Consider the following 56,280-nt stretch of genomic DNA (forward strand, 5'->3'; position numbering starts at 1 on the left):
CCTGACCTGAGCGACGCCGAGGTTCTCGTCCGCCGCATTGATGAGCACCATCGGAACTTTGCGTTCCCGCAGCACACGGCCGTGTTCCGGGCCCGCGTCGGCGTAACTGGCGCCGATGAACACGATGCCGCCGATGTTCTGCTGGAGCAGCATCTCGATGTAGTGGGCCTCGGAGACGCCGTCGGCGGTCCGGGTGCAGAGCACGGGTATGAGCCCGCGCTTGTTCAGGAGCCCGCACAGGGCCTCGGCGAACGCGGAGAAGATCGGATTCTGCAGATCCGGTACGACCAGGCCGATCAGCGCGGCCCGTTCGGCGCGGTAGCGGAGCGGGCGCTCGATGCCGCACACGTCCAGCGCGCTCAGCACCGCCTCGCGGGTCGTGCTCGCCACATCGGGGCTGCCGTTGAGGACACGGCTGACCGTCGCCTCGCTGACACCTGCGTACTCGGCCACCTGAGAGAGTCGTCGTTTCGTCACGGGACTCACCCTACAAAGAGCTACGCAAAAATGAAGATCACTTACGAAAGAAACTGACTCCCTCTGCGGGAAGGGTGTCGGCCCATGGGAGACGGGGCCACCGGGGGTGACGCGGGCACGTGTCACCAGCACCCCTGAGGACCAGGTATTATTTTCGAGTCACCAGGCGCCGTTAGCTCAGTTGGTTAGAGCAGCTGACTCTTAATCAGCGGGTCCGGGGTTCGAGTCCCTGACGGCGCACAGACAACGCAGTGGGCGGTTTCCGTAAACGGAGACCGCCCACTGCGCTTTGTGCTGCCGGTTACCCGGCTACGCCTCAGAACTGGACATCGGAGCAGGCGTAGAACGCGTTGCTGGTGTCCGCGATGGTCCAGACGGCCAGGATGATGTGCTTGCCGGTCTTCTGGGTGGGGATGGTGCCCTGGTGGGTCAGCGTGGCCGGGGGCTGCTGGTTCCCGTACGGCACCGTCATGAAGGGCTGCGACTCCAGCGCGGCCCTGGTGAGCGGCTGGCTGGAGTTCCAGCCGTTCTTGGTGATGTAGTACCGGAAGTCGGTCGTGGAGTGACGTGCGGTGAACTGCCAGCGGAAGCTGTAGCCCTGCCCGCCGGTGACGTTGGTGGCCGGCCAGCTGCCGCCACGGGGGTCGTCGAGCTGGGCGAACTGACTGTTCCCGCCGGAACAGATCTTGCCGTCCGCAGGTCCTGCCGCCGGGAAGCCCTTGGGCCCCTCGACGCTCTGCGGCTCCCACTGGATGTTTCCGCAGTTGGTGACGGTGCCGTTGGCACAGAGCTTCTGCCGGCTGATGGGGGAATCCGTGTAGCCGTGGCTACTGGCACTGCCGGTCGCGAACATGGAGACGCCCGCTATCGCAAGGCCGATGACGGCCGCGCTTGCCCTTTTCCGCATGCTGTGTCGCTCCTAGAGAACGTGGGGGATGTTCCGGGGGCTCTTACTGCGCGCAAGTTGTGCGGTCTAGACCAAGTCCCAGATTATTGACGCGGCATGAACATGTCCAGACCAATGTGGGAACGGTTTCGGCCACCACCGCAGGGCCCCCGGAGCCCGTCAGGCCCCTTCTCCTCCGCTGCGACCGGTGTAGAAGGCCACCGTCAGATCCCTGACCAGGGCCTTGTGTTCGTAGGCGTCGAGCTCGACGATGCCGCGCGAGGTCAGCCTGCGGACGGTGTCGTCCACCGCGTCCACCACGGAGGTCAGCACGCCGTCCCGGTGCTTGGCGTCGATGGCCGCCACCCGGCACCGCTGCATCGCCGCCGCGACCTCCGGGGCGTACTCGATCCCGGTCGGCTGCGCGGAGTACACCTCGATGCCCACCGGCACGCAGTCCGCCTTCAGCATCCGGGTCAACGCGTCGCCGACGGTCTCGGCGTCGCGCAGGGTGCGGGTCTCCTCGTGGAAGGCGTCGGCGGGCAGCTGCGAGAGCACCCGCGCGAGCGCCGCCTCCACCTGGTCCCGCAGGTACTGCTCGTGGTCCGCGACACCGAGCGTGGCCCGCACGGTGTCCTTGATCCGCCAGACGACGAGGACGACGACGCGCAGAGAGGTCCCGCTCGCGTCCACGGCGGGCAGCGGCTCACTGCGCCAGTGCCGCAGCCGTACGTCGACGCGGCGGCGCAGCAGGAGCGGGGAGACCCAGATCAGGCCGGTGCGCCGGGCAGTTCCCCGGTACTCGCCGAACAGGGTGAGCACCGAGGCGTACCCGACCCGGCCGCGTCCCAGGCCGCAGAGCGCGAAGAGCACCACGGTCGCGAGCAGCGCGAGCAGCGCCCAGGTCCCGGTACCGATGCCGTCGTACGGGCGGGCGCCGATCCCGAGGCGGTCGGCCACCTCGGCGGGCAGGGCGCCGGTCCACCAGAGCAGGGCGAGTCCGGCGCCGGTTCCGGCCGCGGCGGTGAGCAGCGCGGTCCACCCGGGGAGCACGGGCCCGGGCCGCTCGGCGAGCCTGGGATCGGCGAGGGGTGAGGGCCGGGTCGGCGCCTGTTCCTGGGGCGAACGCGGCACGGGCGGCCGCCGGACACCGGGGCGCCGCACCGCGACACCGACGCCCGCGCCGACTCCGAGGCCGGCTCCGAGGCCGGTTCCGGTTCCGGTGCCGGCCTCGGTGGGCTTGCTGTCGTGGCTGTCCTCGTCACGGAAGAGCAGGTGTACGGGAATGGGCGCCGTCGTCTCGTTGGCGATGACGGAGTGCCGCCGCCCGGCCCCCCACCACGCGCCGGGGTCCCCGCCGCCCGCGGCTCCTTCCGGCGGGGCCGAGTCCCACCACCCGGGCCTGGGGCCGCCGTCGCCCATCCGGTCCCACTCCCCCGGCGCACCGGCGGCGAGGACCGCCCCGTTCAGCCCGGTACTCCGGCTCAGCGGGGCGGACACCCCGAACACCGCATCCGGAACCGCCTCGGGCCGGAGATCCGGCCGGAGCTCGGACTGGGTCCCGGACAGGAGCTGTGTCCCTGGCTCGGGATCGAGGCCGAGATCCGGGTCGTGGTCCGCCGGGCCGCCCTCAACGGGGCTCGCCACGACAGTCGCCGCTCCCGGATCCGACGGCACCACGGCCCCCGAGTCCTCCACGACAAGCACCGGAGCAAGATCCGGAGCCTGACCGGGCTCCACGGCAGGCACCGGATCGGTCAGGGGTACGAGGGCAGGCCCGGCCCCCCACGCCTCGCCCTCCCCCGCATCCGGTCCGGGCACCACACGCACATGCACACCCATCGGCACCGGCGACGCAGCCACCGCGCCCCACCCGTCCGCGTCCCCCGCCCGGTCCCCCGGCACATCCCGCGCACCGTTCGCGGACAGCTCGGCCCGCGCCGAGTTCCCGGTCCCCGTCGGCGGATCGTCCGGCCCGGGGGCACGCACCGTCTCCGGTACGGCAGCACCCGGCGCCACCCCCGCTGCACCACCCGGCACCGGTGCCGCGCCCGGCTCGTCGTACCCGGCCGCCACCGGCTCCCCGGCCCACTCGTTCTCCGTGGATCGCATTCCAGCCTCCGTCATGTCCGTTCCGTTCCCACACCGCCGCTACCGTGTCGCCGCCGTCACGCGAAGAGCCGCCGCCAGGTCTCCGGCCCCGGATACCCGTCGGCCGCGCCCCCGCGCCAGCCCTGGGCCTTCTGGAAGGCCTCGACGTTGCGGCGGTCCGCCTCCGTCCACTTCCGTCCGGGGCCCGTCACGTACTGCGCGCCGTATCCCTTCGCCACCAACCGGGTGCCGAGCCTGAGGACATGGCTGTTGGACTGCCCCGGCCTGAATACGCCGCGCCCGGGGTACGCCGGGGCGGCGCTCGGGCTGCCGCCCGACCCGGCGGCGGGAATCCTCCGCCCGTTGCCCTTGACCAGCAGCTTCCAGGTGTCCGGGCCGGGGATGCCGTCCGCTTCCTTGCCCTTCCATCCCTGCGCCTTCTGGAACGCCTGGGTGGCCCGCTTGTCCGCGTCGCTCCAGCGCGGCCCGGCGCCCTGCTTGTAGAAGCGCTTGCCGCCCTGGGCGATGAGCATCTTCCCGAGCTGGGTCACGTACGCGTTGTCGGCCCCGGCGCCGAACTTCTTCACCCCGGGGAACGCGGTGCCCGACCCGCTGCCGCTCGTTCCGCTCGTGAGGCCCTTGTAGCGGTACGCCACGTACTTGGAGGAGTTGCTCCAGTACGCCATGGGCGTCGTCGCCTTGCGGGTGTGCGGCCGGGTCTGCTCGTAGGCGAGGTAGTGCTTGTGCGCGCTGTCGGCCCAGCCGCCGAAGATCGTGACGTGCGAGCCCACCGCGGGGTCGGCCAGGTTGTGGAAGAGCAGCATGTCGCCGGGCTGCAGATCGGCCCGGGCGATCTTCGTCCCGAACGTGGCGAGGCTGCCGGTCCACTCGTTGCTGCCGAGGTTCCAGGCCATCGACACATAGCCGGAGCAGTCCTGGCGGTACCCGTCGGACCAGTACTTCGCCATGTCGTAGGGGACCTGTGAGGACACCCACTTCTTGGCGCGGTCGATGATGGCGGTCCGGGTCGTCGCGCGTGGCACGGAGTCCGGTCCGGACGGCGGCCCGGAGGCTCCGGTGCCGTTCAGGGGCCCGACCGAGCCCTGCGGGGTGACGGGCTGGGGGTCCGCGGCCCCGGCGGCCCCCGCACTCCGGTGGGCCAGGGACGCCGCCTCGGCCGCCCCGCAGGACAGGACCATTCCCGCCGCGGTGACCAGCACCAGCGCGCGCCGCGCACCGTGGGCGGCCGGGTGGCCGCCGTACCTCACCGGCAGCGCCGCGGCGGCGCGCCGCTGCTGGGCGCACCCGGCGCAGCCGCAGTCGATGGCGGGTTCGTACTCCTCGAAGACCGGCACAGTCATGCCACTCCCTCTTCCCCTCCGCAACCGTCGGATCTTCCGTATCTCAACTTCACGACAGACATTTCTCATGTTGACGGACCAAAGGGAAAAAACGACCATCCGACAGGCCGGAGCGGCCGGGAATCGGTCAGGAGCACTCCGGCGGATCGGGTAGAGTTCTCCAGGTCAGCAGGCGCCGTTAGCTCAGTTGGTTAGAGCAGCTGACTCTTAATCAGCGGGTCCGGGGTTCGAGTCCCTGACGGCGCACGCAACAGCAAGACCCCCTCACCGAGCGTGAGGGGGTCTTGTTCGTATGCCTGGGGGCAGGGCGGTTCCGTGGCGCCGACGGCCACCTCCGCACGCCCCTTCACACACGTCACCCAAATCGTGCGTATGCCCGGTAAACAGCCTGTTTCACCCTTGCGATCACGCCACAGGTCGGACAACCTGTCCTGGTGCCGTCGACTCCAAGGAGGCTTCGGACTCATGCAGTTGAGACGACGGAAGCAAGCATTCCGGTTGCTTTCCCCGCGGGGTGGGGGTCCCGCTCGGGCGCTGATGCCGAGGGGGCATCATGCAACCGGAAGGGTTCCATTCCATGTCTCTGTGGACGGTGGCCCTTCACAGAGTGCGGACGTGGTGAACGAGGGGACCCGGCCGCGCGGACGAAATGACCGAACAACCACGCAGACAGCTTGCGTGCGGGGGGATGACCATGACGTCGACGCCGCCAGGCGACCGGCACGACCACGACCCTTCCCGGACGACACAGCTGCGGATACCCCCGCAGCTGCGCACCGGGGGATCACGGCGGCGTACGAAGAAGGCGCTGCCGCGCTACGACTACGAGCACTACAGCCGGCTCGCCGGGCCTCTGACCCAGCCCGACCCGACCCGGCCCTACACGGTCCAGTTCCGCTCGCTCCTCTCGCAGGAGCCGCACCGGATCCGCGCGGCCCTGCTGCTCGGCGCGGCACCGCTCCTTTCGCTCGGCCTGTTCGCCTGGCTGATGCAGCCCGAGCACTGGACGGAGCGCGACCCGAACCTCAAGAACGACACGCTGCTCATCCTCGACATCGTCATGCTCGTCTCGATCGGCCTGATCGAGCTCTTCCGCACGATGAACGTCCTGTCGAACGCACACGCGACGCTGGTGGCCCGTGACCCGGTCCCCGTCGTCCCGGAGACCGGCACCCGGGTCGCCTTCCTCACCTCCTTCGTCCCGGGCAAGGAGCCCCTGGAGATGGTGACGAAGACGCTCGAGGCGGCGGTGAGGATCAGGCACCGCGGGCTCATGCACGTCTGGCTGCTGGACGAGGGCGACGACCCCGCGGTGAAGGAGGTCTGCGCCCGGCTCGGGGTGCACCACTTCTCCCGCAAGGGCGTCGCGCACTGGAACCAGGCCAAGGGCCCGCACCGCGCCAAGACCAAGCACGGCAACTACAACGCCTGGCTCGACGCGCACGGCGACGCCTACGACTTCTTCGCGTCCGTGGACACCGACCACGTCCCGCTGCCCAACTACCTGGAGCGGATGCTCGGCTACTTCCGCGACCCGGACATCGGCTTCGTCATCGGCCCGCAGGTCTACGGCAACTACGACACGTTCGTCACCAAGGCCGCGGAGTCCCAGCAGTTCCTCTTCCACGCGCTGATCCAGCGCGCCGGCAACCGCTACGGCTCTCCCATGTTCGTCGGCACGAGCAACGCCGTACGGATCTCGGCCCTCAAGCAGATCGGCGGTCTGTACGACTCGATCACCGAGGACATGGCCACCGGCTTCGAGATCCACCGCCACCGCAACCCGCTCACCGGCAAGAAGTGGCGCTCCGTCTACACCCCGGACGTCCTGGCCGTCGGCGAGGGCCCGACCGCGTGGACGGACTTCTTCACCCAGCAGCTGCGCTGGTCCCGGGGTACGTACGAGACGATCCTCAAGCAGTACTGGAAGGGCTGGGGCTCCCTCCCCGCGGGCAAGCTCTTCAACTACACGATGATGATCATCTTCTATCCGATGTCCGCGATGAACTGGATCCTCGCGGCACTGAGCTGTGCCCTGTTCCTGGGCATGGGCGCCTCCGGTGTGCAGATCGACCCGGTGATCTGGATGATGCTGTACGGCAACGCCTCGGCGCTCCAGATCGGCCTCTACATCTGGAACCGCCGCCACAACGTCTCGCCGCACGAGCCCGAGGGCTCCGGCGGCCTCGCCGGCATGGTGATGTCCGCACTCTCCGCGCCGATCTACGCACGCTCGCTGATGGACGCCGTGCTGCGCCGCAAGAGCTCGTTCGTGGTGACGCCCAAGGGCGATTCGTCCAGCCCGGACACCCTCTTCGGCACCTTCCGCATCCACCTGTTCTTCATCCTGGTCTTCGGCGGGTCGATCGCCGCGTCCTTCTTCAACGGGCACAACCACCCGGCCATGCTGACCTGGGCCTGCCTGGCGCTGCTGATCACCGCGGCACCGATCTTCGGCTGGCGGCACACCGTCCGTGCCGAAAAGAAGAAGAAGCGCCGGGGCGGCCCCGACACCCCCCGGCCCGAGCACGCTCCGCAGGAGCAGCCCACCTGGGCGGGGAACGACCAGACCATGCAGATCGCCCTTGGGGGACGTAAGACATGAAGTACCGTCCGAGCCGCCGTACCCGCCGTCTGGCGATCAGTACGGCGGTGGTTCTGGCGCTCGCGGGTGCGAACGGTCCGTGGCTGTACCGCGTCGGCACCGAGCGCTACCACGAGTACACGATCAACAAGCCGGAGTACAAGGCCGAGAACGGCCACTGGGACTTCCTGGACATACCCTCCGAGTTCCGGATCAACACGATCCACGCGGCGCTGCTGCACACCGGCAAGGTGCTGCTCGTCGCGGGCTCGGGGAACAACCAGAAGAACTTCGACGCCAAGAGCTTCCGCTCCGTGCTGTGGGACCCGAAGGCGAACACGTACAAGAACATCCCGACACCCAAGGACATGTTCTGCGCGGGCCACACGCAACTGCCCGACGGCAAGCTCCTCATAGCCGGCGGAACGAAGCAGTACGAGAAGCTCGAGGGTGACGTCACCAAGGCCGGCGGCCTGATGATCGTCCACAACGAGGACCCCGACAAGCCGATCACGCTGCCCGCGGGCACCCGCTTCACGGGCAAGGAGAACGGCAGGACGTTCGTCACCAAGGACCCGGTGCTCGTGGAGAAGGCCACCAAGGTCTTCGACAAGCAGACCGGGGCCTTCCTGCGCAACGACCCGGGGCTGGGCCGGATCTACGTCGAGGCGCAGAAGTCCGGTGCGAAGTACGAGACGGGCACCGAGGACAACTACCGGATCGCGGGCCTGTCGGGCTCCGACACCCGGAACGTATACGGAATCGCGCAGAAGCTGGCCCTCGACAAGAAGGACTTCCAGGGCATCAAGGAGGCCTACGAGTTCGATCCGGTGGCGGAGAAGTACATCACCGTCGACCCGATGAACGAGGCCCGCTGGTACCCCACGCTGACCACGCTCAAGGACGGCAAGGTCCTCGCGCTCTCCGGCCTGGACGAGATCGGGCAGATAGTCCCCGGCAAGGACGAGGTCTACGACCCGAAGACCAAGGAGTGGGAGTACACCGGCATCGTCCGGAAGTTCCCCACCTACCCGGCGGTCTTCCTGCTGAACAGCGGCAAGCTCTTCTACTCCGGTTCCAACGCCGGCTACGGACCGGCGAACGTCGGCCGCGCCCCCGGCATCTGGGATCTGGAGTCCAACAAGTTCGAGAAGATCCCCGGGCTCAGCGACCCGGACAAGATGGAGACGTCGGCGACCGTACGGCTCCCTCCCGCCCAGGACGAGAAGTTCATGGTGATCGGCGGTGGCGGCGTCGGCGAGTCCGAGAAGTCCAGCGAGAAGTCGCGGCTGGTCGACCTCCGGGAGGACGACCCCAGGTTCAAGGACGGCGCGTCGCTGTCCGAGGGCACCCGCTACCCGAGCGCCTCCCTCCTCCCCGACGACTCCCTGCTGGTCACGGGCGGCTCCAACGACTACCGCGGGCGCGGCGGTTCGGACAGCCTGCAGGCCCGGCTGTACGACGCGAAGACGGACACGTACAAGCGGGTCGCGGACCCGGCGGTGGGCCGCAACTACCACTCCGGCTCGGTCCTGCTGCCCGACGGACGGGTGATGATCTTCGGTTCGGACTCGCTCTACTCGGACGCGGCGAACACGCGGCCCGGCACGTTCGAGCAGCGCATCGAGATCTACACGCCGCCGTACCTGTACCGCGATGCCCGCCCGGAGCTGACGGCGGGCCCGAAGCGGATCAAGCGGGGCGGCACGGGGCTGTTCACCACGCAGCACGCGTCCTCCATCGCCTCGGCGAAGCTGATGCGGCCCAGTGCGGTCACCCATGTCACGGACACGGACCAGCGGTCGATCGCACTGGACCTGGAGAAGTCCGCGGACAGCGTCACGGTGACGGTCCCGAAGAACCGGGCACTGGTCCCGTCGGGCTGGTACATGCTCTTCGTCACGGACGACCAGGGCACGCCGTCCGAGGGCACCTGGGTCGAGGTCCCCTAGGTCTGTCGCCCGAAGGCCGAAGGCTCCCCGTGCGGCCGCTCAGGCCGCACGGGGCCCTCGGCTACTTCGTGTTGCGGGCCAGACCGAGCGCGTACTCCGCCCACCAGTCGCCCGCCTTGGGTCCGCCCTTGCAGTCGCCGTCCGACTCGCCCGGCCGCTTGACCCACAGGTACGCGTCGACCAGTTCGTCGCCCGTCTCGGTCGTCGGGGGCTCGCCCAGCGCCCGTCCCGGCGGATTGCACCAGTTCTCCGCGGGGTCGCCGCCGTCGTACGGGCCGTTGCCGTTGCGGCTCGTGTCGATCACGAAGGGCTTGCCGCCCACCTTCGCGGACAGCTGCTTGCCGAACTCCGTACTGGCCGCCGTCGTCTGGAAGTTGGACACGTTGACGGCGAATCCGTCGGCTTCCGCGACGCCCGCCCGCTGCAGGGGCTGGAACAGCGCGTCGGGCGTCTGCCACCCCGCGTTGCCCGCGTCCACGTAGACCGTGGTGCCCGGCTGCTTCTTCAGCCGCACGACCGCGCCCTTCAGCAGGTCGTACCGCTCCTCGTGGAACTCCTGCGGGGTGCATCCGTCGACCAGGTGCAGTACGGCGTCCGGTTCCAGGACGACCGTCGCCCGGCGGTCCCCGATGCCCCGGGCGACGCTCTCCACCCAGGCCCGGTACGTATCGCCGTCCGCCGCCCCGCCCTTCGAGAACTGTCCGCAGTCCCGGTGCGGGATGTTGTAGAGGACCAGCAGGGCGTCCCGGTCGGCCTTCTCGGCCGCCTCGGTGAAGCCCTTCGCCGCCTCCTGCGGATTCTCCGGACCGATCCACTCGCCCACCGGCTGTTCGGCGATCTTCCGGATCAGGTCGGCGTTCTTCCTGTCGCCGTCCTCCACGTAGGAGGCCACCTGCTTCGCCGCGTTCCCGTCGGGGTTGACCCAGTACGGGTCGCTCCCCTTGGGCTGCTGGTCGACGGCGGTGGGCGCGCCCTTGTCCCCGTCACCGGACGAGGAACACCCGGCGAGCAGCAGGACCGCCCCGATCGCGGCTGCCGTACCGGTCCTCAGCCCGGTCGTCCTCGCGCGCGTGCGCACGTCGGACCGGCCGGTGTAACTGCCGTACATCCATTCCCCCTCGCAGCGATGTACTACCGGTCGGATCCATCCTGGCACAGCGGTCCGGGCGGCGGACGCCTCCTCCGGACCCGGACATCCTGTCAAAAACCCACTGGGCCGCACCGGTCCCCCGCCCTACAGTGTCCTGCAGTGCGGACCACCGACCTCCCGTGCTGTGCCGGGCTTCTCCCGCAGTCCGGGCACCGCGGTCGAGGACCGGCCCGGCCGGCGACTCCGAGGGGGAGCGGGCCGCCGGCCGGGCCCGTGTACGGTCCGCCTCAGACGCGGCTCCTGCCCGTGCCCTGCTTCTCGCCCGTCAGATACGCCGAGACGACCACATTGGCCGTGTAGGCGTGGGACTTGCGGTCGTACGTACCGCCGCAGGTGATCAGCCGGAGCTCCGCCCGCCCGTCCTCGCGGGGACCGTAGGCCTTCTTGGCGTCGAAGCGTTCCCGGGTGACGACCTGGACGTCGTCGATGGTGAACTCGGCGACCGTCCCGTCGGACCGGCTCACCCGGATCTTCTCGCCGGGCCGGGCCGCGCTGAGCCCGTAGAAGACGGCCGGCTTGGTCTCGGTGTCGACGTGGCCGACGAAGAGCGCGGCGCCCTCGGTGCCGGGCTCGGTGCCGCTGTCGTACCAGCCGACGGTCTGCGGCATCTCGAACGGGGGCGGGTCGATGGCCCCCGAGGTGTCGAGGCCGCGTCCGACGACGGGTGCCTCGATCCCTATCGAGGGGATCTCGACCCGCTGCGGTGTGGCCCCGTCGAGGGGGTCGTGCGCCGGGGGCAGCGGTACGCCCAGGGGGCGCCCCACCGCGGCGACATCGCCGGTCGTCGGCGCGGAGCTGCCGTCGGTGGCCTCACGGCCCCACAGCCACAGTCCCAGCAGGAGGACGGCCCACGCGACACCGGTCAGCAACCGCCCGGAGCCTGCGGGGCGGTCGGAGGCAGGCATGTCAGTCCAGCGCCGAACGGCGGCGGCGCGCACTGCGGAACGCGACGGCTACGGCCGCTACGGCGCCGAGGGCGAGTCCGATCACCGCGTGCCGGGTCCCGGGACCGCTCTGCTCGCCGGCCTGTTCGGCGAGGGCCGCGGTGCCTCCGCCGCCGGCCCGGACGGGGGCGACGGGCGAGGGGCGGCTGTGGTGGACGACGGTGAACGTGCCGGTGGCCTTGCCGTGGCCGTCCTTGCAGGTCACCCAGACCTCGTAGTCGTCGGGTGCGGCGTCGGAGCGGATCCGGGCCTCGGCGAAGAGGCCTTTGCCGTCGGCCGGTGCGAAGCGCGCTTCGGAGACGAAGGCTTCGGAGTTCCCCGTGGCCGACCTGCTCTTGCCGCAGGCGTCGACCCAGAGTTCGACCTCCCCGCCGGGGGAGACGGTGGACGGGGTGACCGAGACCGAACCCTTGTGGTCCTTGTCGGATTCGGCCAGTGCGGTGGACGCGGGCAGGGCTATGGTTGCGGCCGCCAATGTGGCACAGAACGTGATGGGCAGTGAACGCATCGTAAACCTCCTGATGGCAGATTCACCTGCGTCACTGCTCCCCGCATCCCCTGTGGGCCGGTCGGGTGACCTCCGGCCCCGGGCGGTTACTCCACGGGCAGGTCGACGAGGTCGACCAGGTCCGCGATCGAGTCGACGACCGTGGACGGCCGGAACGGGTAGCGGTCCATGTCGGCGTGCGTGGTGAGCCCGGTGAGCACCAGGAACGTCTGCATCCCGGCCTCGAGACCGGCGAGCACGTCGGTGTCCATCCGGTCGCCGATCATGGCGGAGGTCTCGGAGTGGGCGCCGATCGCGTTGAGCCCGGTCCGCATCATGAGCGGGTTGGGCTTGCCCGCGAAGTACGGGGCCTTGCCGGTGGCCTTGGTGATCAGCGCGGCGACGGAGCCGGTGGCGGGCAGCGGGCCCTCGGCGGACGGGCCGGTCTCGTCCGGGTTGGTGCAGATGAAGCGGGCCCCGCCGTTGATCAGCCGGATCGCCTTGGTGAGCGCCTCGAAGCTGTACGTACGCGTCTCGCCGAGCACCACGTAGTCGGGCTCGTGGTCGGTGAGGACGTAGCCGATGTCGTGCAGCGCGGTGGTGAGTCCGGCCTCGCCGATGACGTACGCCGTGCCCTGCGGCCGCTGGTCGTCCAGGAACTGGGCGGTCGCGAGAGCGGAGGTCCAGATGTTCGCCACCGGCACGTCCAGGCCCATGCGCTTGAGGCGGGCGTGCAGGTCTCGGGCCGTGTAGATGGAGTTGTTGGTCAGGACCAGGAACGGCAGTCCGGACTCCCGCAGCCGCTTGATGAAGGCGTCGGCCCCGGGGATCGGCGTGCCTTCGTGGATCAGGACCCCGTCCATGTCGGTCAGCCAGGATTCGATCGGCTTGCGCTCTGCCATGGGACGGGCTCCTGCCGTACGCACTGTGCACTGGGTGCCGGACGCCGGCGGCACCGCGCTGTGCAGCGCCGACGTCCTTGATTTTAGGCTGCCGGTCCGACCGGGCGGAACTCTCGGGTCAGGAGGAACTGATCTTGACCCCGTCGACGACCCAGTACCAGTTGTTGCCCGCCGTGTAGCGGAACCGGACCTTGACCTCCGTGGCGCCGGACGGGACCTGGAGGGTGATCGTCTCGTCCTTGGCGACGGCGTCGGCGGTGTACGTCTTCACGCAGACGGGTGCGCCTCCGTTGTACGAGACGAGGACCTCGCCCTTCTGCGGGGCCTCCTGGCGGTAGTGCGTGGTGTAGCGCAGGACCGCCGTGGAACCGCCGGTGACCGGCCAGGCGGGGCTGACCAGGGTGGAGTCGAAGGTGCCGGTGTAGCTCCTGTCGACCCATTCGTCGCCGTCCGCGACGGCGAAGACGTTGCGGGCGCGGACGTTGGACTCGCGCCACTGGTCGCGTTCGGCAGCGGTCCAGAACTCGTCGGTGGTGAAGGTCCAGCCGCGCCATTCGGTCATGCCGCCGGTGCCCATCGCCCCGTTCTCGATGGTCCAGCCGGCGGGCGGGGTGTGGGTGAAGCCGAGGACTCCGGCCCCGATGCCCGTCTCGTCGACGCGGGTCGTCAGCTGCGGCCGGAGCGCGTCGAAGGCGTCCGGGGCGGGCTGCTGGAGAGGACGGCCGTCCAGGTTCCAGGACGGGGATATCGCGATGCCGAGGTGCGCGAGGGCGGAGGCGGCGAGGTCGGGCATCTTGATGTCGTGGCGGACGGAGCCCGCGGAGATGCCGCCGCCGCTCGCGATGAGGAAGGTCTGCCGTTCACCGGCGCTGGAGCCGCCGTGGCCGCCCGCGTCGGTGTGCCCGTGGTCGGCGGTGACCATGATGAGCCAGTCCTCGGAGGCGTACGAGGCCCGCGAGGTGACGGCGGCGACGAGCCGGCCGATCTGGGCGTCCGCGGTGCGGACGGCGTCGAGGTACTGCTGGCTCGCGGCGCCGTGACTGTGGCCCGCGTGGTCGATGTTGTCGAGATGGACGAAGACCGCGTCCCGGTTGCCGTTCCTCAGTTCGGCGACGGCACGGCTGGTGGTTCCCGTGTCGTACTCGGCGGCCGGGGTGGAGACACGGGTGTCGACCTTCGAGGAGAAGATCGTGTCGGTGACGGGGCTCCAGGAGGCGACCGCGTACGTCGACAGAGCGGGCTTCGCGGTCTCGATCCGGGTGAGGAAGTCGGGGTACTGGGAGAACTTGCTCCCGGTGAAGCTGTTGTCCTTCACACCGTGCTTGTCGGGCCAGACACCGGTGATGACGGTGGACCAGCCGGGGCCGGACACGGTGGGCGCCAGCGGGTTGGCGTAGATCGCGCTGCCCGAGGTGAGCCCGGACGCCATGAGCGCGTCGAGGTTCGGTGCGGTGGCGTCCTTGATCCGTCCGAGCATGGCGCCGTCCAGGCCGATGGCCAGGACCTTGGGGGTGCGGGCCGCCGCGCGCGCGGCGGTTGCGGAGAGCGGCCCGGCGGCGGTGGCGAGGGCAGCGGCGCCCATGAGGAGCGTACGGCGGGACAGTCCTGCGGACACAGGGTCCTCCGAGGGAAGGGAGACGATTGGTGGTGCTCAACTCCCCGTCATGAACGGTGAGTTGAGCATGGGTACAGACCCGTTATGATTTCGTTGCGCTTCACCGGCGTTCCACACCTGTGCGGTGAATGCTGCGGCAACGGTCAGCTACCCGTCGCCGACTTCCAGGCATCGACGTAGCTGTCCAGGTTGGTGCCGATATCGGACCAGTCGGGCTCGAAGATCTCCACGCCTTCGATCAGCCTGCCGAGCTCGGTCGCGTTCGAGTCGGTGGCCTTGATGTCCTTGCGGGCGGAGAAGCCGCCGCCGACCGCGCTGACGTCCTTCTGGGCCTGCTCGGAGAGCATGAAGTCGAGCAGCTTCCTGGCGTTCTCGCTGTGCGGGGCCTTGTCGACCAGACCGGCCGCGTACGGCAGGGCGAAGGTGGTGGGCCTGCCGCTGCCCTTCGCGGGGAACCAGATGCCGAGGTTCGGCATGTCCTTGGACTGCGCGAAGTTCATCTGGACATCACCGTTGGCCGCGTGCAGCTCGCCCTTGTCCACCTTGGGTGCGAGCTTGCCGGTGGAGGCGGACGGGCCGACGTTGTTGGTCTGGAGCTTCTTCAGGTACTCCATCGCCGGCGCCTTGCCGCCGAAGTCGTGCATGGCCTTGATGAGGACGGCCGTGCCGTCGCCCGCGACACCCGGGGTGGAGTACTGGACCTTCTCCTTGAACTTCCCGTCCAGGAGCTCCTCCCAGCTCTTGGGCGGGGTCGTCAGCTCCTTCTTGTTGTAGATGAAGCCGAAGTAGTTGTTGACGACCGAGGTCCACTTGCCGTCGGCGGCCTTGTCCGCGCCGTCGACCTGCTCGGAGCCCGCCGGTTCGTACGCCTTCAGCAGCCCCTTGGAGTCGGCCTGCTGGATGAAGGGCGGCAGGGTGACGAGCACATCGGCCTGGGTGTTGGACTTCTCGCGGACGGCGCGCTGCACCATCTCGCCGGAGCCGCCCTCGACGTACTCGACCTTGATGCCGGTCTTCTTCTCGAAGTCCTTGAAGACCTTGTCGTACCAGCCGTCGCCGTTCTCGCCCTTGAGGCCGTCGGCGCTGTAGACGGTGACGACCTTCTCGTCGGAGGCGGCCGAGGAGCCGCCGCAGGCGGTCAGGGTGGCGGCGAGTGCGAGGCTGCCGGTGACGGCGGCCACCGGGGTGAGGAGGTTCTTGCGCATGGGTGTCGTATCTCCTGGAAGTGAGCGGGATTGTCAGCGGTACGAGGCTCTGGTCCGGATGCGGGAGACGCCGAGCAGGACGAGCAGCGTCGCGCCCATCAGGACCACGGCCACCGCGGCTCCGGTGAAGAGCGAGCCACGGTCGGTGGCCGCGAAGATCTGCACCGGCAGCGGTGTCCAGTCCGGCGGGTAGAGCATCATCGTGGCGCTCAACTCGCCCATGGACAGGGCGAAGCACAGCCCGGCGGCCGCGGTGAGCGACGGCAGCAGGAGCGGCAGCTTGATCCGCCACAGGACGTACGAGGGGCGCGCGCCGAGGCCGGCGGCCGCCTGCTCGTACATGGGGTCGAGACGTACGATCGCGGCCGAAACCGACTGGTAGGCAAACGCGGTGACAAGAACGGTGTGCGCGAGGATCACGATCCAGCGCGTTCCGTTGAGGAGCACCGGAGGCCGGCTGAACGCCACGAGCACCGCGAGGCCGACGACGACGGAGGGCACGGCCACCGGCAGCATGAACAGCGCGTCGAGGAACCTCTTGCCCCGCTTGCGCAGCGAGGCGGCGGCGACGGCGGCCCAGGAGCCGACGGTGAGGGCCAGCAGGCTGGCGCAGAGGGCGGTGACCAGGCTGGTGGTGAGGGCCTGGAGGGAGTCGCCACCGGTGGCGGCCGCGTAGTGCTCGGTGGTGGGCCCGGAGGGGAAGGCGCCGGACCAGTTCGTGGTGAACGAGGCGGCGACGACGACCAGCAGCGGCACCGCGAACAGCGGGACGAAGAGGAGGAGGAAGACGGCCCAGATGGCCCACTTCCCGGCTCGGCTATGCACCAGCACGGCGGCTCACCATCCGATACAGGCTGTAGAGACCGACCGAGATCGCGATGTTGACGACGGCGACCACGCAGGCGGCCGGGTAGTCGGATTCCAGGATCGCCTTGCCGTAGACGAGCATCGGCAGGGTGGTGACCCCTTTCGCCCCGGTGAACAGCACGATGCCGAATTCGTTGAGGCACATCACGAGGACGAGGCTGCCGCCGGCCGCGAGCGCGGGAAGGGCCTCGGGGAGGATCACCGTGCGCACGATCCGTGCGGGGCGGGCGCCCAGTGAGGACGCCACCTCCAGTTGCGCGGTGTCGATCTGGGAGAAGGCGGCGAGCAGGGGCCGCATCACGAACGGGGTGAAGTACGTGATCTCCGCGAGGAGTACGCCCCACGGGGTGGTGAGGAAGTGGAAGGGCCCCTCGGGCGCTCCGGTGGCATCGGTCCACAGGCCGTTGGCCATGCCGACCGCGCCGTAGATGAACAGCAGGGCGAGCGTGATCAGGAACGACGGGAACGAGAGGAAGACGTCGATGAACCTGGCGACCGCCCTGCCGCCCGGGAACGGCACGAACGCGATGACCAGGGCCAGCGCGAACCCGAGCACGAGGCAGCCGACGGTCGATCCGACGGCGAGCCGGACAGTGGTCGTCAGCGCCGAACGAAAGGACTCGGAGGCGAAGACGTCCGCGTACGGGGTGAGTGAGGTGCCGCCCTCGTCCGGGGTGACGGACTGCTGGACGACGAGGGCCAGCGGATAGAGGAACACGAGCGCGAGGACGGCCACGGGGGGCAGGGCCCAGATCCAGGCCGCCGTGCGCCGGCGCGGGACTCCGCCGGCCGCCGAACCCCGGCGGACGTCCCCGGCGACCACGCTAGCCACGGGCTCCTCCTGTGAGCGTCCTGTTCTCAACCGCCGGACGGGCTGGATGTACGGGCAGCAGCACCGCGTCCTCGGACGCGAAGTGCAGGGTGACCTTCTCGCCGAGCGCCGGCGTATCGCGCAGTTCGCGCATGTCCGCCTTGACGCGGTGACCGTCGACGTCCACGTACAGCCGGTGGGTGGAACCCCGCCACTGGACCTCCGAGACCGTCCCGGTGAGGGCGTTGGGCCCGTCCCCGAGCCCGACCAGGTGGGGCCGGACGCAGAGGGTCGCGGTGCTGCCCGTGGCCGCGTCACCGGTGGGGAGCTTCAGGTCGTGCCCGGCGAAGGCGACGGACCCCGGACCGACCGTGACCGGCAGGAGGTTCGCGTTGCCGACGAACGAGGCGGTGAATTCGGTACGGGGGCGGCGGTACAGCTCCTGCGGGGTGCCGCAGTCCTGGAGCCTCGCCCGGTCCATGACGGCGATCCGGTCGGCGAGCGTGAGCGCCTCGACCTGGTCGTGGGTGACGTACAGGATGGAGACGTCCGGCAGTTCGCGGTGCAGGCGGGCCAGTTCGGCGAGCATTCCGGAACGGAGCTGCGCGTCGAGCGCGGAGAGAGGTTCGTCGAGCAGCAGGACACCCGGCCGGATGGCGAGCGCGCGGGCGATGGCCACGCGCTGCTGCTGGCCGCCCGAGAGCTCGCGGGGGTAGCGCCCGGCGTAGGCGGCCATGCCGACGAGTTCGAGTGCCTCGGTGACCCGCCCGGGGATCTCCGGCCTGGAGACCTTGTTGGCCTTGAGCCCGAAAGCCACGTTGTCCTGGACCCGCATGTGGGGGAACAGGGCGTACTGCTGGACGACCATGCCGATGCCCCGCCGGTGCGGTGGCAGCCCGGTGACGTCGCGGTCGCCGAGGTACACCCGCCCGGAGACGGGCCGCACGAATCCGGCGACGGCGCGCAGGGCGGTGGTCTTCCCGGAGCCGGAGGGCCCGAGGAGCGCCATGACCTCGCCGGGTTCGACGGTCAGGTCGAGGGCGTCGAGGACGGTGTTCCCGCCGTACGCGACGGTGACCCGGTCGAACCTGATGCCGCCGCCCGTCATGCCTCGGCCCGCGCGATCAGGTCCGGCAGCTCGGCGACCGACCGCAGGACGTGTGTGGCACCGTGCCGGTCCAGCTGGTCCTCGTCGTGGGCCCCGGTCAGGACGCCCGCGACGATTCCGGCCCCGGAGCGTACGCCGCTGAGCATGTCGTACGAGGTGTCCCCCGCGACCACGATGCTCCGGACGTCGTCCACCGCGCCGGTGCGCAGGAAGGCGGCCAGGACCATGTCCGGGTAGGGGCGGCCCCGGCCGCCCGCGTCGGCGGGGCACAGCGTCAGGGCGGCCAGGTCCCGCCAGCCGAGGGCGCCGAGGATGGCGTCCTGCGTGGCGCGGCCGAAGCCGGTGGACAGGACGACGGTGCGGCCGGCCGCCCTGAGCTCCTCGATCGCCTCCGGGGCGCCGGGGACCGGGGCGACAAGGCCGCCGTCGACGAGCTCCCCGTACGCCTCCTCGAAGGCGGTGTTGGCCTGCTGGGCCCTGTCCTCGTCCCCGAAGAGGTGGCGGAAGACGGAGATCTTGGACTCGCCCATGGTGGCGCGGACGTAGTCCAGCTTCTCGGTGTGGTCGGCGGAGCCGGGTTCGACGCCCAGCCGCTCGGCGGCGGATGCGAAGGCCTGCTCGACCAGTCCGCCGTCGGCGACGGTGGTTCCGGCCATGTCGAGCACGATCAGGTTGTGGGTGCGCTTCTCGGTCAACGTGTTCACCAGCCCAGTTCGTTGGCGGTCGTTTCGGCGATGGCGGGCGAGCAGGTCATTCCGCGGCCGCCCGGCCCGGTGACCAGCCAGGTCGCACCGCGCACCTGCTGGCGGTGGACGACCCGGCTCGTGTCGGTGCACTGGGCGTAGACCCCGGCCCAGCGGTGCCGGATCCTCGGCAGCGGGCGGCCGAGGAAGGACTCGGCGACCCGGGTGAGGTGCTCGTACGGCTCCTCGACGGTGTCGAAGTCGAAGGGGTGCTCGTACGCGTGGGTGTCGCCGATGGTCAGTCCACCGTCGCGTCGCTGGACCATGAGGAGCTGCATCCGGTGTTCGGCGGCGGTCGGGTCCTGGGCCTGGCCGGCGTTGAGCGCGTCCAGGGCCTCGCCCGCGTACGCCGGGTAGTAGCGGAAGCTGTCGGCGTCGGCGACGGAGGTGGTCAGGTCCTCGCCGAGCGGGTCGGTCTGCATCATCTGGAGGCGGACGCGGCGCACGGGCAGGCCGGGGCCGGCGAGTTCGCGGACGAGGCCGCCGAGCCAGGCGCCGGTGCACAGGACCACGGTGTCGCCCGTGTGCAGGTCGCCGTGGTCGTCGCGGACGGCACTGTCGCCGATGACCTCGCGGACCTCACGGCCGCCGAGGTAGGTGTAGCGACCGGAAGCCAGCAGCGCCTTCTTCAGCTCCAGTTGGGCGGTCCTCGGCTCGACGGCCGCGTCCCGCTCGCACCACAGGGCGGCTTCGAAGTCCCCGCGCAGCGCCGGGTTGACCGCCCGCGCCTCGCCGGGGGTCAGCAGCTTGTAGCCGCGGGATGCCGCGTCGGGGCGCGCCACGGCCGCTTCGGCGACCGCGAGTTCCAGTGCGCCGCGGACCGGGGTGAGCGATCCGCAGGCGCGGAAACCCAGCCCCGGCACCTGCCGGCCGATGCCTTCCCAGAGCTCGCGGGCCCGCAGTGCGGTGTCCAGCTCCTCACCGCACGCCCGGCCGCTCACCCATATCTGGCCGAAATTGCGGAGGGACGCTCCGCGGGCCTCGCTCTCTCGCTCGATCTGTACGACCTCGTGGCCGCGGTTCACTGCGTGCCAGGCGTGCATGGTTCCCACCACGCCGGCTCCTACGACGATGACTCTCACGACGGCAACGCTCGCGGGGGCGGGTGACCCCGACGAATCCGGGCGGCAGCCGGGGGGTGAACGACCCCCCAAGACTGGCCTAGACCCGTTATTGTTCCGTGACCTTACTGTACGTGCCGCTGCCCGCCCAGCTGGGTCGTGAAGGAGAACCGGTCGCCGCGGAAGAGGGTCCGGACCCGCTCCAGCGGCAGGCCCGCCGCGTCCCGCGAGACCCGGTGGAGCAGCAGCATGGGCAGGGCGGGCGGCGTACCGATCAGCAGCGCCTCGCGCGGGGTGGCCAGTACGGTCTCGATCCGCTCGTCGGCGTCGCCGAAGGAGATGCCGAGCCGTTCGCGGAGGTAGGCGTAGAACGACGAGTCGGGGTCGAACTCCGTGTCCAGGTCGGGGACACGGGCGACGGAGACGTACGTGCTCTCCAGGCCGACCCGGTCGTCGTCGGCGAGCAGGACGCGCTCCAGGTGCCAGACGGGTTCGCCGAGGGTGATGCCGATCTCCGCCGAGAGCGCCTCGGGGCAGGGGAACCTGTCGAGCCCGATGAGGGAGCGGCCCGGCCTGCGGCCCTGCCTGCGCACCCCTTCGGTGTAACTGGCTAGGGAGAGCGGCTGCTCCAGCTTGGGCCCCGCCACCACGGTGCCGCGTCCCTGGCGGCGCAGCCGGCCCTCCAGGAGCAGTTCGCGCAGCGCCTGCCGCACGGTTTCGCGCGACACGTCGTAGCGGACCGCGAGGTCGCGCTCCGTGGGCAGCGTTCCGCCTTCGCCCAATTCGTCCGTCAGGACGGAGAGGTGAGCCTTGACCGCGTAGTACTTGGGGATGCGCCCGTGCTCCGGAATTCCGGATCGGATCGGTGCGCCGGGTGCCTGGTTGTTCGGAAAGTCCACGGCCCGATGCTGGCAGACGCACATGAACTCGACATGGCGGCTCCTGCGGGCAGGTCAGTCCCGCACCCTGCGGATCCTCCGGGCACCGGCCAGCGCCGCGACCCCGCCGAGGAGGAGCGCGGCGGCCGTGAGCCCGGCCCCGGCGGCCCTGTCCTGTCCGGTGCGGGCCAGTTCGGGGAGCGGATTCCCGGCGGCGTCGCGGCGGGGGGTGTCCGTCCCGGTGCCGGTTTCCTTGCGAGTGCCGGTGCCGGTGCCGGTGCCGGTTTCCGTTTCGGTACCGGTTTCCTCATCGCCCGTCCCGGTACCGGCGTCCTCGTCGCTACCCGTCCCGGTGCCGGATTCCACGTCGGTGCCGCCGTCGATGTTCCCCTCGACGACGGTGAAGCTGTAGTCGGCCGACTCGCCGACCCAGTCCCCGTCACCGCCGCTCTTCTCCGCTCCCGACAGCCGCTGGACGACGGCCGCGTTGGCCGTGACCGGGCCGGGAACGGTGTCCGAGGTGAAGGCCATCCGGACCTGGACGGTGACCGTGCGCCCCGCCGCCACCGTGAAGCCGGGGAAGTCGTCGTCCTCACCGCTGCCGAACACGCCGATCTGCTCGTGCCGTTCGGTGGTCTCCCAGGTCACGCGGTGCTGGGTGCCCGGATCGGACCGCTCCGAGAACTCGAGCTGGATCTGGGACGGGGTGAGCGTGCGGTCCCGGTCGGTGAGCACCAGTACGGGATGGATGGCACGGCAGGTCTCGGACGTGCTGTTGGTCAGGTCGAGGTACCAGATGCCGTAGCCACCGCCGGAGGCGTACGTGTCCGGACCGCCGTGGATCCGGGTCTCGATCGGGAAGTCCTCGGCGTCGGGCCGGCCGCAGACGGGCTGCCGGAGGCTGACGGCGGAGGCGAGGGCCTCCGGTGCGGCGCCCGCCTGCGTGCTGCCGAGGAGGACGGCGGGTACGGCGAAGCCGGCTGCCAGCCCGAACGTCCCGAGAGTGGAGAAGACACGGCCGTCGCGCAGTCGTGCGGCTGGTTTGGGGGGCATGGACGGACACCCTTCGCTGCTCGCGAACGACCGGCTCGGGGGTGCCGGCTGCCGCGGACGACGCTGCCACGCGCCCCCGGGGGGTGCCACCTCCCGGCGGGGAACTCCGCCCGTTCGGGCGGCGAAGTCCGCCCGAACAGCCCTGATCGGGGCCGTTCGATGCCGCTCAGCCCTGCTCCTCGCCCTCCCCCACCCTGCCGAACACGGGCGCCAGCACCAGCTGGGCCGCCCCTTCGGCGACCGGGCGGTCGCCGCCGCCCGCGACGGTGACGGGCACCGGGGTGCCGGTGCCGTCCCTGCGGGCGCGCTCCTCGATCACGGCGCGCACTCCTCGTACGTACGCGTCCTCGTCGGCGGCGACAGTGCGGCCGCCGAGGACCACCCGGTCGATGTCGAGCAGTCCGACGAGGTTGGCGGCGCCCGCCCCGAGGACCCGGGCCGCCTCGGCGATGTCACCGCGGGCCACGGCGGCCAGGCAGAGCGCCTCGATGCAGCCCCGCCCGCCGCAGCCGCACGGGGGGCCGTCGAGCTGGAGGGTCTGGTGACCGAACTCCCCCGCGCCGGTACGGGCTCCGCGGTGCACCGTCCCGCCGAGGACGATCCCGGCGCCCAGCCCGGTGCCCAGGTGCAGGTACGCGAAGTCGGCCGCGCCGCGTTCGCGCAGGGCGAGTCCGAGGGCCGCGGCGTTGGTGTCCTTGTCGACGACGACGGGCAGCCCGGTCCGCTCGGCGAGCGCGTCCCGCAGCGGGTAGCCGTCCCACTGCGGGAACCCGGTGACGCGGTGCAGCACCCCGGCACGGTGGTCCAGGGGGCCCGGCATCGCGACCCCCACGCCGAAGACCGGCCGGTCCTCGGTCCGGGGCGCCCCTGCCCGTACCGTCTCCACCGCACGGGCCGCGGTCGCGACGACCTCGGCGGCCGGAGCGCCGAGGTCGAGAGGGGTGGTCCGGGTGCCGACGGGGGTGCCGGACAGATCGACCAGGACGGCCGTCAGTTCGTCACGGTCCAGGTGGAGCCCGACGGCGAACCCCGCGTCCGGGACCAGTCGCAGCACCGTGCGGGGCTTGCCGCCCGTGGAGGCGAGATGACCGGCCTCGGCCGCCAGTCCCTCCGTGCGCAGCCTGCCGGTGATCTTGCTGACGGCCTGCGGGGTGAGTCCGGTGCGCTCGGCGAGCTCCAGCCTGCTGATCCCGCGCTCACCGGCCACGCGCAGCAGGTCGAGCACGAGCGAGGCGTTGTGGTGGCGCAGGGTCGGCAGGTTCGCACCGCCGCCGCCCCTGGTGTTGCTCCTGTTCACCCGACCATTGTCCCCATAGCTTGCACTTTGGCAACAGCGTTGCTTAAGTGGTTTGCATGACTGCCAACGCTCCTCTCCGCGTCGGACTCGTCGGCTACGGCCTGGCGGGCTCCGTCTTCCACGCCCCGCTGATCGCCGCGACCGAGGGCCTCGTCCTCGACACGGTCGTCACCTCGAACGAGGAGCGGCAGGCGCAGGCCCGCGCCGAGTTCCCCGGTGTGCGGTGCGCGGCCTCGCCCGACGAGCTCCTCTCGCGCGCGGACGAGCTGGACCTCATCGTGATCGCCTCCCCGAACAGGACCCATGTCCCGATCGCGACGGCCGCGCTCGAGGCCGGCCTGTCCGTGGTCGTGGACAAGCCCCTCGCCGGTACGGCCGCCGAGGCCCGCGAGCTGGCCGCGCTGGCCGAGAGCCGGGGGCTGCTGCTCTCGGTCTTCCAGAACCGTCGCTGGGACAACGACTTCCGCACCCTGGCGCAGCTGATCGAGGACGGCGAGCTCGGCGACGTGCTGCGCTTCGAGTCCCGTTTCGAGCGGTGGCGTCCGGAGCTGAAGGGCGGCTGGCGCGAGTCGGGCGACCCGGAGGAGATCGGCGGGCTGCTGTTCGACCTGGGCAGCCACGTCGTCGACCAGGCGCTCACCCTGTTCGGGCCCGCCGTGCAGGTGTACGCGGAGTCCGACGTACGCCGGGCCGGTGCGGCGGCCGACGACGACACGTTCATCGCGATCACGCACGCGAACGGCGTCCGTTCCCACCTGTACGTCAGTGCCACGACGGCCCAGCTGGGCCCGCGCTTCCGGGTGCTCGGCTCGAAGGCCGGCTACGTGAAGCACGGCCTGGACCCGCAGGAGGCCGCCCTGCGCGACGGTGTCCGCCCGTCGGCCGGCGAGCCCTGGGGCGAGGAGCCCGAGGAGCTGTGGGGCAGGCTCGGCGCCGGTGAGTCGCCGCTGACCGGGGGCGGCAAGCCGGTCCGTACGCTCCCGGGCGACTACCCCGCGTACTACGCGGCCGTCGCGGCGGCCCTGCGCGGCACCGGTGAGAACCCGGTGACCGCCCTGCAGGCAGCGGCGGCGCTGGATGTCCTGGAGGCCGCGCGCCGCTCGGCCCGCGAGGGCGTCTCGGTCACCCTTCTTCCGCACCACGACGAGGAGCAGCACGCATGAGCCCCAGCGCTCCGACCATTTCCGAGCTCATCGCGCAGGAGCGGCGTCTGACGCTCCCGCATTTCAGCTACGACGACGCCTATGCGCTGGGCGGCCTCCTCGTCGCGCTGGCCCGCGACCGGCACGCCCCGGTCGCGATCGACATCCGGCGCGGCGCGCAGCAGCTCTTCCATGCCGCGCTGCCGGGTTCGAGCGCGGACAACGACGCCTGGATCGACCGCAAGCGCAAGGTCGTGGAGCGGTACGGGGAGAGCTCCTACCTGGTGGGCACCCGCTTCCGGGCGAAGGGCACCACCTTCGAGGAGTCCTCCCGCCTGGACCCGGACACGTACGCGGCGCACGGCGGATCGTTCCCGATCTCGGTCGAGGGCGCGGGCGTGATCGGCACGGTCACGGTCTCGGGCCTGCCCCAGGCCGAGGACCACGCGCTGGTGGTCGAGGCCCTGGAACAGTTCGCGACCCGGCGCCCGGCCTGACGCAGGAAGCCCGTCCGGCGATCGAGAAGAAGCGTCAGCCGGACGGGCCCGGGCCTTGGACCTACGCGTCCTTGAGCTCCTGGCGCTGCCGTCCCAGCCCCTCGACCTCGAGCTCCACGACGTCCCCCGCCCGCAGGTACGGCTTCGGCTCCGGCCGGCCCATCGCCACGCCCGCGGGCGTACCCGTGTTGATCACGTCTCCCGGGTACAGCGTCATGAAGTGGCTGAGGTAGCGCACGACCTCCCCCACCGGGAAGATCTGGGCGGCGGTCGTGCCGTCCTGCTTCAGCTCCCCGTTGACCCAGAGCCTCAGCGGCAGCGCCTGCGGGTCCGGGATCTCGTCCGCCGTCACAAGCCACGGCCCCAGCGGGTTGAACGTCTCGCAGTTCTTGCCCTTGTCCCAGGTCCCGCCGCGCTCGATCTGGAACTCTCGCTCCGAGACGTCGTGCGCCGTCGCGTACCCGGCGACATGGCCGAGCGCCTCCTCGGCGGAGTCCAGGTAGCGGGCGGTGCGGCCGATCACCACCGCGAGCTCGACCTCCCAGTCCGTCTTGCGGCTGCCGCGGGGCACCAGCACCGTGTCCTCGGGCCCGACCACGGTGTCCGGAGCCTTGAAGAACAGGATCGGCTCCTCCGGGATCGCCGCACCCGTCTCGGCCGCGTGGTCGTGGTAGTTCAGCCCGATGCACACGATCTTGCCGATCCGGCCGACCGGGGGCCCGATCCGCAGCCCGTCCGCGTCGAGCGGCGGCAGCACGTCGGGGGTCGCCGCGGCCTCCCGCACCCGGTCCAGCGCCGACGCGTCGCCCAGCAGCTCGCCGTCGATGTCGGTGACGAGCCCGGACAGGTCGCGCAGGGTGCCGTCACGGTCAAGCAGCGCGGGGCGTTCCGCTCCCGCCGTACCTACTCGAAGCAGCTTCAACGGTCCATCTCCCCTTGGTCGAGATCGAGCCCGCCGGTGGGTTGCGGCCAACGAAGGGCTTGGCTGATCCTCCAAGACATCGGATCACCCCGCAAGACCCTGTTCACTTACTGGGACCACGTCCATGGCGGCCCTGCACGGAATCCGGGGCGCCCCGGCCGGGTGGGGCGAGGGATCCGAGGGCTCGCACGCCCTCCAACGGGTGAGGAGGAACGGTTTCTCCGGCGGCCGTTGGAGTGGCGGTGAGCATCGCCCCAGCGGAGCAGGGGCAGCGTGGGACCGATCCCACTCCTTCTTCCAGAGGACTGCTTCCATGCGCCTTCGCCACACCGTCGCCGCCGCCCTCGGCGCCCTCGCCCTCGTCGTCACCCTGCCGACCACGGCCTCCGCCGCCAGCGGCCAGTTCAGGTACACGTACGAGACCGAAGAGGGCTACGAGGCGGTCGGCTTCCTGAACGACCCGCCGAGCGGCGAGTGCATCAACCTCCCCGGCGCCGACTCCGACGCGCTGCCGCCCGCGTACGCCCCGAAGAACATCACGGACGCGACGGCCACCGTCTTCCTCTCCGCCGACTGCGAGGGCGACGTCTACACGCTGCGTCCCGGTGGCGGCGCCTCGGACCGCCTGAAGGTCCGCTCCGTGGTCTTCGGCTGATCGAGCCGGCCCGGCCCCCGCGGTCTGCTCACCTCAGAGCGCGGGGGCCAGCGCGGCCTCCGTGGCCGGGGTGTCCCGGTAGAGGTATGCCCGCTCGATCGCGGTCCACGTGGTGCTGGTGACGATGTACAGGGCGGCGGCCAGCGGCACGAAGGCCACGGAGAAGAGCGTCAGGAACGACATCAGCGGCATCACCTTCGTCATGGCGCCCATGCCCGGCACCGGCTGCCCGTCGGGGCCGGTCGCGGGGGTCACCGGGTTCGCCGCCATCTGGCGCTTCGTGCGGCCGTAGTTGAACGTGGCGACCGCGGCGACGATCACGAAGAGTGCGAGGTAGACCAGCCCCTGCGCGCCGAAGGGCCCGCCGTCGGCGAGCGCGTCGTGCCAGCGTTCGCCGAGAGGCGCGCCGAAGAGCTCGTGGCCGAGCAGCGAGTTCGGGTCGCCGCCGATCTTCTGGCTGGAGAACAGGTGGTAGAGCAGGAAGAAGGCCGGCATCTGCAGCAGGCTGGGCAGGCAGCCGGAGAGCGGCGAGACCTTCTCCTTCGCGTGCAGCTCCATGAGCGCCTTCTGCATGCGCTCGGGGTTCTTCGCGTGCTTCTTGCGCAGCTCGGTGATCTGCGGCTGGAGCTTGGTGCGTGCCTTCTGCCCGCGCGCCGCGGCCCGCGACAGGGGGTGCACGGCCAGCCGTACGAGGGCGGTGAACAGGACGATCGCGGCGGCGGTGGACGCGGTCTGGAAGAACGGCTGGAGCAGATCGGCGAGCGCGCCGACCAGGCTCGCGAAGGCGGACATGAAAGCGGACATGGGTGAGCCCTCCGGGGGTCTCGTCGTGCCGGGAAGAGTTGGAACTCGGCAGGACGACCCGCGCGGGGAGTACGAGGAGGTGCTGGTCCCTACGCGGCCGTCAGGAGGGCGGACCCGGGCGCTCGGGGCCTGGTGCGCCCCCTGGCGTCGGGATCCCGTTGCGGCAGGAACGCGGTGCGCTTCTCCCTGTCGCGCATCGCGGTGCGCACCCTGGTGCGGGGCACGGGGGCGGCGCAGCGGGCGCTGATGACGGAGCAGACGAGGAGCGCCGATCCGGCGGCGGCGGTCGCGGCGAGCGCGACCGCGGCGGAGAGGCTGCCGCCTTCGGCGAGCAGGACCTCGGTGAGGAACAGGACGAGGAACGCGGCGGGCCGGAGCAGTCGGGCGACCGTGCGACGCAGACGGTTCATGTCGTTCATCGGCCCCTCCCTCTCCTTGTCGTGCGGCGCGTGCGCGCCTGGCCCGGTCTGTCCTGCTGGTCCTTCATGTCCCTCAGCCGTTATACACGATCGGCCTCTCGGCCCGCCTCGGGCGGCTGAGGGATCCGGCCGGGCGGGAGCGGGGCACGGCCGGCCGGATTCCCCGGACCCCGCCTGGGTTGTGGCCTCCACCACGGCTCCATCCGTTGCTCTCTCACCCAGCCCCTGTACCGCAGTACGGTGTGGTTCATGCGCCCCGACACGCCTGCCGACCACACCACCGAAGCCGAGCGCCTGCTGCGCACCGCGGCGCAGTACCCCGAGGACCACGAGCCGCTGTTCCTCCAGGCCGCGGCCCACCTGGAGCTCGCCGGCGACAGAGCCCGCGCCGCCACTCTGTACGACGAGCTGCTCGCGTCCTCCGATAACGCCGTCGACAACCCGCATCTGGTCAAAGCGCTCAAAGCGGCCAACCTCTGGGAGTACGGCCACGAGGCGGAGGCCCGCGCGATCATCGACGGCATCCGCGCCGCCGGTCCGCTCGACGCGGCGCCGTGGGAGATCATCGCGGAGACGCTCGAGGCCCACGACGAGCTGGAGTCCGCCCACGACGTCTTCTCGGCCGCGCTGACGCTCCTGCTGTCTCCGGGCGAGGAGGTGCCGTACGCCACCCAGTCGCTGCTGACCGGACGCCATCGGGTGCGCCGGCTGAGGGGGGTCGGTCACGACGCGTGGGACGAGCTGGCCGACACGCTCCACACGGCGGCCGTGCCGCTCGACGAACTCCACGACCCGAAGCGTCTGTGGGCGCTGGGTTCCTCGGATCCGGGCGAGCTGCGGGCGGAGATCAACCGCCTCCGCGCCGAGCTGGGCACCTACCGCACGGCGCTCTCCCGCCCGTTCCCCGTCGCGGTGCTGCACTGGCCCGAGGACGAGCTGCGTGAGCTCCTCACCGCGTATCCGGAGCTGACCCAGGAGTACCTCGGCCACGCCGACCACCTGGCACGCCTGGAAGCCGCGCTGCGGGACCTGCACGCCACGGGCACCCCGAATCTCGGCATCGTCACGGGCACGGTCCCCTCGTACGAGGCGTTCGCCGCGTCGGAGGCCGCCTCCCCGTCCGATCCGGACCTCCTCCCCCAGTACGCCACCACCCTCGCGGCCCGCGGGCGCGCGGTCCCGTGGCCCCCGGCGCGCAGTGCGGCGTGCTGGTGCGGCTCCGGGCGCACGTACCGGGACTGCCACGGCACCGCGTAACCCGCCGGGGCTGCTCGCTCCCCCGCCCGTTCACCTGCCCGCGAAGGCGTCCCGCAGGTCGGCGTCCAGTGCGGTGGCCGCCGTGTCGCTGTCCGGCGACCTGGCGGCCAGCAGGGCGTGCACATGGGACTGCAGTACGTGGGTGAACGCCCCGTAGTAGGGGGTGCGCGGGCGCTGCACCGCCTCGTTCAGTGCGGCGCTCAGTGTCCGCCTGTACGCCTCGCGCGCCGACTGGCCCTGCTCCTTCCGGGCGCCCTCTCCCGACGGAGGGGGTGTCCCGGTCGGCGCGGCCGCGGTACCCGTCGCCCCGGGCGGGTCCCCGGCGGGCCGCAGCGCCGCGGCCACCCGGGGCCAGCAGGGCCATCGAGGGTCGTTGGAGTACGCGGAGGCCCGGGTCGCGGCGAAGCCCGCGTCGAGCAGGCACCGCTCGCTCTCCCGCGAGGTCAGGAACGTGATGAGTTCGCGGGCGTTGTCAGCGCGGGGCGAGTCCGCGGTGACGGCGAGGTTCTGCCCGCCGAGCACGGAGACGCCCGGCAGCCGGTTCACCGAGTACGCGTCGGGTGGCAGCAGTGCCTTCAGCGCCCCGTACACGTAGGGCCAGTGGCGCAGGAACACGGCGCGTCCCGCGGCGAAGTCGGTGAGTGCCGCCGTCTCGTCAGAGGAGAGGGCGGCGGGCTGGATCCGGCCGAGGCGGGCGCGGTCGAGCAGTTCGTCGAGCCCCTTCTTCAGTTCCTCGGGGCTCGACGTGTAGTGGCCTTCGCTGTCGGCGAGTTCGACGCCCACGCTGGCGAAGGCCTCGATGGCGTTGGCGGTCAGCCCCTCGTACTGCTTCAGCTGGGTGGTCCAGCCGGCGCGGTCGTCCGTGCGGTCCGGGCTGAGGGCGAGGGTTCCGACGGAGGCGTACAGGTCGTCCCAGCTCCAGGCCGCGGTGGGCTGCCGGCCGGTCTGGATTCCCGCGGCTGTCAGCAGGTCGGGGCGGTAGTAGAGGAGGCCGACGTCCGTGTTGAACGGCCGGGCGTAGGAGCGGCTCTTCCAGACCGTCGTCGCGTGGACCCGCTTGATGAAGTCGAGATCGACGGCGTCGGCACCGTCGCCGTCACCACTGCCGCTGCCTGTGCCGGGCATCGGGCTGATGAGTCCGGCCTCGGCGAATTCGGGGATCCAGGTGATGTCGAGGTTCACCACGTCGTAGCTGGCGCTGCCGGACTGGAGCGCGCCGAGGAGCTGGCTGCGCTGCTGGTCGGCGCCGCCGGGCAGTTCGACGAGTTTGGCCTGCTGGGACTTGTCCTCGGCGTGCCTGCGGTTCCACTCCTCTATGAGCTGCTGCCGTACGCCCCCGGACCCGGTGACGTCGAGCCCGCTGGCGACGACGATGGGCCCTCGGGCCTCGCCCTTCCCGTCGGGCGGGGGTGTGTCGTCGGGGCCTCCCGTGCAGGCGGCGCACGCGAGGGCGAGCAGACAGGTGACGGCGGCGACGGCGCGGGCGGCGGTCCGTCGTTGATGACGGGTCGTCATTTGGCGTCCCCTGTTCCGGTCTTGGCGACTTCCGCTGCCAACTCGGTCGGAATGTCGTCGGCCGGGTCCAGGCAGCGCCCGCCGGTCGCCTCGGTGAGCCGCTCGCCGAACCGGCCGGCCGAGCAGCCGCCACTCTGCAGCGAGACCGCCACGATCCTTACCGGAGGCCCCTGTCGGGCGTCCGCGAGCAGCCGGCCCAGCTCCTTCTTCCCGATGGCGGCGGAGTCCTCGTCGTCGGTGACCAGGACGAGGAGCCTCGGCTGTTCGTCGTCGGTGGACCCTCCGCGCAGGGTGGCGAGGGCGTCGCGCAGCCCGTCCGCGATCCGGGCGTCGAGATCGGCGGTCCCGGCAGCGGCGACGGCCCGTTGCGCGCCGTCCCGCTGCCCGGCGTCCCGGGCGTTCGGCCCGAACGGCACGACGTCCGTGGCCTTCTTCCCGTCCCGCACGGCCAGTGACCACACGCCGTACGTGTCCTTGGCGCCCAGCGAACCCATCGAACGCGTCACCAGTTCCTTGGCCCGTCCTGGTCCGTCCCAGACCCGCTTGTCCGCCATCGAGGACGAGTTGTCCAGGAGGTACAGGACCCGTCCCGGCCCGAGGGCCTCCCGGTAGCGGCGCAGGGTGTCGCTCAGCGAGGCGGCCGTGACCGTGCTCGCGCCGGCCGGCGGGAGCTGCTCCCGTACGGCTTCCTCGTTGGCGTCCGCCGTGAGCGGCGAGCCCTGGGCGGGCGGGGCGGGGCTGCCGTCCTTGTCGACGCCGCGGAATCCGTCGTCGGTGAACAGCTTCTGCGCGTCGGCGTCCTCGGCCAGCCAGGTGTGGAAGTCCGTCACCGCCGTCCTGCGCGCGTCGGCGTCCCGGCCCGCGTCGTCCCAGGTGACCCGGATGAACGGCAGGTCCAGGACCGGTACGTCGGAGGGGTACTGGGCGGTGCGGCCGTCCAGGGTGTCCGTCGCACAGGACGGGTGGCCGGGGTCCGTGGGGCGCAGGTTGAACTGCGCCATGGTCTGCTCCGGTACGAGGACGGCGGCCCTGTCCTCCAGGGAGTTGCTGGACACGTCGGCCAGGGCGCACATCAGTTCCCTGGCGGTGGAGGGCATCGGCCGGAGCGCCTGTGCCATGTCCTGTTCGAGCGCCGACGCGGGCCCTGAGCCCTCGGACGCGTACAGGGCCCCGGTCGACAGCAGGGCGCCCTCGGTGCCTTCCGGGTCGGGCCGCAGGACGGCGACCGGTTCCTTCTGCGCCCCCCGCAGCGCGGAGATGATCGAACCGAGCGGGGTGCCGGTCTGTACGGCTTTCGCCAGCGGCATGGTGTACGGCACGGCGAGGACCATCGGGGTGAAGGCGAGGGGACCGAGCGGCTCCAGCGTCACGACGCTGTTCCCGGCGCCCTCGTCGGAGCCGGCCTCCCTCGCCGAGGCGGAGGCGGCGGCGCTGCCTCCGGCGGCGTCGCTCTCCCCCGTGCCGGTCGCCCGCTGCCACGCGCTCCCGGCGGCCGGAATCCAGATGTCCGGCTGGGCGCCGAGGTCCCGTTGGGGCCGCAGGCAGTCGCCCGACGCGGGGCAGGAGGCGGGCGGCTCCTGCCAGAGCGAGGAGGACCGGAAGGCGGCCACGGCGTCCGTGGCCTTGGCGTCGTACACGGTGATGTTGGTGGCCCGGCAGTCGCCGTCCCCGTCCCGCCGCTGCTTCGGGTAGGCGTCTGCGGCCCGCTGGACGGTGGAACGGATGTCGGGGTCGGCGAGGACGCGCAGCTCCAGGGGCGGCGCGCAGGCGGTGGACCCGCCCGGCACAAGGCCCGTGAGGAGCCAGGCGCCCGCCCCGGCGAGTACGGCAACGCCCGCGAGGACGAGGGTGGTTGTGCGGGTCAGCCGGCGGGTCCGCGCCAGGAGGCGGCGGCCCACGACGGCGGGTGAGGGCAGCCGCCGCCTCCGGGGCTCCGGCGGAGGAACCGGGTCCGACGGCCGTGGCGGGGGCGGCGGGGAAGGCGGCGGGGGCGGTGCCGCGTCTCCCGTGAGGGCGAGCACCACGTCGTCGCCGTGCCGCCGCTCCTCCGGTATCCACGGGTGCCCGTCGACGGCTTTGAGCGGCGCCATCGCTTCGCGTATCCCCGTGACGACGCTGGTGAACGTCGCCGGTTCCGGCCCGGCGGTGGACCCGGTCAGCAGCCGGTGCAGGGCCGCGGTGAACTCCGTACCGGTGGCGGGGTCGCCGGGCGGGATCTCCACGCCAGGCTCGGCCGCGGTGAGCAGGGCGAAGTTCTGGCCGACGGCAGGGGCGAACGAGGAGAGCGCGTTGCCCGCGAAGCAGCAGTCGAGGATGACGACCACCCAGTCGGCGCGGGCGTTGCGCAGCTCGGGCATGACGTCGTCCCGCCAGGACAGAGTGTCCACGAACGGGTGGTGCGGGTCCCGGGTGACGCGCGAGTCGGTGAACATCAGGTTGAGGTCGCTGCCGTCGGGGCGCACGATGCCGTGCCCCGCGAAGTAGACGACCAGCAGGCCGGTCACCTCGTCGCGGGCAGCGCTGAGCGCCGCACGCACCCGGAGCGGATCGACGGCCCTGGAACCGTCCGGCTCCCCGGCTTCGGGAACGACGACGAGATCCGCCGGATCCAGCACGCCGGTGCCCTCGGCCGTCAGTGCCTCGGCCATGAGGCGAAGGCTGTGCCGCACGGCCGGCAGGTCGTTCCGGTTACCGGTGTAGGACTCCACCCCGACGAGCACGGCGCGGTGCCGCTCGGCTCTGTTCTCCTCGCCGCGCGCGTTGTACGGCGGCACGGCGCCTAGACCTCTCCGGGCTCGTCGCCGCGCGCTCCGTTCCGCGGGCCGGCCTCGGGCCCCGCTTCCGGTGGGCCGTCACGATCGGTGTCACGGGCGGTGTCACGGCCGAGGCCGGAACCGGGCCCCGTGTCCGGCCCGTCGAGGGTGACGCGCGGCGTCTCCTCGGGGTCGGCGAACCTGCGCCGGTTGCGCAGCCAGGTCTCCACGGACCGCCACGCGTTCTCCGAGACGGAACGGGCCACCTCGACGGAGACGACGAGGATGATGTCCTGGATCAGCTCCCCGCTCATGCCCTCGGTCTGCGTGAGCGAGTCCTTCCGCCCGACGCCGAGCTCGTGCCGCTCCCGCGCCTCTTCGAGCGCGGGCGCGCTCTTCAGCCAGGTGTGGAGCGCTTCGAGGTCGTCCCTGCGGGTGTGGGTGCCGCTGACGCTGATCCGTAACTCGACCGTTTCCCCGCTCCGTCCGGGCTCCTGCCCGCCTGCTTGCGCCCCGTCTGCCATGCGTTCTGCCCCCATCGGCACCGCTGCCGCCGCCCCGCGATGAAGCGATCCTGAAGCGATTCACTGAACACACAAGTATTTCACGCGAGTTGACACGGGGCACCCCTTTGTACCCACTCCACTCACGAGCCGTACGGCAGCAGATCCCCCACCCGGGGCAACCGCGACCCGGCGGGCTCGGACAGGCTCAGTCGGGCTCGGGCGGCAGCGTCTGCTCGGCCCAGACGGTCTTGCCCTCGGGCGCGTACCGGGCGCCCCAGTGGCTGGCGAGCTGGGAAATGATGAAGAGGCCCCGCCCGCCCTCGTCGACCGTCCGGGCATGGCGCAGGTGCGGAGCCACAGGGCTCGTGTCGCTGATCTCGCACGTCAGTCCCCGGTCACGGATGAGACGCAGTTCCAGCGGCGGACTGCCGTAGCGCACCGCGTTGGTCACGAGTTCACTGACGATGAGTTCGGCCGCGTAGCGCGCGTCCTCGTCGAGGTTCCAGTCGGCGAGCTGCCGGGTCGTCAGACGGCGGGCCGCCGCGGGGGCCGACTTGTCGTGCGGAAGTTTCCAGGCGGCGAAACGGTCCGCGGGCATGCCTTGGGTCCGTGCCAGGAGCAGGGTGGCTCCCTGGAGGTCGAGCGTGTCGGGGAGCGCGTACGCGGCCGCGTCGCACAGCTCCTGCAGGGGACGCTCGGGGTGGGCGAGCGCGCGGCGCAGGGCACCGGACGAGGACTCGGCGTGGCTCTGCATGGCCCGGCTGTAGAACGCCAGCATGCTGCCCTCGCTCAGCGTGAACGAGGAGGTCGCGAACGGTGTCTGCTCGGGGGAGCCGAGCGACGGCCCCTCGGGCAGCCCGGACACCGCCGCGGAGCCGTCCGGGCCGATCACGAGCGGGGCCGGGTGCCCGGCCGACGCGACCGTGCACGTACGGCTGAACGGGTCGTACGTGGCGTACACACAGGTCGCCGCGAGCGGACTCCTGTGCAGCGGGTCGCTGGGCGGCAGCTCGGCGCGCTCCCGCGCCAGTCGCCGCGACGTGTCGTACAGGCGCGCGAGCAGTTCGTCCGGTTCCAGATCGAGTGCGGCGAGCGCGTGGACGACGGTGCGCAGCTGGCCCATGGTGGTGGCCGCGTGGATGCCGCCCTCTGCCACCTCCCCGATGACCATTCCGGTGCGGGCACCGGACAGGGCGATCGTGTCGAACCAGCAGCCGCTTCCTCCGCCCGGCATCAGCAGATGGGCCGTCTCGACACCGGTCCGCGTTGCCGGGTACCGGGGAAGGAGCCGGCGCTGCAGGGTGCTGGCGATGGTGTGCTCGTGCACGTAGCGGCGGGCGTTGTCGATGCTGAGGGCGCTGCGGGAGGCCAGTGCCGAGACGACCGGGAGGTCTTCGTCGCGGAACGGTTCGGAGTCGTTGCACCGGTAGAGGCTCACCATGCCCAGGATCGCTCCGCGCAGGGTCAGCGGTGCCACCAGGAGGGTGTGGGCGCCGACCGAACGGATCGAACGGGCACGCGCGGGGTCGGCGTCGGCCCACGGGGCGTCCTTCAGGGGGACCAGTCGCGGCTGGAGATCGGACAGCACCCGCGCGTAGGGCGTACCCGGCGCGACGGCGCGCACGTCTCCCACCGGGTGGGCCGGATCGGTGCTGTTGCCGCTGGCGGCGGCACGACGCAACGGAATGCCGGGGGCCAGCGGGAACGGAATGAGTTCTTCGCCGCGCAGCACCCCGTCGACGACCTCGACCACGACGATGTCCGCGTAGCCGGGTACGAGTGCGTCGACGAGTTCGTGGCAGGTGGCCTCGACGTCCAGCGTCCGCCCCACGCCTTGACGGACCGAGGTCAGCGCCGCCTCCCGGGCCCTCGACCTCACCCGATCGGTGGCATCGACCACGGCCACCCCGACCCCCAGGACCTCCCCCTGATGGTCCTGCAACCGGAACGCCGATACGGACAGGGTGCGCAGGCCCGCCGACCCGTCGGTCGGCCGGGCCCGGAACGTACGCTCCGCGCCGGGACCGCGGGCGTGCAGGGCCTCACGTACGAAGGCCTCGACGCTCTCGGCGTCCACGAAGCCGCACACCTCGGCGAACGGCCGCCCGCGAAGCCGCGCGACGGCGGCCTCGTCCTCGGACGGACCACTGACGCGCATGATGTCGAGCTGCGGGTCGAGCGCGAGGACGCGTACCTGCGACTGCGTGAAGAGCGCTTCCAGCACGGCCGGTCCCACGGCGTCCTCGCCGGGCCCGCTGCCCGCGTCGGGCCAGATGCCCCAGCCCCCGTCCGACCCCGGCAGTGGCTGCAGCCGCAGGGCAGGTCCTGCCCATCCGGCGCCCGCCGGCTGCGGCAACCCGCCCCCGAGCACCACCATGACGTGCTGTCCCACCGCGGTGGCAGCCGTGAGCCCGAAACGCTGCTCGGCGCCGCTGCTCCACCCGGTGACCACTCCGGCGCTGTCCACGGCCATCAGGGGCGTGTCAGCCATCAACCCAGCTCCTTCGCCCCCTCCACGGGACCCGGGAGCGGGCCTCCGTACACCGACACCGACGCCCCCAGGATCTGCCCCCTGCCCGACGCCCGCGACCGGAGCCTCGGCCGGACGCGTTACGGGCCCGCCCATCGGAATCGGAAAGGTCGCCCCGGGGCCACCGATCACTTTCGGGCGCGGCCGCAGTCATAAGCGCAACAGAACACGGCATCACCCGACGACGTACGAAACGGAAGAGGACGCAGCGACATGACCGAACCGGTAAAGGGCCCCGCGAGCTACTTCCCCTCGATCGAGAAGAAGCACGGCCGCCCGATCGCGGAGTGGAAGGACCTCATTCGCACCTCACCCCTGACCAAGCACATGGAGCTCGTCTCCTGGCTCAAGACGGAGCACGGCCTGGGCCACGGCCACGCCAACGCCCTGGTCGCGCACACACTCGCCGAGGACAAGGCCGTGTAGGGGGACGCTCGGCCTGCCAGGGGGACCGCTCGCCAGTCCGGGCAGATGGGACGCCACGCACCCCACTACCACTTTCCTCACCCCGAAGGACGAGTACATCCACATATGCGCAATTCACTGACATCCGGGCCACACCTGCGCCACACTCTGGCTCCCAACAACGACAGGGCGGACAGGTGGTCGGATGGCAGGCCCGGTCGGCCGCACAAGGGGAAGGCAGGCACCGGTGCTGAACGGACTCGGGCAGCTGGGCAAGTCCGTCCGAAGGCGGGACATGCTCAGGTACGGCGGTCTCGGCCTGCTCTCCGTCGCCCTGGCGGCCTGCGGCGGGAAGAACGACGGCGACGAGGCGCCGGGAGCGGCCGGCAAGCCCGCCAGGCCGACGGTCACCGGGGCCGCGGTCCAGGCCTTCGTAGCCGGCGCATGGAACCTCGCCTTCACCCCGCAGGGGCAGGTCAACGACGAGTACAAGCGGATCGAGTTCACGGGCCGGAACTGGAGCCTCGACGGGGACGACCTGATGGGTACCTTCGAGCTCACCGGAAGCGAACTCGTGGTCCGCATCGACAACATGAGTACGGAGAACGTCTGGGCGGCCACCGGCATGCCCGCCACGGTCGCCGACGACGCCTCGCTCACTCTGCAGTGGGGCCACTCCGCGGAATCCGCCCCGGTCGACGCCGGCTCCCCGGTGGACACCACACCGTTCCCGCTACCCGTCACGTGGGACGGCACCACGCTCCGGATCCAGGCCGGGAACGGTGTAGTGATCACCGCAGTACGCGCCTGACACAGCCACCGCGACCCCCGTACGGAGCGCTCCCGCGCCGCACGGGGGCGCTCGGCTGCGCGGGCGCCGGCGTCGCCCTCCGCACGGGGCCTCGCGAGCAGCGGTAATGCGCCACAAATCCCCCGCTCGCCCGGTCGGGACGACCGGAATTCACCGGGACTCCCCTATGTCGCATCTTTGCAATACGATCACATTCAACTAATCGCCCCCGGGCCGCTCGTCCCCACACAAGCCCCGTTCTGTCTGCGCAAGGAAGTTCCCATGCCGCCCTACCAGCCTTCCGCGGACTGGCAGTACGAGATCCCGACGACCGGCAGCAAGCGCCTTCCGCCCGCGCCCCGTTACGTCGAATCGCTGACGCACCAGGGGTACGGGTTCGAGGCGGCGATAGCCGACCTCGTGGACAACTCCATCGACGCGGGCGCCCGGAATGTCGTCATCAGCTTCCTCCGGGACGAGGACCGCCTCGTCAGCCTCCTCGTCGTCGACGACGGTTCCGGCATGAACGACGAGGCGCTCGACACCGCCATGACGGTCGGCGGCAGGCAGGACTACGGGGCGAGGGCGCTCGGCCACTTCGGCGCCGGCCTCAAGGCCGCCTCTCTCTCCCACGCCGATTCGCTCACCGTGATCAGCCGCACCAAGCGCAGCCCGTCCACCGGCCGCCGCTGGCTGACGGCCCGCGCCCAGGCCGACTTCACCTGCGACATCGTCGACCCCGGCTACTGCCAGGACCTGGTCGACCGCTACGACGGCCTGATCGAGTGGCACGGCACGATCGTCCGCTGGGACCGGGTCCGTGCCTTCGACACGGTCACCGCGGGACAGGCGGACCGCTACCTCAACGACGCGATCGAGAAGCTGGAGACGCACCTGGGGCTCCACCTGCACCGTTTCCTGGCCGACGAGCACTTCAACGTCGACATCGTCGTCGAGGACGTCACGACGAAGGAGGAGCTGGATCACCGCGGCGTCGAGCCGATCGACCCGTTCGGCTACCGCATCCCAGGACGGGCGGGCTACCCGCGTACGTACACCGCCCCCGTCGAGGGCGTCGGCGAAGTGGCTCTGACCGCTCACATCTGGCCGCCGAAGTCCCCGCTCGTCAGCTTCCGTGGCATCGGCTCACTCGCCGAGCGCCAGGGCTTCTACATCTACCGCAACAACCGGCTTGTCCAGGGAGGCGGTTGGAACAGCACCCGCAGCGCGGAGGGGCACCTGGCCCTCGCCCGTATAGCGATCGATCTCCCGGCCGAACCGAACGACGTCTTCAGCCTCACGGTCAAGAAGGACGGCGTGACCGTGACCCCGGCTTTCGCACGAGGTCTTGAGCAGGCCACGGATACGGCGGGCCACTCCTTCGCCGAGTACGTCCAGGAGGCGCAGGCGACCTACCGGGAAGCCGCGAAGCGTGCCTCCGAGCCGCAGCGCAAGGCGGTGATCCCCGCAGGCAAGGGACTCGACCCGCGTCTGAAGCGCACGCTCCGCGACGAACTGCCGGAGCTGGAGGGCGAGGACCCGCTCACGTTCCGTTGGGACACACTGCCGTCGGAGCTGTTCTTCGAACTCGACCGCGACGAGCGCGTGATCAAGCTCAACAAGGAGTACCGGCAGGTGTTCAACGGTGGCCGGCGCGGTGGTCTGAACGATGCCCCGGTGGTGAAGAGCATGCTCTACCTGATGGTCAACGAGATCTTCCAGAAGGAGCGCGTCAGGGCCGTCCACACCGACAACATCGCCCTGTGGAACAGCGTCCTGGTCGAAGCGGCCCGCTGCGAACTCGCCCGCTGACACCCACCGCCCCGTACTCCGCCACGCCTGAGGAAGCCACGCCGACGATGACCGATCACCTGTTCAACCTGCACGGCGACGTCCTGGCGGCCATGCGCCGGGGCCCCAAGGCCTTTTCGAAGCTGGCCTTCGCACTGTCCGACGCGGAGGAACCGGCCGACACCGCCAACCGTCACTTCCAGGACCGGATAGTGACAGCGGGCCCCGGCGACGAGCTCACCGCGCTCTGGCACCGCACGCTGACGTCCTGGGACCTCGCCGAACAGGCCGACTGGTCCGACGCCCCCGCGCGCACGGACGCCCGGCGCTCGGACACGTACGACCGCCTCGGCTTCGGCGCCGATCTTCGGAAGGCACTCGACCATGCGGTCCCGGTCTTCAAGGAGCCCGGCGCGACGGTCATCAGCAAGGAGTTCACTTCCTGGTACTCCCGGGACGCGGCGGCGGCACGCGCCTTCTACTGGAACTCCTACGAGCAGACACTGCGCCGCAAGGGCTGGTCGGACGCGGCGGTTTCGAGCCTGGACGAGGCGAGCCACGCCGTGGTCGAGCGTCTCTCCGACCCCACCCGGACCGAGGCGTACGGCGCACGGGGCCTGGTTGTCGGATACGTGCAGTCGGGTAAGACCGCCAACTTCACCGGCGTCACAGCGAAGGCCATCGACGCCGGCTACCGCCTGGTCATCGTGCTCGGCGGCACCCTGAACCTCCTCCGCGGCCAGACCCAGCGCCGCCTGGACATGGAACTGATCGGCCAGGAGAACATCCTGCGCGGCGCCGACCCGGCGGACACGGACGCGCTCGTCGGCGTCGACTACCAGGACGACGAGGACTGGCCGGCGAAGTTCGTCAGCCACGGCGGCCGTCCGTCGACGCTGGGCTCCTTCGACATCGAGCGCCTCACGACACGGGACAACGACTACAAGAGCCTGGAAACCGGCATCAGGGCCCTCGAATTCGACAAGCAGGACCGCACCCAGCCGCTGTACGTCCCGGACAACCTGCACCACGCGGCCGCGCGCGTGATGGTGGTGAAGAAGAACTCGTTGGTCCTGGCCAAGCTGATCAAGGACCTGAAGAAGATCGGCCCGATCCTCTCCGAGATCCCCGCTCTGATCATCGACGACGAGTCCGACCAGGCATCGGTGAACACGACGGACCCGAAGAAGTGGGAGGACGGCAAGGTCACGCGCAAGGCCATCAACGGCCAGATCACGCAGCTCCTCAGCCTGCTTCCGCGCGCCCAGTACGTCGGCTACACGGCGACGCCCTTCGCCAATGTCTTCGTGGATCCGGGCGACGAGGAGGACATCTTCCCGCGGGACTTCCTGATCTCCCTCCCCCGTCCGACCGGCTATATGGGCGTGCAGGACTTCCACGACCTCGAGTCCGAGGGAACCGCCGAGGAGACACACGTACGCGGGATCTACGACGGCACCACCGACCGTCTCCAGGAAGCTTTGGATGCCTTCGTCCTCACCGGCGCGCTGAAGCTGTACCGAGCGGCCCATGGCGTACCCGAAGGCCCGTTCCGCCACCACACGATGCTCGTCCACGAGTCCGTACGGCAGCGTGAACACGCAATTCTCGCCCTGCGCATCAACTCGATGTGGCACCGCTCGGCCTACACCGGTCAGGAGGGTCACGCCCGCCTCGCCGCCCTCCTCGCCGACGACTTCCAGCGCTTCGCGGACGACGGCCTGCCCACGCCCACGTCGTACGACGACCTCAAGCCGTACGTCTCCCGGGCACGCCAGCTCATCAACTCGGGCGGCGAACCGGTCATCATCGTCAACGGTGACACCGAACGGGACTACGAGCAGCCGGAGCTGGACTTCGACCGCACGCCGCACGTGTGGAAGATCCTGGTCGGCGGCACCAAGCTCTCCCGCGGCTTCACGATCGAGGGCCTCACGATCACGTATTACCGCCGCACCACCCAGCAGGCCGACACCCTCATGCAGATGGGCCGCTGGTTCGGCTTCCGCCCCAACTACCGGGACCTGGTCCGCCTGTACATCGGCCGCGAGGAGGCCCTGGGCAAATCCAAGACCGTCGACCTGTACGAGGCCTTCGAGGCGATCTGCCGCGACGAGGAAACCTTCCGCGCCCAGCTCACCCGCTACGCCGCCCTGGTGGACGGCAAGTCCCAGGTCACCCCGGCCCAGATCCCGCCGCTGGTCTCGCAGCACCTGTCGTGGCTGAAGCCGGCGGCCCGCAACAAGATGTTCAACGCGGAGCTGGTGGAGATCCGGTCGCCGGGGCAGCCGATCGAACCCGCCGCCTACCCCTCGGACGCAGCAGCGACGGAGCGTAACACTGAACGCTGGGAGCCTCTGCTCAGCGCCCTCGGCTCAGCACCCGTCACCCTCACCAACCCGTCAGACAGCACGAGTTCACTGTCGCGCAGTTTCTCTGCCCTCACAGCGACCATCTCTCACGCGGAACTTGTCTCTATTCTGAGTGCGCTTGAGTGGGAGCGGCCTGAGCTCTTCCGGCCCCATCTGACCTACCTCTCGCAGCTCGATGGCCGACTTGCCAAGGTGGACGACTGGCTCGTCATCGTTCCTCAGCTGTCCCGCTCGAACCGAACCGAGGCAAGCATTCTGGGCTCGGTACCCCTTTCGCTTGCCCGTCGAAGCCGTCAGGCAGGGAAGACCGTCTTCGGACGCATTTCAGGTGTGGAGCACCGGACTTCAGCCCAGCGCATCATCGATGGACCGGGCAGCGAGGATCTCTCGATCAGCCCGAGCACCGGAGTGATGCTCCTCTACCCAGTGGTTGAGGGGCGGAACGATGCTGAGACGGCCTCGGCAGCACCCCACGGAGTTGCTGACCCGTCGAAGGTCACGATGGCCTTCACCTTGATTCCGCCGAAGTCTGCGATCGACTCCACGCGGCAGCTTCTTCGATTCCAGGCCAAAGACTCCAGCCACGCACGGGACGTCTTCGTGACGGCAACTTCCCCCTGACGGGAACTCCGCGATCACCCCGGTAGTCAAGCAGGTACTCCGTCCACGCCGCTTCACGAAAGAGTGTCAGGTGACTCTGTTTGACCCCCCGGGGCCGGTACCCGGCGTTTGCGATGACCCAGAACTGATGCTGGTGCACCAGCACTTGATCCGGCTCGATCCTGATGGCGACCGCTTCGCCCGAGTGCTGCGGGACACCATCGATCAGCTGCTGAACGGCGAGGCCACTGGCCGCTATGACTGGGCCACGCTGTTCAAGACCGAGAAGACACACGCGGGAACCCTTGTAGAGATCAACCTGCAGCGCGAGTTCGAGTTCCACGACGGGGTCGACATGGACTACCGCATCGAAGGGATCGACGTCGACTGCAAGTACTCACAGAAGTTCGGCTCCTGGATGATTCCTCCTGAGGCCGAAGGCCATCTGTGCCTGCTCGTCTGGGCTGATGACTATAAGAGCCTCTGGAGCGCCGGTCTCATGCGGATAGAACGCGAGTGGCTCAACATCGGCACCAACCGGGACATGAAGTTCACTGTCAAGGCAGAGCACAGGAGCAAGATCACATGGCTCTGGAAGGACGCTGCCCTGCCGGAGAACATTCTGCTCCACCTTTCCCCGTCAACGCGGGCGCGCATCCTGATTCCTGGCAAGAACAAAGGGCAGGAACGCGTCCGTGAGCTGTTCCGGACAGTGCACGGCAAGCGCATCGGCCGCGGCGTCGTGCGCACTGCTGCCCAGCAACTCGACTACATGGCGCGGGTCCGTGAGGGGAGCAAGACACGAGCCCGCCCCGCGTTGCGCCCCGAGGGAATCATCGTTCTTGGCGACTACCAAAGCCACCAGGCAGTGGCCAGAGACCTCGGTGGCCCGGTGCCAGAGGAAGGAGAGTTCGTTGCACACCGCGTCGTGCGCGCCCGGCCCGAGCACGGAAATCGCCCACGGGCAGAGATCGACGGGGAATTCTGGGTCATCGCCCAGCCAGGTGACGCGGTAGAGACGGCACCGCACCTGCCAAAGGCGCAGGAGAGCACGGCCAGATCAGCTCAGTAGCGCCCTCATCCTTAAAAAGCGATCATCACCTTCAGCACCGATCCGAGGGCTGGAGTTGAGCAGTAACAGGCCTTGGGGGACTCCCATCGATCAGGAAGCACCGGGACGCCATTCAGGCCCGAATAACGCGCACCCCCTGCCAGAATCGCACGAGCTTTATTCCCGGAATCCCTTCCCAAAACCCCAAGACCACGGACGCGAATAACCTCCCTCAGCACTTCAAGGGAACCTCAGACAGCCGCCCTGGCCCGCGATGTTCCAGATTGCAACCCGGGACGATTCCCACACTTCGCGAACCCTGCGAGCTCGGATTTGACCTATAATGGCCACAAGGAAGAAGGAATTATCGCGCCCATGAGATGCGCTCGCGCAGACTAGATTTCGACACAATTTCCCCATAGCAGGAAAACAGTGCAGGGCGCACTAAGGGCGAATAGAAGCACATCCTAAAGAATGCTGGCATTCCCGAAAATGGTAAGCAACAACGACACCTGGCAAGCTCCGGAAGGATCCTGGGCTTCATCCGCCGCACGGCGCCGCAACATGCAGGCGATCCGCAGCCGCGACACCAAGCCGGAACTGCTGATCCGGCGGCTTCTGCACGCCCAGGGCCTGCGGTACCGAGTGGCTGCGAAGCCTCTGCCAGGCCTTCGCCGGACGGCTGACATCGTCTTCCGTCCGGCGAAGCTGGCCGTCTTCGTCGATGGCTGCTACTGGCACGGCTGCCCAGACCACTACATCCCGCCGAAGACCAACTCCAGCTACTGGTCCGCAAAGGTCCTGCGCAACGTCACCCGCGACCGGGACACCGACGAGCGGCTCCAGGCCGCGGGCTGGACGGTGCTCCGGTTCTGGGAACACGAGTCACCCGACGACTGCGCCCACACGATCGCTGCTGCGGTCAGCCGGATTCGGAACTGCCGGCATTGAAATCTCAGCCCGCGTGAAGAGCTGCTCACTGTCCCGCTTGCCAGCCACGGCCCGCTGCTCCCGGACGCTGACAACGACGCCGGCTGCCTTTGCAGCCTTGAGCGCGGCGATGATCTGCTCACCAACCGCTTGGGCAACGGGCGGCGGGAAGGCGTTGCCCACTTGCCGGTAAGCAGCAGTCTTCTTGCCCTTGAACTTCCAGCTCTGTGGGAAGCCTTGGATGATCGCGGCCTGCTCGACGGTTAGCTTCGGCCCGGCAGCGGCAAAGAGGTCACGCTCCTGGCTCTCCTGCCGCTTCATTTCTGCCGAGTCATTTGCTACTCCCAGCCCGCAGACGCCAAGCGCTTCCCATGCCTTCTTCGCCCGGGTCGGACCAAGATCAGCACCACCGTGCTTCTTAGATCCGCCAACGAGCGTGGGGGCAACACCTTTGAGCGCCTTCTCTTGCCAGGTCTTCAGCGTGCTCGCTGCTCGCGGGTCGTCGACGCCAGTGAAGCGGGCAGTCATCGTCTCGTCCAGTGCGGCCCGCACCGTGCGCAGCTCGCGCTTCTCGGGCTTGGCAGCAACGAAATAGGGGATGCAGTCCCGCTTCATGGCCACCAGAATGGCGCGAGGGCGCAGCTGCGGAACGCCGTAGTCCTTGGCCTCCAGCACCGTCCAGTAGCACTTCTCGTAGCCCATGAGCTCCAGGCGTTCCAGCAGTTCCTCTCGGTACCCCTGAAACTTCTCCACGGGCTCCAGAAGCCCTCGGACGTTCTCGATCATCACGGCCTTGGGCTCAAGCTCGTCGACCAGCTCAAGCATGACCGGGAACAGGTCCCGCTCATCGTCCCGACCCAACTGCTTGCCTGCCACTGAGAACGGCGGGCAGGGCACGCCGCCGGCCAGGAGATCAAGCTCCCCCGGCTCCAGCCCCAGCTCAAGCCTCAGATCCAGCGGCTTGAGCTCCGTCAGATCGGCCTGCTTGACCAGGCAGCCTTCCCATTCCGGGTTCCCCTCCACATTCTCTCGGAGGGTTTCCACCGCATGGGGATCGATCTCAATCAGCGCCAGATGCCGGAACAGCGCATTGTGCAGGCCTAGCGCCTGCCCACCCGCCCCAGCGCAGATCTCAACCGAGGTGAACGTCCTCTCGGTGCTGGTCATGCACCCTCCTTCCAAACTGAGCCCGACTGGCACGGTTCCCACCAGTCATCACAGAGGGTGACAGACCCCACTGACAACGCGACCGCCTTCAAGTGTGCGTCACACATCAATGCGCTCCGACCGCCCCACACGTGACAGCGAACACTCATACGATATGGCCCATGCCGAGAATCCCTACGTGGACCCACGACGAGCTGCTGCTGGCCTGCGCACTCGTGGTCGAGAACGGCTGGAGTGAGCTCCGGGAGGGCGACCCCCGGGTGCTCGACCTCTCCGGCCTGCTTCGTTCCTTGCCCATCCACGAAGGTGTCGCGCGGGTGACCCCGCAATTCAGGTCCACAGGAAGTGTCAGCCACAAGACCACCGACCTGGCGACGAACCATCCTGCCTACGTCGGCACTCCTACCAAGGGAGGGCGCCTGGACAAGGAAGTGATCACAGCCTTCATCACACGGCCCTCCGAGATGCTTGAGGCTGCCGAAGCTCTGCGGCTGGGGATCGGCACGGGTGAGCTGTACAAGATTCCAGTGGATCCAGACGAAGTAGACACTGAGGGAAACTCGGCGATCGAGGGCCGCCTCCTCGCCCGCTGGGCCTTGCATCGCGAACGTGACCGGGGCCTCAGGGCTAACAAGATCGCACGGGCCGTGAAGCTGGGCCACCCGTTGCAGTGCGAGGTCTGCACCTTCGATTTCGGCCAGTTCTACGGGCCCCTCGGGCAGGGCTACATCGAGGTTCACCACCGACTGCCCCTCCATCTATCCGGGCCCCGCGAAACCAAGCTGGACGACCTGGCCTTCCTCTGTGCTAACTGCCACCGGATGTGTCACAGGAGCCGCCCCGGTGAATCCTGGCGCACACCTGCCGCCCTGCGGGCCGAGATCGCGCAGTTCGCTCCCGGATTTCTGACCAGAGACCTTGCCTGCGGGGGAGATCACGCGGCCGCACCCAGCCCAGCTTCGTAACGCTGCTGGGCGCGATCGAGGACGTTCTTACAGCGGAGGCAACGAGACCGAGTGCGTGGAGACAGCCGTCTCCCCCCTCGGCGCCTCCGTACGCGACAGCAAGCGGCCGCACGAAGGACGCTTCCATATACGTGCCGCAGCGTGGGCAGACTTCATCGGCGCGGTGCGCGAGGGGGATCTGAGCTGAACGTCTGACGGACAGCGTCCCGCCTCAGCTCACGGTATGCGGGCGCCATAGCGCCGGCCGAGTGGGCAGAGAGGCTTCCGTTCACGGTCGTACCGAAGCTCTGACGGTTCCTACGGCCCATCGGGCGAAGAGGTGTCACCCCTCTCGGCGGAGGTCCAGCATGCAGAAGACCTTGTCGTAGCGGCGTGCGCCGACGGCGACGAAGTCCGGCAGACGGCCGTATTCGCTGAAACCCAGCGACCGGTAGAGGTGCAGCGCTTGGCTGTTGTCGCCACGGGCGTCCAGGGTGAGGACCTCGATTCCCGCTTTCCTTGCGTCAGCGATCAAGGCAGCGGTCAGCGCTCGGCCGACGCCTCGACCATGGGCAGCGGCATCCACCGCGATCTTCTCCAGATCGGCGTGCGGACGATGGGTCGGTCGCTCGTAGCGCAGCCAGTACCCCAGCCCGACCAGCCGGCGGTCGGTGTAAGCGGCACGCAGGGCCGCATCACCGGCGTGTGCCGCAGAGACGACGTGGTCGAGCAGTTCCGCCACCTCGTCACGCGAGGGAGGTTCGACCCAGCCGAGTGCCGCACCTCCACGGACCAGGTCCGCCAGGATCTGATGGGCCGACTCGGCGAACCGCGCCCAAAGGTGGGGATCAGACGTCAGCTCCGCCACGTCGAGCATGACGGGCTCACAGGTTCCACTGCTGGTCACGGCCGCATTCATGCCCTGCAGCCTAAACACTCCCGGTGGAAACCCTTCAGGCCGGCGCCTGCCGTGAGCGAGCCCCGTTACTGAGGGCGCGCCCCTGGCCAGCTCCGTGCCTCAGGGCCCACAGCCCCACCCTCACCCCTCCGCACGCCGACGCGGCTCGCGGCGCGGGCGCGGCGGTGCGTCCGTGTCGGCGAAGAGGTCGGGGTGGCGCGTGCGGATCGTGTCGACGTCGGCGAAGACCTGCCGCAGGTGTCCCCGCAGCGCGGCATCGGCACCGTCGACGTCCCGGCGTTCCAGTGCGTCGACGACGTCGGTGTGCTGGCGGATGAGGAGCGGCAGCTGGTCCTCGAGCGGCAGTGACAGGCGCCGTGCCCGGTCGAGGTGCGCCTTCGCGTGGCTGACGACGGACCACACCTCGGGGTGTCCGCCGGCCGCCATGAGGCGGGCGTGGAACTCCTCGTCGAGCTTGAAGAAGGCCTCGGGGTCGGACTGCTGTTCCGCTTCGGACTGCGCGGCGAGCAGGGCGCGCAGTTCCAGCACGTCCCGCGCACCGGCGCGTGTCACGGAGTCCCGGAGGGCGGCCAGCTCCAGTGCCTCGCGGACGAACTGGGCGGAGGCGATGTCCCGCTCCTTGATCCGCGCCACGAACGTGCCGAGCTGGGGATACACGTCGACCAGCCCCTCCTCGGCCAGGAGGATCAGGCTCTCCCGTACGGGGGTGCGGCTGACGCCGAGCTCGGCGGCCAGGTCGTTCTCCGACAGGGCCGTGCCCGGCAGGATCTCCAGCAGCACGATCCGTGTGCGCAGAAGCTCGTGCACCAGTTGCCGGGTGTTGCGTCCCTGCGCCCGGGCGGCGTGCAGTCCTGTGGACAAGACCATCGTTGCCCCTCCCACTCTTGACGTTGCCTGAAGTACTTGTATGGTAGCCGACGCGATCTAGATTGTGTGGTCCTTCACGCGACTGACCACGTGATCTTTTACCTGCAAGGAGGCAGGCAGATGAGCGAGCACACCCCCGAGAGGACCACCCCCGAGAGGACGACCGCACCCGGCGAGGCTTCGCCCGAGGAGCTGCGCCGCACCGTGGGCGCTTCCGTGGTCGGCACCATCGCCGAGTACTACGACTTCTTCATCTACGGCACCGCGTCCGCGCTGGTGTTCAACAAGGTGTTCTTCCCCGAGGTGGACCCCGCGGTGGGCACCCTGGCCGCGTTCTCGACGTATGCCGTCGGGTTCTTCGCGCGCCCGCTGGGCGGCCTGGTGTGGGGTCACATCGGTGACCGTGTCGGCCGCAAGAAGGCTCTCGTCTTCACCCTGCTCCTCACCGGCCTCGGCACCTTCGCGGTGGGCCTGATGCCGACGTACGACCAGATAGGCATCTGGGCCGCCGTCATCCTCGTCCTGGTCCGCCTGATCCAGGGATTCGGTGTGGGCGGTGAGCAGGGTGGCGCCGTCCTGCTCACCGCGGAGGCGGCACCGCCGGGCAAGCGCGGCATGTTCGCCAGCTTCGTGCAGCTCGGTTCGCCGGCCGCGTACCTGATCCCGACCGGGTTGTTCGCCCTGCTCACCTCGTTGCTCTCGGAGGAGGCGTTCGTCTCCTGGGGATGGCGCGTGCCCTTCCTGCTGAGCGCGTTCGTCGTCCTCATCGGCCTGTTCGTGCGCATGCGCGTCAACGAGTCGGAGACCTTCAAGGCCGCCAAGGAGACGCAGGCACACCAGGTCGCTCCCCTGAAGCTGCTCGCCCGCGACCACAAGCGGGAGGTGTTCGGCGGTCTGTTCACCAAGTTCGTCGAGGCCGCGGTCTTCCCCTTCTACACCGTCTTCCTGGTCAGTTACGCCAAGGAGCACGGCATCGACGACAGCATGGTCCTCAACGCCGTGATGATCGCCATCGCCTGCGAACTCGTCGCGATCCCGCTGATCGGCAGGCTCACCGACAAGGTCGGCCGCCGCCCCGTCTACCTGGCCGCCGCGGTCCTCAACCTGGCGCTCGTCGTCCCCGCGTTCAAGGCGATCGAGAGCGGCAGCATGGTCCTCGTCGTGCTCCTGCTGATCGCCGGCCTCGCGCTCGGCCACGCCGGCACCTACGCGCCGCAGGCGTCCTACTTCCCCGAGCTGTTCCCGGCCCGCGCCCGCTACAGCGGTGTCTCCGTGGTCTGGCAGTTCGGCTCGATGATCGCCAGCGGCCCGTTCACCGTCGTCGCCACCGCCCTGCTGATCGCCGGTGACGGCTCCTACACCTGGGTCGCGCTCTACGTGGCCGCGCTCATCACGGTCAGCATCGTGGCCCTGCTCTTCATGCCGGAGACGGCACCCGGCAAGCGCGGCGGCATCGAGTACGCCGACTGGGGCCGGGGGGAGACCGCAGCACCGGGTGCCGAGACCGCCGCCCCGCGCGCCGGGTCCCTCGCCCGCAACTGATCCATCACCTCGCTCCCCGAAGGGCTGCACCATGGCCACCATCACCCAGGCGAAGGTCATCATCACCTCGCCGGGCCGCAATTTCGTCACCCTCAAGCTGACCACCTCCGACGGTGTGACCGGCCTCGGCGACGCCACTCTCAACGGCCGTGAACTCGCCGTCGCGTCGTACCTGAACGACCACCTCGTACCGCTGCTCATCGGCCGTGACGCCGACCGCATCGAGGACATGTGGCAGTACCTCTACAAGGGTGCCTACTGGCGTCGCGGCCCGGTCACCATGACGGCGATCGCCGCCGTCGACACCGCGCTCTGGGACATCAAGGGCAAGGTCGCGGGCATGCCCGTGTACGACCTGCTGGGCGGCAAGGCCCGCGAGGGCGCCCTGGTCTACGGTCATGCGAGCGGTGCCACCGTCGGTGAACTCATCGACGATGTCGCCCGGTTCAGGGAGGACGGCTACCGCGCGATCCGCGCCCAGGCCGCGGTGCCGGGTGTGGCGGGCACGTACGGCGTCCGCAAGGGTTCCGTCTACGAGCCCGCCTCGGCGGGCCTCCCCGAGGAGCAGCTCTGGGACACCGAGCGGTACCTGGACTTCGCGCCCCGCTATCTCGCCGACATCCGGGAGAAGTTCGGCTTCGACTTCCATCTGCTGCACGACGTCCACCACCGCCTCACCCCCACCGAGGCGGGCCGGCTCGGCGCGCGCCTGGAGGACCTGCGGCTGTTCTGGATGGAGGACCCGTCCCCGGCCGAACTCCAGGAGAACTTCCGGCAGATCAGGCAGGCCACGACGACACCGATCGCCGTCGGTGAGGTGTTCAACTCGATCTGGGACTGCCAGCAGCTCATCTCCGAGCGCCTCATCGACTACATCCGCTGCTCGGTCGCCCACGCCGGCGGCATCACCCATGTGCGGCGGATCTTCAACCTCGCCGAGCTGTACCAGGTGCGTACCGGCTCACACGGTGCGACCGACCTCTCGCCGGTCAGCATGTCCGCGGCGGTCCACCTCGATGTGACGGTCCCCAACTTCGGGATCCAGGAGTACATGGAGCACGCCCCGGTCACCCACGAGGTGTTCCGCCCCACCTACGAGCTCCGCGACGGCGCCCTGCACCCCTCCGCCGCCCCCGGCCTCGGCGTCGAGCTGGACGAGGAGGCCGCGGCCCGCTTCCCGTACGACCCCAAGTACCTTCCGGTGGGCCGCCGTTCGGACGGATCGGTGCACGACTGGTGAACAGGCTCTCGTACGCGACGCTCGGCGCCCTGCCCGCCGGAACCGGACCGCTCGTGGACCCGCGGGCACTGGGCACCCGGATCGTCCACCTGGGACTCGGCGCCTTCCACCGGGCCCATCAGGCCGTTCACACCGAGCAGGCGGAGGCCCTTCACGGCGGAGGGTGGGGCATCGCCGGATTCTCGCAGCGCGGCCGCTCCGTCGTCGAGCAACTCGCCCCGCAGGACGGGCTGTACTCGCTGACCCTGCGCGCCCCCGAGGGCCCCCGCACCCGCGTGGTCGGGCAGCTCACGGAGGTCCGCCACGCCGTGGACGACGCGGCCCGACTGCGCGACCTGCTCGCCTCGCCGGACGTGACGGTCGTGACGACCACGGTCACCGAGAAGGGCTACCGGCGATCTGCCGACGGCAGCCTCGACACCCGTGACCCGCTGGTCGCCGCCGACCTGGCGGGCGCCCCCGTCCCGGCCACCGTCGTGGCGCAGTTGGCGCACGGCCTGCGCACCCGTCGGATCACCTCCGGGGCGCCCCTGTCCGTGGTGCCCTGCGACAACATGGCCGACAACGGTGCCGTCGTCGCCCGGCTGGTCGGCGAGTACGTCGAGGCCTCCGGCTGGGCGGACCGCGACGCGCTCCTGACGTGGATGGAGGACGCGGTCGCCTTCCCGTCCACGGTCGTCGACCGCATCGTCCCCGCGACGACGGCGGCCGACCGCGATGCCGCGAGGGCCGTCCTCGGTGTCCGCGACGAGGGCGCGGTCATCGGCGAACCGTTCACCCAGTGGGTACTGCAGGACACCTTCGCCGCCGACCGGCCCCGCTGGGAGGACACCGGCGCGCTCTTCGTCCCGGACGTCGCCCCCTACCAGGTGATGAAACTGCGTCTGCTCAACGGTGCGCACACGCTGCTGAGTTGCCTGGGTGTCGCGGACGGCCGGGAGAGCGTCGCCGATGCGATGACCGCCCCGTGGGGGGAGCCGGTCCTGCGCGCCTACGCCGCCGAGGTCGCCGGCAGCCTGCCCGCCGGCCTCGACGTCGAGGGGTACGTCGACGGACTCGTCCTGCGCTTCTCCAACCCCGCCATGCGGCACCTGCTGCGGCAGATCGCCACGGACAGCTCGCAGAAGGTCCCCGAACGGTGGCTCGCGCCGCTGCGCGAGATCCAGGTCGCGGGCAGGCCCTCCACGGTCCTCACCGGCGCCCTCGCGGCATGGATGCGCCACACCCGGGACCAGCCGCTGGACGACCCCGCCGCCGACCGCATCCGTGCGGCCTGGACGGGGTCCGGAGACGAACCGGTGCGCGGGCTGCTCGCCGTACTGGGGGCGCGGGACCTCGCGGATGACGACGCGTTCGTCACCGCCGTACGGGAACGCCTCTCGGCCCTCGACGCCGACGGGCCGGAAGCCCTGCTGTAGCCCTACGACCCGGGGTACCGGCCGGAGGCTCCGTGTCTCGCGGGCATATCGCGGGCATATCGAAAATCGCATACGCCGTGGCAACAGGCTTCCGCCTTCAATGGCTGCCATGGTCCACAACGCACCCCGGTCAGCAACGCCCCGCCGCACCCGCAGGGTCGTGTTCCTCAGCCTGGCGGGCCTCGGCGCGGCGAGCGCGTTGTTCGTCATTCGGGGGCCGCTGCTGATGGCCGCTCCGAGGTGTGCGGCCGGGCGGTGGCACGGCTGCTGGGACACGTTCAACGGTGTGGTGCTCATGACCCTGGTCGCGCTGCCGTTGGCCGTGCTCGTGGTGTGGGTTCTGGCGCGCGTCCGGCGTGCTGCCGACGCCACGTCGGCGTGGCGGATGTCGGTGGCCGAGGTGGGCATGGTCCACGGGACGGTGCCGTTCCTCTGGCTGACCATGATGCCGGGCGGCGGAGCCGGCATCGTCCCCGCGCGGGTGAGCCTGGTTCCGCTGCGGGACCTGGTCACGATGGGGCCGCTCGGGATCGTCGGCAATCTGCTGGTCTTCGCGTCGCTGGGGTTCTTCGCCCCGATGCGGTTCGCGGTACTGGCGTCCCTGCCACGGGTCCTGGCCCTCGGGGCGGGCTGCTCGGTCCTGGTCGAGACCGCGCAGTACGTCCTGGACCTGGACCGGGTGTCCTCCGTGGACGACGTACTGGTCAACGCCACCGGCGCCGTACTGGCCGGGCTGGCGTCGCGCCGCTGGTGGCGCACCAGGGCGCAGGCGCCGTCGGACCGGCCCCGCCCCGAGCCGGCACTGGCAGGCTGAGCCGTGCGGCCGGTGGGCGCGCGACTTCGCATACGTCGGCGACACGGTCTGCTGCTTAGGCTTCGGACATGCGCGTACTGATCGTGGAGGACGAGCCCTACCTGGCCGAAGCCGTCCGTGACGGCCTGCGGCTGGAGGCGATCGCCGCCGACATCGCGGGCGACGGTGACTCCGCCCTGGAACTGCTCAGGGTCAACTCCTACGATCTCGCGGTCCTCGACCGCGACATCCCCGGCCCCTCCGGCGACGAGGTCGCGCGGCGCATCGTCGCGTCCGGCAGCGGCATCCCGATCCTCATGCTCACCGCTGCCGACCGGATCGACGACAAGGCCTCCGGGTTCGCGCTCGGCGCCGACGACTACCTCACCAAACCGTTCGAGCTGCGGGAGCTGGTGATGCGGCTGCGGGCACTCGACCGCAGGCGCGCGTACGCCCGGCCCCCTGTCCGCGAGATCGCGGGCCTGCGGCTCGATCCCTTCCGCCGGGAGGTCTTCCGCGACGGACGCTACGTCGCGCTCACCCGCAAACAGTTCGCCGTTCTGGAAGTCCTCGTCGCCGCCGAGGGCGGGGTCGTCAGCGCCGAGGAGCTGCTGGAACGGGCCTGGGACGAGAACGCCGACCCTCTCACCAACGCCGTGCGCATCACCGTCTCCGCACTGCGCAAACGGCTCGGCGAACCATGGGTCATCGCCACGGTGCCCGGCGTCGGCTACCGCATCGACATCCGGCCGGGGGCCGGGCACGCGGGAGGAGACCGTGGATAGAGCGCCCGGTCCGAGTGTCCGACTCAAGCTCACCCTCAGCTACGCCGCGTTCCTCATGATTGCCGGCGCCCTGCTGCTCGCCGCGGTGTGGGTGTTCCTCCTGCGTTACGTACCCGAGCAGGCGCTCATCGTCCCCGGTTCCACCGGCACCCCCACCGGTGGTGTCTTTCCCGTCCGGTCCAACCTCCTGCGTGTGTTCGCTCCGAGGGCGGCCGCGGTGCTGGTGTTCCTGCTGGTGCTCGGCCTGCTGGGGGGCTGGATCCTCGCCGGCCGGATGCTCGCGCCGCTCACTCAGATCACTGATGCGGCACGGAGGGCCGGGAAGGGGTCGCTGTCCCACCGGATCCGCTTGAAGGGCCGCCAGGACGAGTTCCGGGAACTCTCCGACGTGTTCGACTCGATGCTCGAACAGCTCGAGTCCCACGTCGCCGAGCAGCAGAGGTTCGCCGCGAACGCCTCCCACGAACTGCGCACACCGCTGGCGATCACGCGGACGCTCCTCGACGTCGCCCGCAAGGACCCCACACGGGACCGGGACGAACTCGTCGAACGTCTGCAGGCTGTCAATACGCGAGCGATCGACCTCACCGAGGCCCTCCTGCTGCTCGGGCGCGGCGACCGCGGCAACTTCACCCGCGAGAGCGTCGACCTCTCCCTCGTCGCCGAGGAAGCCGCAGAGACGCTGCTCCCCCTCGCCGAACAGCGCCGGATCACCCTCGACGTCACCGGCGGGGTGGCCCGGACCAGCGGTTCCGCGGAGCTGCTGCTGCGGATGGTGACGAACCTCGTCCAGAACGCCATCGTCCACAACCTCCCCGCCGACGACCTCCCCGCCGGCGGCACCGTGACGGTCCACACCGGGACGCACGGAGGCGCGAGCGTGCTGCGGGTCGAGAACACGGGCCGCCGGATCCCACCGGAACTGGTACCGGCCCTCACCGAACCCTTCCGGCGCGGAACGGACCGTGTACGCACCGACGAGCACGCCGGCGCCGGGCTCGGTCTGGCCATCGTGCAGAGCATCGTCCGCGCCCACGACGGGACCCTCGAACTCGTCCCCCGCCCCGCAGGCGGTCTCCTCGTCACGGTCCGGCTCCCCGGCACACAGGGCCCCTTGCCTCACGGAGGTCCTCACGGAGGTAGTCACGGAGGTCCTCACGGAGGTCCTCCGGGCAGCCCTCAGGGCGGCCTTTAGAGTGACCGGATGACCGGGAGCACTTCGAGCGGGACGCGGGAACCGCTGCCCGCCCACGCCATCGAGATCGGGTCCGAGCCGTTGGACCGGCCGGCGCGGAACTCCTTGGGCGGCCGGCCGTTCCTCGACAGCGGCCAGGCCTGGCCCGAGTGCTTCTGCGGCGAGCGGATGGCGCTGTTCCTCCAGTTCGACGTTCCCTCGGAGCTCGAACCCTTCGGCGGGGACCACCTGTTGGTCTTCCACTGCCGTACGCACAGCGACGCGTCCGACCCCCAGGTGGCCGACGGCCGGCTCGTGCCCGCTACTGGGATGCCCCGCAGCCTTCCTGTCCGGGGCCGTTCTGGCGTGTGCTGCTCCAGCGGAACGCCGTACTGCCGCTCGCGGACGCCGAACCGTCCGTGTGCGCCCTGCCGTTGACCCTGCGGCCCTTCGTGGACACGGCCGACCCGTACGGGTGCGGGGCCCAGGGGTTCAAGGTGGGCGGTACGCCGTCCTGGGCGCAGGGTCCCGAGCACTTCAGGTGTGCGTGCGGCGCCGATCTCGTCTACGTCTGCCAGGTGCCGGAGAACATGGAGTTCGCCGTCCACCCGGGCCAACCGGTGCAGCCGGACGGCGTCGACGTGGGCACCTACCTGCTGTTCCTCGGCAACGAGGTCTACTTTCTGGCCTGCCCCGACCACTGCGATCCGGCAGCGGTCTGGCCGGTGAACCAGAACTGACACGTCCCGTCCGGAGCCGTTGCCGAACAGCGATCGGCGTCGCGACGGGCACCTCACGGCTTTCAGAACGGACCGTCAATTCCGCGTTACGCACCGTGTGATGTGGGTAAAGGATGTTCCTCGTGTGTCGATATTCCTCCGTTACTGATTGAACTGGGCACAAGATGTTCACTAGGGTCGAGGCTCGGATCTTCGCACGATTGATCACCCATCCGGGGTGACAGCGAAGACACCGTCGAGTCCGTGACGTGCACGGAGCCGGGGATTCACCGCCCCACAG

General features: G+C 70.1%; 49 protein-coding genes and 2 tRNA genes (1 of these 51 cut by a window edge). 23 read left to right on the plus strand and 28 right to left on the minus strand.

All coding sequences use genetic code 11. From position 1 onward, the window contains the following. Nucleotides 1-477: the start of a LacI family DNA-binding transcriptional regulator gene (locus ACFQ6X_RS09255; RefSeq protein ID WP_383178322.1), read on the minus strand. 534 nt of this gene lie to the left of the window's left edge; the window shows 477 of its 1,011 coding nt (coding positions 1-477); the start codon lies at nt 475-477; the stop codon falls past the left edge of the window. 166 nt (nt 478-643) lie between these two features. Here ACFQ6X_RS09255 and ACFQ6X_RS09260 point away from each other — a divergent pair. Next, nucleotides 644-717: transfer RNA gene (locus ACFQ6X_RS09260), tRNA-Lys, on the plus strand. A gap of 76 nt (nt 718-793) precedes the next feature. Here ACFQ6X_RS09260 and ACFQ6X_RS09265 read toward each other — a convergent pair. The 3 genes from ACFQ6X_RS09265 to ACFQ6X_RS09275 form a co-directional block, all read right to left on the minus strand. Further along, entirely contained in the window at nt 794-1,384 is a 591-nt protein-coding gene (locus tag ACFQ6X_RS09265) for a lytic polysaccharide monooxygenase (protein WP_383178326.1), read from the minus strand. A 159-nt stretch (nt 1,385-1,543) separates the two neighbouring features. Then, nucleotides 1,544-3,475, minus strand: coding sequence for an SPFH domain-containing protein (locus tag ACFQ6X_RS09270; protein ID WP_383178329.1), 1,932 nt, complete (start codon nt 3,473-3,475; stop codon nt 1,544-1,546). Between the two features lie 56 nt (nt 3,476-3,531). Next, entirely contained in the window at nt 3,532-4,815 is a 1,284-nt protein-coding gene (locus tag ACFQ6X_RS09275; protein ID WP_383178332.1) for a peptidoglycan-binding protein, read from the minus strand. Nucleotides 4,816-4,987: 172 nt separating this feature from the next. On the opposite strand from ACFQ6X_RS09275, the gene ACFQ6X_RS09280 reads away from it, so the two are divergent. The 3 genes from ACFQ6X_RS09280 to ACFQ6X_RS09290 all read left to right on the plus strand — a co-directional run bounded on the left by ACFQ6X_RS09280 (nt 4,988) and on the right by ACFQ6X_RS09290 (nt 9,351). Beyond that, nucleotides 4,988-5,061, plus strand: a tRNA-Lys gene (locus ACFQ6X_RS09280). A gap of 448 nt (nt 5,062-5,509) precedes the next feature. Further along, complete coding sequence (locus ACFQ6X_RS09285) at nt 5,510-7,420, plus strand: glycosyltransferase family 2 protein (RefSeq protein ID WP_383178335.1); 1,911 nt, start codon at nt 5,510-5,512, stop codon at nt 7,418-7,420. Then, on the plus strand, nt 7,417-9,351 hold the full coding sequence (locus ACFQ6X_RS09290; protein ID WP_383178338.1) for a galactose oxidase-like domain-containing protein: 1,935 nt from the start codon (nt 7,417-7,419) through the stop codon (nt 9,349-9,351). Before ACFQ6X_RS09285 ends, ACFQ6X_RS09290 begins: the two co-directional genes overlap by 4 nt. 61 nt (nt 9,352-9,412) lie before the next feature. Here ACFQ6X_RS09290 and ACFQ6X_RS09295 read toward each other — a convergent pair whose 3' ends face one another. The 14 genes from ACFQ6X_RS09295 to ACFQ6X_RS09360 all read right to left on the minus strand — a co-directional run bounded on the left by ACFQ6X_RS09295 (nt 9,413) and on the right by ACFQ6X_RS09360 (nt 23,472). After that, nucleotides 9,413-10,459: a glycoside hydrolase family 6 protein gene (locus tag ACFQ6X_RS09295; RefSeq protein WP_383178341.1), complete on the minus strand. Its 1,047-nt coding sequence runs from the start codon at nt 10,457-10,459 to the stop codon at nt 9,413-9,415. A gap of 269 nt (nt 10,460-10,728) precedes the next feature. Next, nucleotides 10,729-11,406 carry a class F sortase gene (locus tag ACFQ6X_RS09300; protein ID WP_383178344.1) on the minus strand — a complete coding sequence of 226 codons (678 nt, stop codon included), beginning with the start codon at nt 11,404-11,406 and terminating at the stop codon, nt 10,729-10,731. Nucleotide 11,407: 1 nt separating this feature from the next. Beyond that, on the minus strand, nt 11,408-11,953 hold the full coding sequence (locus tag ACFQ6X_RS09305) for a hypothetical protein (RefSeq protein ID WP_383178347.1): 546 nt from the start codon (nt 11,951-11,953) through the stop codon (nt 11,408-11,410). Nucleotides 11,954-12,039: 86 nt separating this feature from the next. Continuing rightward, a complete protein-coding gene (locus tag ACFQ6X_RS09310) occupies nt 12,040-12,834 on the minus strand; it encodes an HAD-IIA family hydrolase (RefSeq protein WP_383178350.1) in 795 nt (264 codons plus the stop codon). A gap of 118 nt (nt 12,835-12,952) precedes the next feature. Then, on the minus strand, nt 12,953-14,416 hold the full coding sequence (locus ACFQ6X_RS09315; RefSeq protein ID WP_383178811.1) for an alkaline phosphatase family protein: 1,464 nt from the start codon (nt 14,414-14,416) through the stop codon (nt 12,953-12,955). 176 nt (nt 14,417-14,592) lie between these two features. Further along, nucleotides 14,593-15,654, minus strand: a complete 1,062-nt coding sequence (locus ACFQ6X_RS09320; RefSeq protein ID WP_383178353.1) for a 2-aminoethylphosphonate ABC transporter substrate-binding protein — start codon at nt 15,652-15,654, stop codon at nt 14,593-14,595. A gap of 33 nt (nt 15,655-15,687) precedes the next feature. Then, complete coding sequence (locus tag ACFQ6X_RS09325; RefSeq protein WP_383178356.1) at nt 15,688-16,485, minus strand: ABC transporter permease; 798 nt, start codon at nt 16,483-16,485, stop codon at nt 15,688-15,690. Beyond that, nucleotides 16,472-17,344 (minus strand): 2-aminoethylphosphonate ABC transporter permease subunit, encoded by an 873-nt coding sequence (locus ACFQ6X_RS09330; RefSeq protein ID WP_383178814.1) that lies wholly within the window; start codon nt 17,342-17,344, stop codon nt 16,472-16,474. The genes ACFQ6X_RS09325 and ACFQ6X_RS09330 overlap by 14 nt, the downstream gene beginning before the upstream one ends. A 1-nt stretch (nt 17,345) precedes the next feature. After that, nucleotides 17,346-18,440 carry an ABC transporter ATP-binding protein gene (locus tag ACFQ6X_RS09335; RefSeq protein ID WP_383178358.1) on the minus strand — a complete coding sequence of 365 codons (1,095 nt, stop codon included), beginning with the start codon at nt 18,438-18,440 and terminating at the stop codon, nt 17,346-17,348. After that, nucleotides 18,437-19,144 (minus strand): phosphonatase-like hydrolase, encoded by a 708-nt coding sequence (locus ACFQ6X_RS09340; protein ID WP_383178361.1) that lies wholly within the window; start codon nt 19,142-19,144, stop codon nt 18,437-18,439. The genes ACFQ6X_RS09335 and ACFQ6X_RS09340 overlap by 4 nt, the downstream gene beginning before the upstream one ends. Continuing rightward, complete coding sequence (locus ACFQ6X_RS09345; protein WP_383178364.1) at nt 19,141-20,265, minus strand: TIGR03364 family FAD-dependent oxidoreductase; 1,125 nt, start codon at nt 20,263-20,265, stop codon at nt 19,141-19,143. The genes ACFQ6X_RS09340 and ACFQ6X_RS09345 overlap by 4 nt, the downstream gene beginning before the upstream one ends. A gap of 104 nt (nt 20,266-20,369) precedes the next feature. Next, complete coding sequence (locus ACFQ6X_RS09350; RefSeq protein WP_383178367.1) at nt 20,370-21,143, minus strand: GntR family transcriptional regulator; 774 nt, start codon at nt 21,141-21,143, stop codon at nt 20,370-20,372. Between the two features lie 54 nt (nt 21,144-21,197). Then, nucleotides 21,198-22,175 carry a hypothetical protein gene (locus ACFQ6X_RS09355; protein WP_383178370.1) on the minus strand — a complete coding sequence of 326 codons (978 nt, stop codon included), beginning with the start codon at nt 22,173-22,175 and terminating at the stop codon, nt 21,198-21,200. A 166-nt stretch (nt 22,176-22,341) separates the two neighbouring features. Next, entirely contained in the window at nt 22,342-23,472 is a 1,131-nt protein-coding gene (locus tag ACFQ6X_RS09360; protein ID WP_383178373.1) for an ROK family protein, read from the minus strand. 56 nt (nt 23,473-23,528) lie between these two features. Here ACFQ6X_RS09360 and ACFQ6X_RS09365 point away from each other — a divergent pair, with 56 nt between their 5' ends. Continuing rightward, nucleotides 23,529-24,635, plus strand: coding sequence for a Gfo/Idh/MocA family oxidoreductase (locus ACFQ6X_RS09365; protein WP_383178376.1), 1,107 nt, complete (start codon nt 23,529-23,531; stop codon nt 24,633-24,635). After that, nucleotides 24,632-25,111 (plus strand): heme-degrading domain-containing protein, encoded by a 480-nt coding sequence (locus ACFQ6X_RS09370; protein WP_383178378.1) that lies wholly within the window; start codon nt 24,632-24,634, stop codon nt 25,109-25,111. The genes ACFQ6X_RS09365 and ACFQ6X_RS09370 overlap by 4 nt, the downstream gene beginning before the upstream one ends. A gap of 61 nt (nt 25,112-25,172) precedes the next feature. Here the strand turns inward: ACFQ6X_RS09370 and ACFQ6X_RS09375 are convergent, their stop codons facing one another. Then, nucleotides 25,173-26,033, minus strand: coding sequence for a fumarylacetoacetate hydrolase family protein (locus tag ACFQ6X_RS09375; protein WP_383178381.1), 861 nt, complete (start codon nt 26,031-26,033; stop codon nt 25,173-25,175). A gap of 313 nt (nt 26,034-26,346) precedes the next feature. On the opposite strand from ACFQ6X_RS09375, the gene ACFQ6X_RS09380 reads away from it, so the two are divergent. Beyond that, the gene (locus ACFQ6X_RS09380) at nt 26,347-26,688 is read left to right on the plus strand and encodes a hypothetical protein (RefSeq protein ID WP_383178384.1); all 342 of its coding nucleotides are present in this window, start codon (nt 26,347-26,349) and stop codon (nt 26,686-26,688) included. Nucleotides 26,689-26,721: 33 nt separating this feature from the next. On the opposite strand, the gene ACFQ6X_RS09385 is transcribed toward ACFQ6X_RS09380, so the two are convergent. Together ACFQ6X_RS09385 and ACFQ6X_RS09390 are read right to left on the minus strand one after the other, a co-directional pair. Next, complete coding sequence (locus ACFQ6X_RS09385) at nt 26,722-27,492, minus strand: YidC/Oxa1 family membrane protein insertase (protein WP_383178387.1); 771 nt, start codon at nt 27,490-27,492, stop codon at nt 26,722-26,724. A gap of 89 nt (nt 27,493-27,581) precedes the next feature. Further along, the gene (locus ACFQ6X_RS09390; RefSeq protein WP_329210697.1) at nt 27,582-27,911 is read right to left on the minus strand and encodes a DUF6412 domain-containing protein; all 330 of its coding nucleotides are present in this window, start codon (nt 27,909-27,911) and stop codon (nt 27,582-27,584) included. A 249-nt stretch (nt 27,912-28,160) separates the two neighbouring features. On the opposite strand from ACFQ6X_RS09390, the gene ACFQ6X_RS09395 reads away from it, so the two are divergent. Continuing rightward, nucleotides 28,161-29,168 carry an SEC-C metal-binding domain-containing protein gene (locus tag ACFQ6X_RS09395; RefSeq protein WP_383178391.1) on the plus strand — a complete coding sequence of 336 codons (1,008 nt, stop codon included), beginning with the start codon at nt 28,161-28,163 and terminating at the stop codon, nt 29,166-29,168. Between the two features lie 30 nt (nt 29,169-29,198). Here the strand turns inward: ACFQ6X_RS09395 and ACFQ6X_RS09400 are convergent, their stop codons facing one another. The 4 genes from ACFQ6X_RS09400 to ACFQ6X_RS09415 form a co-directional block, all read right to left on the minus strand. After that, a complete protein-coding gene (locus ACFQ6X_RS09400) occupies nt 29,199-30,683 on the minus strand; it encodes an extracellular solute-binding protein (RefSeq protein WP_383178394.1) in 1,485 nt (494 codons plus the stop codon). Then, nucleotides 30,680-33,457 carry a caspase family protein gene (locus tag ACFQ6X_RS09405; RefSeq protein WP_383178397.1) on the minus strand — a complete coding sequence of 926 codons (2,778 nt, stop codon included), beginning with the start codon at nt 33,455-33,457 and terminating at the stop codon, nt 30,680-30,682. Before ACFQ6X_RS09405 ends, ACFQ6X_RS09400 begins: the two co-directional genes overlap by 4 nt. 5 nt (nt 33,458-33,462) lie before the next feature. Beyond that, nucleotides 33,463-33,960: a hypothetical protein gene (locus ACFQ6X_RS09410; RefSeq protein ID WP_383178400.1), complete on the minus strand. Its 498-nt coding sequence runs from the start codon at nt 33,958-33,960 to the stop codon at nt 33,463-33,465. A 187-nt stretch (nt 33,961-34,147) separates the two neighbouring features. Beyond that, a complete protein-coding gene (locus ACFQ6X_RS09415) occupies nt 34,148-36,433 on the minus strand; it encodes a SpoIIE family protein phosphatase (protein WP_383178403.1) in 2,286 nt (761 codons plus the stop codon). A gap of 252 nt (nt 36,434-36,685) precedes the next feature. Here ACFQ6X_RS09415 and ACFQ6X_RS09420 point away from each other — a divergent pair, with 252 nt between their 5' ends. The 6 genes from ACFQ6X_RS09420 to ACFQ6X_RS09445 all read left to right on the plus strand — a co-directional run bounded on the left by ACFQ6X_RS09420 (nt 36,686) and on the right by ACFQ6X_RS09445 (nt 44,432). Beyond that, complete coding sequence (locus ACFQ6X_RS09420) at nt 36,686-36,898, plus strand: DUF4287 domain-containing protein (protein ID WP_383178406.1); 213 nt, start codon at nt 36,686-36,688, stop codon at nt 36,896-36,898. Nucleotides 36,899-37,124: 226 nt separating this feature from the next. Beyond that, nucleotides 37,125-37,688, plus strand: coding sequence for a hypothetical protein (locus tag ACFQ6X_RS09425; RefSeq protein ID WP_383178409.1), 564 nt, complete (start codon nt 37,125-37,127; stop codon nt 37,686-37,688). A 261-nt stretch (nt 37,689-37,949) separates the two neighbouring features. Further along, the gene (locus ACFQ6X_RS09430) at nt 37,950-39,479 is read left to right on the plus strand and encodes an ATP-binding protein (RefSeq protein WP_383178412.1); all 1,530 of its coding nucleotides are present in this window, start codon (nt 37,950-37,952) and stop codon (nt 39,477-39,479) included. 47 nt (nt 39,480-39,526) lie between these two features. Further along, nucleotides 39,527-42,451, plus strand: a complete 2,925-nt coding sequence (locus ACFQ6X_RS09435) for a Z1 domain-containing protein (RefSeq protein WP_383178415.1) — start codon at nt 39,527-39,529, stop codon at nt 42,449-42,451. 127 nt (nt 42,452-42,578) lie between these two features. Beyond that, entirely contained in the window at nt 42,579-43,502 is a 924-nt protein-coding gene (locus tag ACFQ6X_RS09440) for a NaeI family type II restriction endonuclease (protein WP_383178418.1), read from the plus strand. 543 nt (nt 43,503-44,045) lie between these two features. Then, nucleotides 44,046-44,432 (plus strand): very short patch repair endonuclease, encoded by a 387-nt coding sequence (locus tag ACFQ6X_RS09445; RefSeq protein WP_383178817.1) that lies wholly within the window; start codon nt 44,046-44,048, stop codon nt 44,430-44,432. On the opposite strand, the gene ACFQ6X_RS09450 is transcribed toward ACFQ6X_RS09445, so the two are convergent. Further along, nucleotides 44,367-45,578 (minus strand): DNA cytosine methyltransferase, encoded by a 1,212-nt coding sequence (locus tag ACFQ6X_RS09450; RefSeq protein WP_383178421.1) that lies wholly within the window; start codon nt 45,576-45,578, stop codon nt 44,367-44,369. The two genes, ACFQ6X_RS09445 and ACFQ6X_RS09450, sit on opposite strands and share 66 nt — an antisense overlap. A 161-nt stretch (nt 45,579-45,739) precedes the next feature. Here ACFQ6X_RS09450 and ACFQ6X_RS09455 point away from each other — a divergent pair, with 161 nt between their 5' ends. Both ACFQ6X_RS09455 and ACFQ6X_RS09460 read left to right on the plus strand, forming a co-directional pair. Then, nucleotides 45,740-46,543, plus strand: coding sequence for an HNH endonuclease (locus tag ACFQ6X_RS09455; RefSeq protein WP_383178424.1), 804 nt, complete (start codon nt 45,740-45,742; stop codon nt 46,541-46,543). Then, nucleotides 46,497-46,730 carry a DUF397 domain-containing protein gene (locus tag ACFQ6X_RS09460; protein ID WP_383178427.1) on the plus strand — a complete coding sequence of 78 codons (234 nt, stop codon included), beginning with the start codon at nt 46,497-46,499 and terminating at the stop codon, nt 46,728-46,730. The genes ACFQ6X_RS09455 and ACFQ6X_RS09460 overlap by 47 nt, the downstream gene beginning before the upstream one ends. 135 nt (nt 46,731-46,865) lie before the next feature. Here the strand turns inward: ACFQ6X_RS09460 and ACFQ6X_RS09465 are convergent, their stop codons facing one another. Beyond that, complete coding sequence (locus ACFQ6X_RS09465; protein WP_383178430.1) at nt 46,866-47,441, minus strand: GNAT family N-acetyltransferase; 576 nt, start codon at nt 47,439-47,441, stop codon at nt 46,866-46,868. Between the two features lie 120 nt (nt 47,442-47,561). Continuing rightward, nucleotides 47,562-48,308, minus strand: coding sequence for a GntR family transcriptional regulator (locus ACFQ6X_RS09470; protein WP_383178433.1), 747 nt, complete (start codon nt 48,306-48,308; stop codon nt 47,562-47,564). A 120-nt stretch (nt 48,309-48,428) separates the two neighbouring features. Here ACFQ6X_RS09470 and ACFQ6X_RS09475 point away from each other — a divergent pair, with 120 nt between their 5' ends. The 7 genes from ACFQ6X_RS09475 to ACFQ6X_RS09505 all read left to right on the plus strand — a co-directional run bounded on the left by ACFQ6X_RS09475 (nt 48,429) and on the right by ACFQ6X_RS09505 (nt 56,000). Further along, nucleotides 48,429-49,850: an MFS transporter gene (locus tag ACFQ6X_RS09475; protein WP_383178436.1), complete on the plus strand. Its 1,422-nt coding sequence runs from the start codon at nt 48,429-48,431 to the stop codon at nt 49,848-49,850. Nucleotides 49,851-49,881: 31 nt separating this feature from the next. Beyond that, nucleotides 49,882-51,090 carry a D-mannonate dehydratase ManD gene (gene manD, locus ACFQ6X_RS09480; RefSeq protein WP_383178439.1) on the plus strand — a complete coding sequence of 403 codons (1,209 nt, stop codon included), beginning with the start codon at nt 49,882-49,884 and terminating at the stop codon, nt 51,088-51,090. Further along, on the plus strand, nt 51,087-52,508 hold the full coding sequence (locus ACFQ6X_RS09485; protein WP_383178443.1) for a mannitol dehydrogenase family protein: 1,422 nt from the start codon (nt 51,087-51,089) through the stop codon (nt 52,506-52,508). The genes manD and ACFQ6X_RS09485 overlap by 4 nt, the downstream gene beginning before the upstream one ends. Nucleotides 52,509-52,617: 109 nt before the next feature. Then, nucleotides 52,618-53,322 (plus strand): VanZ family protein, encoded by a 705-nt coding sequence (locus ACFQ6X_RS09490; RefSeq protein ID WP_383178446.1) that lies wholly within the window; start codon nt 52,618-52,620, stop codon nt 53,320-53,322. Between the two features lie 68 nt (nt 53,323-53,390). Next, nucleotides 53,391-54,086 carry a response regulator transcription factor gene (locus ACFQ6X_RS09495; RefSeq protein WP_383178448.1) on the plus strand — a complete coding sequence of 232 codons (696 nt, stop codon included), beginning with the start codon at nt 53,391-53,393 and terminating at the stop codon, nt 54,084-54,086. Next, nucleotides 54,079-55,281 (plus strand): sensor histidine kinase, encoded by a 1,203-nt coding sequence (locus ACFQ6X_RS09500; RefSeq protein ID WP_383178453.1) that lies wholly within the window; start codon nt 54,079-54,081, stop codon nt 55,279-55,281. Before ACFQ6X_RS09495 ends, ACFQ6X_RS09500 begins: the two co-directional genes overlap by 8 nt. A 347-nt stretch (nt 55,282-55,628) precedes the next feature. Next, complete coding sequence (locus tag ACFQ6X_RS09505) at nt 55,629-56,000, plus strand: hypothetical protein (RefSeq protein ID WP_383178456.1); 372 nt, start codon at nt 55,629-55,631, stop codon at nt 55,998-56,000. Nucleotides 56,001-56,280 lie beyond the last annotated feature (280 nt).

This window comes from Streptomyces sp. NPDC056452 (assembly GCF_042796085.1).
Taxonomy (GTDB): domain Bacteria; phylum Actinomycetota; class Actinomycetes; order Streptomycetales; family Streptomycetaceae; genus Streptomyces.

Excerpts from the sequence above, each read along its gene's own strand:
- ACFQ6X_RS09265 (WP_383178326.1), bottom strand. The coding sequence starts at position 1,384 with ATGCGGAAAAGGGCAAGCGCGGCCGTCATCGGCCTTGCGATAGCGGGC.
- ACFQ6X_RS09270 (WP_383178329.1), bottom strand. The coding sequence starts at position 3,475 with ATGCGATCCACGGAGAACGAGTGGGCCGGGGAGCCGGTGGCGGCCGGG.
- ACFQ6X_RS09275 (WP_383178332.1), bottom strand. The coding sequence starts at position 4,815 with ATGACTGTGCCGGTCTTCGAGGAGTACGAACCCGCCATCGACTGCGGC.
- ACFQ6X_RS09285 (WP_383178335.1), top strand. The coding sequence starts at position 5,510 with ATGACGTCGACGCCGCCAGGCGACCGGCACGACCACGACCCTTCCCGG.
- ACFQ6X_RS09290 (WP_383178338.1), top strand. The coding sequence starts at position 7,417 with ATGAAGTACCGTCCGAGCCGCCGTACCCGCCGTCTGGCGATCAGTACG.
- ACFQ6X_RS09295 (WP_383178341.1), bottom strand. The coding sequence starts at position 10,459 with ATGTACGGCAGTTACACCGGCCGGTCCGACGTGCGCACGCGCGCGAGG.
- ACFQ6X_RS09300 (WP_383178344.1), bottom strand. The coding sequence starts at position 11,406 with ATGCCTGCCTCCGACCGCCCCGCAGGCTCCGGGCGGTTGCTGACCGGT.
- ACFQ6X_RS09305 (WP_383178347.1), bottom strand. The coding sequence starts at position 11,953 with ATGCGTTCACTGCCCATCACGTTCTGTGCCACATTGGCGGCCGCAACC.
- ACFQ6X_RS09310 (WP_383178350.1), bottom strand. The coding sequence starts at position 12,834 with ATGGCAGAGCGCAAGCCGATCGAATCCTGGCTGACCGACATGGACGGG.
- ACFQ6X_RS09315 (WP_383178811.1), bottom strand. The coding sequence starts at position 14,416 with ATGGGCGCCGCTGCCCTCGCCACCGCCGCCGGGCCGCTCTCCGCAACC.
- ACFQ6X_RS09320 (WP_383178353.1), bottom strand. The coding sequence starts at position 15,654 with ATGCGCAAGAACCTCCTCACCCCGGTGGCCGCCGTCACCGGCAGCCTC.
- ACFQ6X_RS09335 (WP_383178358.1), bottom strand. The coding sequence starts at position 18,440 with ATGACGGGCGGCGGCATCAGGTTCGACCGGGTCACCGTCGCGTACGGC.
- ACFQ6X_RS09355 (WP_383178370.1), bottom strand. The coding sequence starts at position 22,175 with ATGCCCCCCAAACCAGCCGCACGACTGCGCGACGGCCGTGTCTTCTCC.
- ACFQ6X_RS09365 (WP_383178376.1), top strand. The coding sequence starts at position 23,529 with ATGACTGCCAACGCTCCTCTCCGCGTCGGACTCGTCGGCTACGGCCTG.
- ACFQ6X_RS09370 (WP_383178378.1), top strand. The coding sequence starts at position 24,632 with ATGAGCCCCAGCGCTCCGACCATTTCCGAGCTCATCGCGCAGGAGCGG.
- ACFQ6X_RS09380 (WP_383178384.1), top strand. The coding sequence starts at position 26,347 with ATGCGCCTTCGCCACACCGTCGCCGCCGCCCTCGGCGCCCTCGCCCTC.
- ACFQ6X_RS09385 (WP_383178387.1), bottom strand. The coding sequence starts at position 27,492 with ATGTCCGCTTTCATGTCCGCCTTCGCGAGCCTGGTCGGCGCGCTCGCC.
- ACFQ6X_RS09390 (WP_329210697.1), bottom strand. The coding sequence starts at position 27,911 with ATGAACGACATGAACCGTCTGCGTCGCACGGTCGCCCGACTGCTCCGG.
- ACFQ6X_RS09395 (WP_383178391.1), top strand. The coding sequence starts at position 28,161 with ATGCGCCCCGACACGCCTGCCGACCACACCACCGAAGCCGAGCGCCTG.
- ACFQ6X_RS09400 (WP_383178394.1), bottom strand. The coding sequence starts at position 30,683 with ATGACGACCCGTCATCAACGACGGACCGCCGCCCGCGCCGTCGCCGCC.
- ACFQ6X_RS09410 (WP_383178400.1), bottom strand. The coding sequence starts at position 33,960 with ATGGCAGACGGGGCGCAAGCAGGCGGGCAGGAGCCCGGACGGAGCGGG.
- ACFQ6X_RS09415 (WP_383178403.1), bottom strand. The coding sequence starts at position 36,433 with ATGGCTGACACGCCCCTGATGGCCGTGGACAGCGCCGGAGTGGTCACC.
- ACFQ6X_RS09420 (WP_383178406.1), top strand. The coding sequence starts at position 36,686 with ATGACCGAACCGGTAAAGGGCCCCGCGAGCTACTTCCCCTCGATCGAG.
- ACFQ6X_RS09430 (WP_383178412.1), top strand. The coding sequence starts at position 37,950 with ATGCCGCCCTACCAGCCTTCCGCGGACTGGCAGTACGAGATCCCGACG.
- ACFQ6X_RS09435 (WP_383178415.1), top strand. The coding sequence starts at position 39,527 with ATGACCGATCACCTGTTCAACCTGCACGGCGACGTCCTGGCGGCCATG.
- ACFQ6X_RS09440 (WP_383178418.1), top strand. The coding sequence starts at position 42,579 with ATGCTGGTGCACCAGCACTTGATCCGGCTCGATCCTGATGGCGACCGC.
- ACFQ6X_RS09445 (WP_383178817.1), top strand. The coding sequence starts at position 44,046 with ATGCAGGCGATCCGCAGCCGCGACACCAAGCCGGAACTGCTGATCCGG.
- ACFQ6X_RS09450 (WP_383178421.1), bottom strand. The coding sequence starts at position 45,578 with ATGACCAGCACCGAGAGGACGTTCACCTCGGTTGAGATCTGCGCTGGG.
- ACFQ6X_RS09455 (WP_383178424.1), top strand. The coding sequence starts at position 45,740 with ATGCCGAGAATCCCTACGTGGACCCACGACGAGCTGCTGCTGGCCTGC.
- ACFQ6X_RS09465 (WP_383178430.1), bottom strand. The coding sequence starts at position 47,441 with ATGAATGCGGCCGTGACCAGCAGTGGAACCTGTGAGCCCGTCATGCTC.
- ACFQ6X_RS09470 (WP_383178433.1), bottom strand. The coding sequence starts at position 48,308 with ATGGTCTTGTCCACAGGACTGCACGCCGCCCGGGCGCAGGGACGCAAC.
- ACFQ6X_RS09475 (WP_383178436.1), top strand. The coding sequence starts at position 48,429 with ATGAGCGAGCACACCCCCGAGAGGACCACCCCCGAGAGGACGACCGCA.
- manD (WP_383178439.1), top strand. The coding sequence starts at position 49,882 with ATGGCCACCATCACCCAGGCGAAGGTCATCATCACCTCGCCGGGCCGC.
- ACFQ6X_RS09490 (WP_383178446.1), top strand. The coding sequence starts at position 52,618 with ATGGTCCACAACGCACCCCGGTCAGCAACGCCCCGCCGCACCCGCAGG.
- ACFQ6X_RS09495 (WP_383178448.1), top strand. The coding sequence starts at position 53,391 with ATGCGCGTACTGATCGTGGAGGACGAGCCCTACCTGGCCGAAGCCGTC.